General features: G+C 40.9%; 36 protein-coding genes and 7 tRNA genes (1 of these 43 running past the window's edge). 8 read left to right on the forward strand and 35 right to left on the reverse strand.

The genetic code is table 11. The features are described 5' to 3' along the window. Positions 1-500: 500 nt before the first annotated feature. Positions 501-1,175 (reverse strand): DTW domain-containing protein, encoded by a 675-nt coding sequence (locus tag J8L98_RS05080; protein WP_210995590.1) that lies wholly within the window; start codon positions 1,173-1,175, stop codon positions 501-503. A gap of 69 nt (positions 1,176-1,244) precedes the next feature. On the opposite strand from J8L98_RS05080, the gene J8L98_RS05085 reads away from it, so the two are divergent. Then, positions 1,245-1,790, forward strand: a complete 546-nt coding sequence (locus J8L98_RS05085) for a GNAT family N-acetyltransferase (RefSeq protein WP_210995591.1) — start codon at positions 1,245-1,247, stop codon at positions 1,788-1,790. 37 nt (positions 1,791-1,827) lie between these two features. Next, positions 1,828-2,220, forward strand: coding sequence for a DUF2750 domain-containing protein (locus tag J8L98_RS05090; RefSeq protein ID WP_210995592.1), 393 nt, complete (start codon positions 1,828-1,830; stop codon positions 2,218-2,220). A gap of 96 nt (positions 2,221-2,316) precedes the next feature. Here J8L98_RS05090 and lpdA read toward each other — a convergent pair whose 3' ends face one another. The 4 genes from lpdA to pdhR form a co-directional block, all read right to left on the reverse strand. Beyond that, entirely contained in the window at positions 2,317-3,741 is a 1,425-nt protein-coding gene (lpdA, locus tag J8L98_RS05095; RefSeq protein WP_192508682.1) for a dihydrolipoyl dehydrogenase, read from the reverse strand. 163 nt (positions 3,742-3,904) lie between these two features. Then, entirely contained in the window at positions 3,905-5,797 is a 1,893-nt protein-coding gene (gene aceF, locus J8L98_RS05100; RefSeq protein ID WP_210995593.1) for a pyruvate dehydrogenase complex dihydrolipoyllysine-residue acetyltransferase, read from the reverse strand. Between the two features lie 11 nt (positions 5,798-5,808). Continuing rightward, positions 5,809-8,475 (reverse strand): pyruvate dehydrogenase (acetyl-transferring), homodimeric type, encoded by a 2,667-nt coding sequence (aceE, locus tag J8L98_RS05105; protein ID WP_210995594.1) that lies wholly within the window; start codon positions 8,473-8,475, stop codon positions 5,809-5,811. Between the two features lie 62 nt (positions 8,476-8,537). Further along, positions 8,538-9,287, reverse strand: a complete 750-nt coding sequence (gene pdhR, locus J8L98_RS05110; RefSeq protein ID WP_210995595.1) for a pyruvate dehydrogenase complex transcriptional repressor PdhR — start codon at positions 9,285-9,287, stop codon at positions 8,538-8,540. A 353-nt stretch (positions 9,288-9,640) separates the two neighbouring features. On the opposite strand from pdhR, the gene J8L98_RS05115 reads away from it, so the two are divergent. Then, positions 9,641-10,114 carry a hypothetical protein gene (locus J8L98_RS05115; RefSeq protein ID WP_192508686.1) on the forward strand — a complete coding sequence of 158 codons (474 nt, stop codon included), beginning with the start codon at positions 9,641-9,643 and terminating at the stop codon, positions 10,112-10,114. Between the two features lie 26 nt (positions 10,115-10,140). Here the strand turns inward: J8L98_RS05115 and J8L98_RS05120 are convergent, their stop codons facing one another. Further along, positions 10,141-10,926, reverse strand: coding sequence for a hypothetical protein (locus J8L98_RS05120; protein WP_210995596.1), 786 nt, complete (start codon positions 10,924-10,926; stop codon positions 10,141-10,143). A 368-nt stretch (positions 10,927-11,294) separates the two neighbouring features. Here J8L98_RS05120 and J8L98_RS05125 point away from each other — a divergent pair, with 368 nt between their 5' ends. After that, positions 11,295-11,741 (forward strand): Hsp20 family protein, encoded by a 447-nt coding sequence (locus J8L98_RS05125; protein ID WP_192508687.1) that lies wholly within the window; start codon positions 11,295-11,297, stop codon positions 11,739-11,741. A gap of 89 nt (positions 11,742-11,830) precedes the next feature. On the opposite strand, the gene serB is transcribed toward J8L98_RS05125, so the two are convergent. Continuing rightward, positions 11,831-12,856, reverse strand: a complete 1,026-nt coding sequence (gene serB, locus J8L98_RS05130) for a phosphoserine phosphatase SerB (protein WP_210995597.1) — start codon at positions 12,854-12,856, stop codon at positions 11,831-11,833. Between the two features lie 74 nt (positions 12,857-12,930). Between serB and J8L98_RS05135 the strand changes: the two genes are divergently transcribed. After that, entirely contained in the window at positions 12,931-13,551 is a 621-nt protein-coding gene (locus J8L98_RS05135) for an AhpA/YtjB family protein (RefSeq protein ID WP_192508689.1), read from the forward strand. Here J8L98_RS05135 and J8L98_RS05140 read toward each other — a convergent pair. The 18 genes from J8L98_RS05140 to J8L98_RS05225 form a co-directional block, all read right to left on the reverse strand. After that, entirely contained in the window at positions 13,518-14,282 is a 765-nt protein-coding gene (locus J8L98_RS05140) for a TatD family hydrolase (protein ID WP_210995598.1), read from the reverse strand. The genes J8L98_RS05135 and J8L98_RS05140 overlap by 34 nt on opposite strands. Before the next feature lie 18 nt (positions 14,283-14,300). Continuing rightward, complete coding sequence (gene pdxH, locus J8L98_RS05145) at positions 14,301-14,942, reverse strand: pyridoxamine 5'-phosphate oxidase (RefSeq protein ID WP_210995599.1); 642 nt, start codon at positions 14,940-14,942, stop codon at positions 14,301-14,303. 89 nt (positions 14,943-15,031) lie between these two features. Next, a complete protein-coding gene (gene argS, locus J8L98_RS05150) occupies positions 15,032-16,774 on the reverse strand; it encodes an arginine--tRNA ligase (RefSeq protein ID WP_210995600.1) in 1,743 nt (580 codons plus the stop codon). Between the two features lie 108 nt (positions 16,775-16,882). Next, on the reverse strand, positions 16,883-18,466 hold the full coding sequence (gene prfC / locus J8L98_RS05155; protein ID WP_192508692.1) for a peptide chain release factor 3: 1,584 nt from the start codon (positions 18,464-18,466) through the stop codon (positions 16,883-16,885). 132 nt (positions 18,467-18,598) lie between these two features. Beyond that, positions 18,599-19,765, reverse strand: coding sequence for a hypothetical protein (locus J8L98_RS05160; protein WP_210995601.1), 1,167 nt, complete (start codon positions 19,763-19,765; stop codon positions 18,599-18,601). A gap of 91 nt (positions 19,766-19,856) precedes the next feature. Further along, positions 19,857-20,657 carry an outer membrane lipoprotein-sorting protein gene (locus tag J8L98_RS05165; RefSeq protein WP_210995602.1) on the reverse strand — a complete coding sequence of 267 codons (801 nt, stop codon included), beginning with the start codon at positions 20,655-20,657 and terminating at the stop codon, positions 19,857-19,859. A gap of 13 nt (positions 20,658-20,670) precedes the next feature. Continuing rightward, on the reverse strand, positions 20,671-21,408 hold the full coding sequence (locus tag J8L98_RS05170) for a thioesterase domain-containing protein (protein ID WP_210995603.1): 738 nt from the start codon (positions 21,406-21,408) through the stop codon (positions 20,671-20,673). A 6-nt stretch (positions 21,409-21,414) separates the two neighbouring features. Then, positions 21,415-21,987: a class I SAM-dependent methyltransferase gene (locus J8L98_RS05175; RefSeq protein ID WP_210995604.1), complete on the reverse strand. Its 573-nt coding sequence runs from the start codon at positions 21,985-21,987 to the stop codon at positions 21,415-21,417. A 43-nt stretch (positions 21,988-22,030) separates the two neighbouring features. Then, positions 22,031-23,200 (reverse strand): acyl-CoA dehydrogenase family protein, encoded by a 1,170-nt coding sequence (locus J8L98_RS05180; RefSeq protein WP_210995605.1) that lies wholly within the window; start codon positions 23,198-23,200, stop codon positions 22,031-22,033. Between the two features lie 52 nt (positions 23,201-23,252). Next, complete coding sequence (locus tag J8L98_RS05185) at positions 23,253-24,368, reverse strand: thioester reductase domain-containing protein (protein WP_210995606.1); 1,116 nt, start codon at positions 24,366-24,368, stop codon at positions 23,253-23,255. Further along, complete coding sequence (locus tag J8L98_RS05190) at positions 24,365-25,864, reverse strand: condensation domain-containing protein (RefSeq protein ID WP_210995608.1); 1,500 nt, start codon at positions 25,862-25,864, stop codon at positions 24,365-24,367. Before J8L98_RS05190 ends, J8L98_RS05185 begins: the two co-directional genes overlap by 4 nt. A gap of 9 nt (positions 25,865-25,873) precedes the next feature. Next, on the reverse strand, positions 25,874-29,218 hold the full coding sequence (locus tag J8L98_RS05195) for a non-ribosomal peptide synthetase (RefSeq protein ID WP_210995609.1): 3,345 nt from the start codon (positions 29,216-29,218) through the stop codon (positions 25,874-25,876). Between the two features lie 78 nt (positions 29,219-29,296). Then, positions 29,297-32,356, reverse strand: a complete 3,060-nt coding sequence (locus J8L98_RS05200) for a type I polyketide synthase (protein ID WP_210995611.1) — start codon at positions 32,354-32,356, stop codon at positions 29,297-29,299. Then, positions 32,347-36,597 carry a non-ribosomal peptide synthetase gene (locus tag J8L98_RS05205; protein WP_210995613.1) on the reverse strand — a complete coding sequence of 1,417 codons (4,251 nt, stop codon included), beginning with the start codon at positions 36,595-36,597 and terminating at the stop codon, positions 32,347-32,349. Before J8L98_RS05205 ends, J8L98_RS05200 begins: the two co-directional genes overlap by 10 nt. Beyond that, positions 36,594-38,705 carry an AMP-binding protein gene (locus J8L98_RS05210; RefSeq protein ID WP_210995615.1) on the reverse strand — a complete coding sequence of 704 codons (2,112 nt, stop codon included), beginning with the start codon at positions 38,703-38,705 and terminating at the stop codon, positions 36,594-36,596. Before J8L98_RS05210 ends, J8L98_RS05205 begins: the two co-directional genes overlap by 4 nt. Before the next feature lie 36 nt (positions 38,706-38,741). After that, positions 38,742-41,099 (reverse strand): MMPL family transporter, encoded by a 2,358-nt coding sequence (locus tag J8L98_RS05215; RefSeq protein ID WP_210995617.1) that lies wholly within the window; start codon positions 41,097-41,099, stop codon positions 38,742-38,744. Between the two features lie 11 nt (positions 41,100-41,110). Then, on the reverse strand, positions 41,111-42,535 hold the full coding sequence (locus J8L98_RS05220; protein WP_210995619.1) for an amino acid permease: 1,425 nt from the start codon (positions 42,533-42,535) through the stop codon (positions 41,111-41,113). A 29-nt stretch (positions 42,536-42,564) separates the two neighbouring features. Next, positions 42,565-43,203, reverse strand: coding sequence for a class I SAM-dependent methyltransferase (locus tag J8L98_RS05225; RefSeq protein ID WP_210995620.1), 639 nt, complete (start codon positions 43,201-43,203; stop codon positions 42,565-42,567). Positions 43,204-44,141: 938 nt separating this feature from the next. Between J8L98_RS05225 and J8L98_RS05230 the strand changes: the two genes are divergently transcribed. Continuing rightward, positions 44,142-44,861, forward strand: coding sequence for a LytTR family DNA-binding domain-containing protein (locus J8L98_RS05230; protein WP_210995621.1), 720 nt, complete (start codon positions 44,142-44,144; stop codon positions 44,859-44,861). Positions 44,862-44,989: 128 nt separating this feature from the next. Here J8L98_RS05230 and J8L98_RS05235 read toward each other — a convergent pair whose 3' ends face one another. Next, positions 44,990-50,563 (reverse strand): two-component regulator propeller domain-containing protein, encoded by a 5,574-nt coding sequence (locus J8L98_RS05235; protein WP_210995622.1) that lies wholly within the window; start codon positions 50,561-50,563, stop codon positions 44,990-44,992. A gap of 295 nt (positions 50,564-50,858) precedes the next feature. Here J8L98_RS05235 and J8L98_RS05240 point away from each other — a divergent pair, with 295 nt between their 5' ends. After that, the gene (locus tag J8L98_RS05240; RefSeq protein WP_247682447.1) at positions 50,859-52,379 is read left to right on the forward strand and encodes a response regulator; all 1,521 of its coding nucleotides are present in this window, start codon (positions 50,859-50,861) and stop codon (positions 52,377-52,379) included. 99 nt (positions 52,380-52,478) lie between these two features. Here the strand turns inward: J8L98_RS05240 and J8L98_RS05245 are convergent. The 7 genes from J8L98_RS05245 to J8L98_RS05275 form a co-directional block, all read right to left on the reverse strand. Then, positions 52,479-52,554 (reverse strand) — tRNA-Phe (locus J8L98_RS05245). Between the two features lie 27 nt (positions 52,555-52,581). Next, positions 52,582-52,657: transfer RNA gene (locus J8L98_RS05250), tRNA-Thr, on the reverse strand. A gap of 11 nt (positions 52,658-52,668) precedes the next feature. Next, positions 52,669-52,744 (reverse strand) — tRNA-Phe (locus J8L98_RS05255). A 38-nt stretch (positions 52,745-52,782) separates the two neighbouring features. Continuing rightward, a tRNA-Thr gene (locus tag J8L98_RS05260) sits at positions 52,783-52,858 on the reverse strand. A gap of 10 nt (positions 52,859-52,868) precedes the next feature. Continuing rightward, positions 52,869-52,944: transfer RNA gene (locus J8L98_RS05265), tRNA-Phe, on the reverse strand. A gap of 38 nt (positions 52,945-52,982) precedes the next feature. Further along, a tRNA-Thr gene (locus J8L98_RS05270) sits at positions 52,983-53,058 on the reverse strand. 10 nt (positions 53,059-53,068) lie between these two features. Beyond that, a tRNA-Phe gene (locus J8L98_RS05275) sits at positions 53,069-53,144 on the reverse strand. A 284-nt stretch (positions 53,145-53,428) separates the two neighbouring features. On the opposite strand from J8L98_RS05275, the gene J8L98_RS05280 reads away from it, so the two are divergent. Then, entirely contained in the window at positions 53,429-56,269 is a 2,841-nt protein-coding gene (locus J8L98_RS05280) for an ATP-binding protein (RefSeq protein WP_210995624.1), read from the forward strand. A 202-nt stretch (positions 56,270-56,471) separates the two neighbouring features. Here J8L98_RS05280 and J8L98_RS05285 read toward each other — a convergent pair whose 3' ends face one another. Further along, a complete protein-coding gene (locus J8L98_RS05285; RefSeq protein ID WP_192508711.1) occupies positions 56,472-56,651 on the reverse strand; it encodes a hypothetical protein in 180 nt (59 codons plus the stop codon). A 107-nt stretch (positions 56,652-56,758) separates the two neighbouring features. Continuing rightward, positions 56,759-57,671 carry the 3' portion of a sodium ion-translocating decarboxylase subunit beta gene (locus J8L98_RS05290; protein WP_210995625.1) on the reverse strand. The gene runs 218 nt beyond the window's last position, so only the last 913 of its 1,131 coding nucleotides appear in the window; its start codon lies beyond the right edge, outside the window; the stop codon is at positions 56,759-56,761.

The raw sequence follows: 57,671 nt of genomic DNA on the forward strand, positions 1-57,671 counted from the left end.
AGGATATAGCAAACATGACAAGGAAAGGGACAAACAGCAGGACGCTGTGGCTTTAAGGAAACGTTATAGGATATAACACAACATGGACAAACAGCAGGATGCTGTGGCTAAAAGGGACCAATCACAGGAAGTGGTTAGGAGTAATACTGGAAGTATCTTTTAATGGACTAAACTAGGACATGCGGTAAGCCTTGAAACAGACTCCATCGTTAATAGACGATATATCGTATATTACGGACCAGCGGCAGGTAGCCACGTTCACCGGATGATATAGTGTTTAAGGACAGTTAAAGGACCTTAGCAGTGACGCTGAATTTCGCAGAAATAGAACACTTAGCGAAGCCATGGATGCGGACAGTTTTAGGAGTTGATCAGATCAACATTGCAGGATGCGTTTAGAAGATTCCGTCAGCGCGGCTCTTATGAGTCGCGCGCTTTTCTGTTGTTGTATTTTAATTTATTCACAATAACTAAATTAACGGGTACGCCATTCTCTTCGATTAAAACTTTTTTCGCTTGCTCTTAAGATACGCATCTCTAAAATCAATAAAATGGCTAGTCAGCTTTTCAGCAGCAGCACCTTCTTTATTTTGCTCTAGCACCACACACGCTACTTCTGCGGTACTCAATTGATGCGCATGTGCCGCTACACGTAATTGATAATCAGATAAAGACTCAGGCGATACCGATAGAATTGGCAAATTATCAAGATAAGGGCTTTTTCGAAACATCTTTTTAGCTTCTCGCCAAGTCCCATCCAAGAAGATATACAAAGGTATTTTGTTCTTACCCCCTTCAACCTTCTTGATCACTCTCGCTAGTTCAGACTCTCTATCATCCACCGGAAAAACAATGACAGGGTAATAATGCGGATCATTGATCAACTCAATCAATTTTGGATCAGGTTCTGTTCTGTCCCATCGAAAAGCGTGATTATCTGGTATAATATCAGCGATCAAACGCCCTGTATTCGATGGTTTAAAGCTTTCATTATGATACATAATGAGGCAGACTGCGCTTTGACAACTATGCGCCACATTAATGCCATCACAAATACACAAATGCTGTGCAAGTAAACATGCTTCACATCGGCTTAACCTTGATCCTCTGGCTTTATACTCACGCCTTGCAACCGCGATTTGTCGTTGGCGTAGCGCCAATACAGAATTACTCACTCAATACCCTCAAAACAGTTAAGTGTGTATTGTAATAAAATTAAGATATAAAAACAGTAAGGAGCCACGATGAATATTCAAAACTCAGCAAGATTAGGCTTTCGCCTTATGACTGAAAATGACGCACAGTTACTGTATGAGCTCGATCAAGACCCTGCCGTCATGGCACACATCAACGGCGGTATAGCCAATTCAATGACTGATATACAAGAGATTTATATTCCTCGGCTTATCTCATTTACACACAAAGAAAAGGGCTGGGGGCTCTGGCATACCAGTCTATTATCAAATAACGAATTCATAGGGTGGATCCTAGTCAGACCTATGGGCTTCTTTGAAGGTAATAAAAATACTTTAGATTTAGAGCTTGGTTGGCGCTTCAAGCAATCATCTTGGGGCAAAGGATATGCAACAGAAGCCGCTCAACAAGTTGCCAATACCATTTGTAAAGTACACCCTGAGTTACAAGCTCTTTCTGCAACGGCCCTTGTTGAAAATCACGGATCTTTAAAGGTGATGAAAAACATTGGAATGAAATATATCAAAAACTATATTTACAACGACCCTTGTGGCGATCATGATGCCGTACTGTATCGCAAAAGCTTAAGATATTGATGAATATCAGCACACAACTATTTAAAAGAGGTATGTCATGACACACTCTATTGATCAACAACGCATGAACTCTATTCTCAGCAATGACAATACACAACGTTACAAATACTTAATCAAAGAAGTCTCAAGCACAGAACTTGTATGGATCCTAACTGACGAACACGGTTGCGTTATGCTAAATAGTGATGATGAGGATTGTGTACCTATTTGGCCTAATGAAGAGTTTGCCATATTATGGGCCACTGGTGACTGGCAAGACTGTAAACCTCAGTCAATTTCACTTAAGAAATGGCATGCTAAATGGACTGACGGCCTAGCAGAAGACGAACTTGCTATTGCAGTATTCCCCATTCCAGATCAAGATGGCTTAATCGTATATCCCGATGAGTTCGATTATGAACTCGTGAAGTATAGGAAAAATAAAAAATAGCACATACGACAGCACTGATACTCTGTTATTAACAACTCTCGCTAAAAAACAAAAAACCCAGCAGGTGCTGGGTTTTTTCAATTTAAAGAAAAAGACTTACTTTTTCTTTACTGCTTTTTTATTTGGCAAGTCAGTGATTGACCCTTCAAATATTTCAGCAGCAAGTCCAATAGATTCATTCAATGTCGGGTGAGCATGAATTGTTAGCGCTAGGTCTTCACCATCAGCACCCATTTCAACTGCTAGACCAATTTCACCTAACATTTCACCAGCATTAATCCCCACCATTGCACCACCGATAACACGGCCAGACTCTTTATCAAAGATAAGCTTTGTAGAACCTTCAGTGCGCGCAGACGCGATAGCACGACCAGATGCAGCCCACGGGAATACCGCAGTCTCAATGCTTAGGCCTTGCTCTTTCGCTTCTTTCTCCGTAACACCAACCCATGCAATCTCTGGGTCTGTGTATGCAATTGAAGGAATACATTTAGGGTCGAAGAAATGCTTCTGACCTGAAATCACTTCAGCAGCAACATGTGCTTCATGCACCGCTTTGTGTGCAAGCATTGGCTGGCCAACAACATCACCGATTGCGAAGATGTTATTCACATTGGTACGCATTTGCTTATCAGTATTGATAAAGCCGCGCTCATCAACATTTACGCCAGCTTTATCGGCATCTAATAGTTTACCATTTGGCGTACGGCCAACAGCCACTAATACTTTGTCATAACGCACTGGTTCTGCAGGTGCTTTTTTGCCTTCAAACGTCACATATAGACCATCATCTTTCGCTTCAACAGCAACAACTTTAGTCGACAACATAACGTTGAATTTGTCTTTCACGTAGCGTTGGTAAATCTTAATGATATCTTTGTCTGCAGCAGGCACTAGCTGATCAGCAAATTCAACCACATCAATTTGAGAGCCAAGTGCACGATAAACCGTACCCATTTCAAGACCAATGATACCACCACCTAATACAAGGAGTTTCTCTGGTACGTCTTTAAGCTCTAAAGCACCTGTAGAATCAATTACACGATCATCTTCAGGGATGAAAGGTAGGTTAACTGGCTGAGAACCGGCTGCGATAATAGCATTGTCAAAAGTAACTGTTGTAGTACCTGCTTCGCCTTCAACCGCAATAGTGTTAGAACCAGTAAATTTACCATAGCCACTCACTACGCTTACTTTACGCATTTTAGCCATGCCGTCTAAACCACCAGTCAATTGACCGATCACAGACTCTTTCCACGTACGGATTTTATCTAAGTCAATTTGCGGTGCGCCAAATGTAACACCGTGTGAAGACATTTCAGCTGCATCATCAATGACTTTAGCAACATGCAGTAATGCTTTTGAAGGGATACAACCAACGTTCAAGCATACACCGCCTAGGGTGTTGCGAGATTCAATTAGTGTAACGTCTAAACCTAGATCCGCAGCACGGAATGCTGCTGAGTAACCACCAGGACCACCGCCTAGTACAACAACTTGAGTTTTGATTTCGTTGCTCATGTTATTACCTTAACTATTATTCGAACGGGACTGTACTCAAAAAGAGTATCCGTACCAAAATGCCTGCCACATACTCAATAATTGGTACAAGGCAGAGAGAGTTTAAAAATTGTATCATTCACACAAAAAGATGTCCCGCCTATTTATGAGGCGGGACAGCAAATTACATTACTAACTGACGGATATCGCTTAAGTAGTTAGCGAGTGTCACAGTAAAGCGTGCTGCTAATGCACCGTCAATTACACGGTGATCATATGAACAGCTTAGCGGCACCATTAAGCGCGGCTCAAATTCTTTACCATTCCACTTAGGTTTCATTTCTGATTTAGAAACCCCTAAGATAGCCACTTCAGGCGCATTGACGATAGGTGTAAACGCCGTACCACCAATACCGCCTAAGCTTGAAATTGTGAAACAGCCGCCCTGCATGTCTGATGCAGTTAACTTACCATCTCGAGCTTTCTTAGAAATGTCCATCAACTCACGTGATAGCTCAATAATGCCTTTGTTGTTCACATCTTTAAATACCGGAACAACTAGGCCATTTGGCGTATCAACCGCAACACCAATATTGACATATTTCTTCAGAATTAAGCTTTCACCATCTTGCGATAGTGACGAGTTAAACGTTGGGAACTCTTCCAACGCTTTTGCAGCCGCTTTCATCACAAACACAAGTGGTGTGATCTTAACGCCAAGCTTTTTCTTCTCAGCCAATACATTCTGTTCTTTACGGAATGCTTCAAGCGTTGTGATATCTGCTTCATCAAACTGCGTTACGTGTGGAATTTGAACCCAGTTACGATGCAAGTTGGCACCTGAAATTTTCTGAATACGAGATAGCTTCTTCTCTTCCACTTCACCAAATTTAGCAAAGTCAACTTTTGGCCAAGGGATAAGACCAAGCTCACCACCGCCAGAGTTGTTGTTATTAGAGACTTGACCTGATTCAACTTTCTTAACCAGCTCTTTCACATAGTTTTGTACGTCTTCTTTAACGACACGACCTTTACGGCCAGTGCCTTTAACTCGCGCTAGGTTTACACCAAACTCACGCGCTAAACGACGCACTACCGGAGATGCATGTGCATAAGATGCGTTCGCTTCAAATTCTTCTTTGACATTAGAAGCCGCTGGCGCTGAGGCAGGTTTAGCGGCAGGTGCTGCTGAAGAAGGCGTTGGTGCTGCTTGCACAGCTGCTGCAACTGGCGCGCTGCCTGCTACTTCAAATACAAATACCAATGAACCCGTTGATACTTTATCGCCAACGTTTACTTTGATCTCTTTCACAGTACCAGCAAATGGTGCAGGTACTTCCATCGCGGCTTTATCGCCTTCTACGTTTAAGATTGATTGGTCTTCGCTGACTGTATCGCCAACAGCGACCATAATATCGGTAACTTCAACTTCATCACCACCAATATCAGGAACGTTCACTTCTTTATCTGCATTGGCAGCTGGAGCCGCAGGCGCTGCTGCTTCAACCGCAGGAGCTGCAACTGGCGCGGAACCGGCCGTTTCGAAAACAAACACTAAACTGCCCGTTGATACTTTATCGCCAACGTTCACTTTGATCTCTTTAACAGTACCCGAAAATGGTGCAGGTACTTCCATAGCGGCTTTATCGCCTTCTACGTTTAAGATTGATTGGTCTTCGCTAACCGTATCGCCAATCGCAACCATAATATCGGTCACTTCAACTTCGTCACCACCAATATCTGGAACATGGACTTCTTTTAGCTCAGCGCTAACCGCTGGGGCAGCTACTTCTGCCGCTACAGCAGGCGTCGCTACTTCAGTTGCTGGGGCAGCAGGCGCTGCACCTTGGCTTTCAAAGACCATAATTAACGACCCGGTTGCAACCGTATCACCTTCTGAAATTTTTATTTCTTTCACTACGCCTGCATGTGCAGAAGGCACTTCCATAGAGGCCTTATCACCTTCAACAGTAAGTAAAGATTGATCTTCACTTACTGTATCACCCACACTTACTAGGATCTCGGTTACTTCAACCTCATCCGCGCCAATGTCAGGAACATGAATTTCGATTGTCATGATTAAACCTCTTATGCGTAAAGTGGGTTAGTTTTTGTTGTATCGATATCAAACTTCTTAATCGCTTCAACAACCACTGATGATTCAACTTTGCCTTGCTTAACAAGCTCTGTTAGCGCAGCAACCACAACGTAACCCGCGTTCACTTCAAAGTGACGACGTAAATTCTCACGGCTGTCTGAGCGACCGTAACCATCAGTACCTAACACTTTGTAAGAAGTGCTTGGCATAAAGGCACGTACTTGCTCAGCGTAGTTTTTCATATAATCTGTTGCAGCAATGGCTGGTGAGTCACCTAGCACAGTGGCGATATATGGCACTTGCGCATCGTTTTGCGGGTTAAGCATGTTCAAACGTTCAACCGCTTGACCATCACGCGCTAACTCATTGAATGAGGTTACCGAGTAAACATCAGAAGCAACGCCGTACTCTTCACTTAGAATAACAGCCGCTTTACGTACTTCGTTTAAGATAGTACCTGAACCCAGTAACTGAACATGGGCTTTTTCACCCGTGTTAGATTCTAGCTTGTAGATACCCTTACGAATGCCTTCTTCAGCACCTTCAGGCATTGCTGGCTGATGATAGTTCTCGTTCATTAGCGTCAAGTAGTAGAACACGTTTTCCTGCTCAGGACCGTACATACGACGAATACCATCTTGCATAATTACCGCAACTTCGTAACCGAATGTTGGGTCATAAGAAATACAGTTAGGAACCGTTGCAGCTTGAATATGACTGTGGCCATCTTCATGCTGTAAACCTTCACCGTTTAGTGTTGTGCGACCCGCTGTCGCGCCTAATAAGAAGCCACGAGCTTGCTGATCGCCCGCCATCCATGCCATATCACCAACACGTTGGAAACCGAACATAGAGTAGTAGATATAGAATGGGATCATCGGTAAATCACTGGTGCTATAAGACGTAGCAGCAGCAACCCATGAAGACATAGCACCGAGCTCATTGATACCTTCTTGCAATACCTGACCTGAAGTTTCTTCTTTATAGTAAGAAACAATATCACGGTCTTGCGGCGTATAGTTTTGGCCATGCGGGTTATAAATACCAATTTGACGGAATAAACCTTCCATACCAAACGTACGTGCTTCATCGGCAATAATTGGCACGATGTTTTTACCAATGCCTTTGTCTTTTAACAACACATTAAGCGCACGAACAAAAGCCATCGTGGTAGAGATATCACGTTTTTGCTCTTGCAGTAATGGCGCAAATGCATCAACTTCAGGTAGCGTCAGTGCTTGCGTAAAGTTAGGTAAACGCTGTGGAGTATAACCATGTAGCGCTTTACGACGAGCATGAAGATACTCATGTTCTTTAGAGCCTTCTTCTACCGTTAAGTACGGTAAATCTTTAAGCTGCTCATCAGTGACCAAGTCTTCTAGCCCTAGACGTGAACGTAAATGCTCAACGTGCGTTAGGTCCATTTTTTTAACTTGGTGTGCAATGTTTTTGCCTTCTGCCGCTTCACCCATGCCATAACCTTTAACGGTTTTAGCTAGGATAACGGTTGGACGGCCTTTTTCGTCTTGTGCAGCTTTAAAAGCTGCAAACAATTTAGATGGCTCGTGTCCACCACGTTTCAGGGCAAAGATTTCGTCATCTGTCATATCAGCAACCAATGCTGCTGTTTCAGGGTAACGACCAAAGAAATGCTCACGTACGTACGCGCCATTCTTTGCTTTATAAGTTTGATAGTCACCGTCGATAGTTTCGTTCATCAACTCAAGCAACTTACCGGTTGTGTCTTTAGCTAGAAGCTTGTCCCAACCTGACCCCCACACAACCTTGATCACATTCCAACCAGCACCTTTAAATAGGCCCTCTAGCTCTTGAATAATTTTACCGTTACCCATTACTGGCCCATCTAGGCGCTGTAGATTACAGTTGATCAAGTAACACAGGTTGTCTAGCTTCTCACGCGCAGCAAACGAGATTGCGCCACGTGATTCTGGCTCATCCATTTCGCCATCACCCAAGAACGCATATACACGCTGTGCTGAGGTATCTTTCATACCACGGCCATCAAGGTACTTTAAGAAGCGCGCTTGATAAATTGATGCAATTGGACCTAAGCCCATGGATACCGTTGGGAACTGCCAGAATTCAGGCATCAGCTTAGGGTGAGGGTATGAAGAAATACCCTTTCCATCCACTTCTTGACGGAAGTTATCTAGCTGCTCTGCAGTTAAACGACCTTCAAGGAAAGCGCGTGCATAAATACCAGGTGAAATATGACCTTGGTAATACACCAAATCACCGCCATCCACCTCATTGGGTGCACGGAAGAAATGGTTAAAACACATTTCATAAAATGCTGCCGACGACTGGTAAGACGCCATATGTCCGCCAAGCTCAAGATCTTTCTTTGACGCACGTAATACGATCATAATCGCATTCCAACGAACGATAGAGCGAATACGACGTTCAATGTTTACATCGCCCGGGTAAGCTGGCTCTTTATCAGCTGGAATTGTGTTTACATAGTTAGTCGTGATGCCAGTTGGCATATCAACGCCATCAAGACGTGCTTGCTCTAATACTTGCTCTAGCAAGAACTGCGCGCGCTCTACACCTTCTTCTTTTACTACCGACTCAAGCGCTTGCAACCACTCTTTGGTTTCTAACGCGTCTACGTCAAATTTATTGACTTCAGACATATGGAGTGTTCCTTATGTTTAAAATACGAATTTATTTATTCAGTTTTAACAAACCAACTTAATTACTGTTGCTTGGTCCGTCTTAGGCTTCGCTCTATTCGAGAGCGCTCTTTACCTGCTTGTAATAAGGCTTCTTCAATGAACGCCAAGTGTGCATTACTCGCTAACCGCGCTTGCTCTGGATTGCCATTGATCACAGCATCCATTAATACTTTTCGATGCTCAGCTAGCTGCTCACTGACATCTGACTTTTGTACTAGAACCGTTAAGTTCTGTAATACATTTTGTTCCAATAACGTTTGCATTCCGCGCATTAAGTGCAGTAACACCACATTATGTGACGCTTCTGCTACGGTAAAATGAAATGTGTTAATCGCGGCAGCTGTTTGTGCTAAATCACCTTGAACAGAGGCAATACGATCAAAACTATGTTGTACTTTTTCAAAATCAGTGCTGGTACCGCGTAATGCAGCGTAATAAGCAGCAATCCCTTCCAGCGCATGACGAAACTCAAGTAAATCAAATTGAGATTCAGGGTGTTTACTGATCAAATCAAATAAAGGATCAGTAAGCCCTTCTTCTAATTGGTTCTTTACATACGTTCCGCCACCTTGACGCCGTGTAACCAGTCCTTTCGCTTCTAGCTTTTGAATCGCTTCTCGTAACGAAGGGCGAGACACATCAAACTGTTTGGCAAGCTCTCTTTCTGGCGGCAACTTAGCACCCGGCATCAATGATCCTTCTAAGATCATGTTTTCGAGTTGTTCCAAAATAACATCTGATAACTTAGCTGCTTTTATCTTTAAAGACATTAATCAATCGCCGAATTTAGGTGTATTGCCAACCGCTGAAACCATCAGTAAGTTGGAGTATTAAAACCAAAAGGTAAATTGGTCATACCAAATTTGGACAATACGGTATCAAAATCAAGCTGTACTGTCAAAAATCTGCGGATTATTGCCTTAGACAAGCACAAACTAGAGTCTAAACTTTATACAAAAATATGCATTTGAGAAGTGATATAAAAAAGGTCTGACCAGTTAGTCACTTTAAAATTAATATGTCAGTCATTCAAACTATTTTGTTTTTCCCTACGTACCTTTTTGTAATAAGCGCTCTTATAAACAATAATTAAGTCAAGATCTGAAGTCACTAGAGGTGTTACATGTCAATGGCCGTCGTCGGTGGGATTGTATTTTCAGTCTTTTTAATGATTCTACTTTTCGTCAGAGGTGAAAACATTAAACGAGATCTTAAAAGAGCCAACGCTAAATTAGAATCTACCAGTCGCCAAAAAACACACCTTGGTGGTATTGTTATGGAGCTGGCAAAAGAAGAGCAGTTAATGCTCAAAGAGCGTATGGCTAAAGTCCAGAAAGATAGCTCCCCAAACGAGCGTTTTGTGGTCTGTACCAGTCTATTAATCGACGCCAGTGATTCCGTGATCAGCGATGCAGCATTAGATAATCGCACCGTCAGAAAAGCGTTCGAATACTACATTTCTAATTTTTCAGATGTCCCTTACACTGAATTTAAAGCCGTTATATTGCAAGATCAAAAACGAAAACAGCTATGGGCAGGAGACAATATTCACGCTTATTTAGAACTGTGCAAAAGCTGTATTGCCGCCATTGAATAAACCTGCCACACGTTTACTTTGCTGCATTACTTCGATGACTTCATTAACCGGTAATTAAGAAATATCACTTCCCTCGTTTGTTTACCTACAGCACGTCGATGTAAAAGTTGAATATTTTCTAACGCAACATGACCCTTTGCTGCTACAACCGATACAGGCGTGCTTCTAGTCGCTTTACTTGCGTATATCCGCCCAAAATCACCTAACATGGTTCGCCATGAATTTAGCATAAAAGGGTCTGGGATCACTTCATGAGGGCTACACTCCCCATCAACATCAGATAAATACACCATCAGAGTAAGTGAAATAAAATCAGGGAAATCGCGATGAAACGTGGTTGCTCGTGTAATTGCATGTTCATGCTCTGGTAAGGTTCTAACAAAATAAGAACTGTCTAACTCTGGGGTCGACTTAAAATAATAACTCACAAGTGCCATAACCAGAGGGTCTTCTGACAGCACCCTAACAATCGAGTGGTTTCTATGCGGGTTTTCGTAAAAGTTGACGTTCAATTCTACAAACAGTCGACTTAACTGATCACAGACATTCGGCTTAATTTGTAAGCCACAAAGACAATGTGCGTCGAGTAAGGTATCCAGCATAAGATCTGTTGGCTGTGCAAGCAATACACTTGACGACAATGGTACGTTTAACACGTCACCTTTTGTCACGCTGAGCGGGTATTTCCGTTGATAGTAATGAATAACCGATTTTTGCCATGGACCTGAGTAAAAAAATCGCCTGATAGGGACGATCAAAATCGTATAAATAACAGTGTGCCGTATATAGTGTTGTAAGTTTTTAGATAGCACGCTGAATCCTGTTTCCAATGAAATTGAGCCCTAAATTAACACGCTTTATCGTTGAGCTTTCCTGAACCTGTTTCCCTCAATGACATGCTAGCATCACAGTATTTCACTAGGCACAATAAAAATTCGTTATTTCACTCTAGTTGAAAACCTCACTTTATTCATTGAAAAAATTAAATTAAGTCAGCAAGTTAAACTAAATTTGAAAATTAATTTAAAACTTTTCCTTGAAATACCTCTACGCTGACCATAGATATGTTTTAGGACGCCGACAGGGTCCAGAATTTAAATTAACTACATGTTTATATTGATGTTTATTGCTTATTAAAAAGAATAAACACCATCATTAATCGCTTTATGAGGATTCAAATATGCGAACAATCGACTTAACACCACTACACCGTTCATTCATTGGTTTTGACCATTTATCATCGTTAATGGATGCAGCACAGCGTAACAGTGAAAAACAACCCAGTTACCCTCCATACAACATAGAAGCATTAGATAACGACCGGTATCAAATTACCATGGCTGTCGCTGGTTTCAGCGATGCTGAACTGTCCATTGAGTCAGAAAACAATACCCTTGTCGTCAAAGGTGAAAAACTCAGCAAAGATGAAAAGACTGAACGTACATTCATTCATCAAGGTATTGCAGAACGTAACTTCGAACGGAAGTTTCAATTAGGTGACCATGTTAGAATACTCAGTGCTGAATTAGACAATGGCCTATTGCTTATCGATTTACAGCGAGAAGTGCCTGAAGCACTTAAACCCAGAAAAATAGCGATTAGTTCTGGTAACTTATTGAAAAATTAACTCGCTAAGACATTTTCCTTTCATGTTGTTAGTCCGAAATCAGCCATATCACATGGCTGATTTTACGTATTTATCAAATCTAAAAATCGTTACTTTGCAGGTATGCTGAGTATATAAAGCACCTGTAATAATGATCCCTGACAAATAGCCGCATCCGCTTGAGAAACAACTTTGGGTTTTCCATGGACTGCGATACCGGTTCCCGCTTCAGCCATCATTAATAAGTCGTTAGCACCGTCACCTATTGCCACTGTTTGTGCTTTAGGTAAGCCCAATTGCAACCGCAAGTGAGATAATATTGCTGCTTTACTTTGTGCATCAACCACCTGCCCAAGTACTTTACCAGTTAACTTATTATTTGCTATTTCCAACTCATTGGCATAATACTCATCCAACTGAAGTGGTTTTTGTAACGCTTGTGCAAACCACGAAAAGCCACCTGATGCAATGACCAAATGCCAACCATTGCTTTTTAAGTGATGGCATAGTGCTTGGATCCCCTCCATCAATGGTAAGTCGTCCTTTAATGCTTGAATAAGAGACAGCTCCACCCCTTCAAGCTTAGCCACCCGCTGGTTTAAACTGTCATTAAAGGCCAGTTTGCCAGCCATAGCCTGTGCTGTTATATGAGCTACTTCTTCATAAACCCCAGCTAACCGTGCTATCTCGTCAATGCATTCAACTTTTATCGCTGTTGAATCCATATCCATCACCAATAATCCTGGCTGTTGGTTATTGGCTGGATTCATAATACATGCAGCTTGCAGCTGTTGATCAGCGCCGATACGCCTCAAACCAGCTCGAAAATCATGCAGTGTTGCTTCCGTCATTTCAACATCACTGTAAAGCGCCAACGCACTCTCTAATTCCTCATCAGGCTGATAAAGGCAGACAGATTGCACCTTAACGTTATGTTGGTGTGCAAAGGTCAATACCGTCACTAAGCTTATTGCGCTTAACTCGTCGCCAAATAGCGTGATAAACAACCCGTTATGCCGTGAAGGTATTTTTTGACTCTCGATCAATTGGGCATTTTCAACTTGATACCATTTTGCTAAGGTGAGTACTTGTGACAATGGTTTTTCACTAAGGTGAGTAAGGCTGACGGTTGACATGTTTGGCTCCTAAGTAACTTGCAGACCCTTTTTACCATCTAAGGTGTAACCTGTCAGCAAACATCAGGGGCACTATGAAAAATACACAAGCTATTGAATTATTAAAGTCATCGACAGGTAGACGGTTGGTACGTCTATTAATTGCGGCTGCATGTTTTCTCTTGTTAACGCACATTGCATTTACAACAAGCTTTGAATCACATCAACTCTTGCATAAACAAGCCGATAATACCGCTAGGAGCCTTACCGCACAATTGGCACTCAATGCTGCACAACCCCTCAAACGAAACGATTTACCAGCACTGAGACAATTGGCTAACCACCTTGCCAGCGATCCATTTGTCATGGGGGTAAGCATATACAATCAACAAGGTAAGTTGAAAATTAGTAATGATGGTTTCACTCCGCGACAACCCCTCAATGCACTGCCAAGCGCACTGCCAGGAATAAGCAAAATAAAAACCCCCATTGTAGTGCAAGTCATAGATAATGAAAAAACACCGATAGGCTTCGTTAACACCGTCTATCTCACTGAATCAGCAATGAGCCAAAGCCACCAGCACTTTCATGAACTGGGCCGTATGGTACTTTTAATGTTAGTGATCACCGGAGTTTTCACTTGGCAAATTGGCAGAGCGCTAAAACGCTGGGAAGTAAAGCGTCAAATTCGAAAAAGTGTACAGGACGAATCATAAAGCTGCTGCGCTATGTCACTCGGCGTTTCATGACGCAATTGACATAAGTATTTAAACACATCTACCACTCGCTCGGGCAAATTAATTTGCCCTTGATGACCAAACAAAGGCATTGAAGGGGAATCTGTTTCTAATAAGAGGTGCTGCAAAGCAACAGTCGCAAATACTGCTTTGGTTTTATTGGCTCGCTCGTAACTAATAGTCCCACCAACACCTAACTTAAACCCTTTCGCAATATAATAATTGGCTTGTTGCAGTGACCCAGAAAAAGCATGGATCACGCCACCATATAAAGGCGGCGTTTGCTTAAATGCTTGTGCTATATAATGGTGGCTTTGTCGGTGATGAATGATCAATGGCAGCTTGAGTGCATTTGCAAGTTGAATATGCTGTTGAAACAGGCTTTGCTGATACGTTAACTGTTCACAAGTTGTATCAATACCGCACTCCCCAATCGCAACCAAATCTTCCTGATGTTCATGGGCATATTGCGCTAAGGCGTCAAAGTGGTGCGACTGATGTTGTGTAATAAAATAAGGGTGCAACCCTACGGCAATATGACATCCTGCATGCTCTTGCTTGAAGGTAAGTAACTTCTGGCTTTGTGCTAAAGATACGCCAGGGATCACAAAACCACAAACACCAACAGCATTGGCATTAGTAATATACCGCGCTAAATCTGGGGATAATTCTGGAAAATCTAAGTGGCAGTGACTATCGATAAAGCGCATATTACCCCCTTATTACGCTTAAGGATTCAATCGTTCAATTTTCCACGAGCCAGCGGATTGTTTAACATACATAAAGCGATCATGTAAACGATGGTCTCCACCTTGCCAAAACTCTATTTTAGTTGGTTCTACACAGTACCCACCCCAAAAATCTGGCAAGGGAATTTCACCTTTCGAAAATTTCGCTTTCATTGTCTGGAACGTTTCCATCAGCACTTTGCGTGATGATACAGGTCGCGATTGTTGAGAAGCCCAAGCAGCCAATTGGCTTTCTTCAGGACGCGACAAAAAATACTTTGCAACCGCGGCCGTTGAAAGCGGCTTTGTTTCTCCATAGACAATGACTTGACGTTCAATTGCATGCCACGGGAAGTGTAAACTAATCTTATTATTACCTTGTAACTCTTGCGCTTTACGTGAGCCCGTATTGGTAAAAAATACAAAACCTTGTTCATCTAAATGCTTTAACAGCACAATACGCTGTGATGGCTGCCCAGTGTCATCAACCGTCGCCACTACCATGGCCGTAGGGTCGCTAAATTTGGCGTCAACGGCTTGTTGTAGCCAAATTTCAAATTGCGTTATAGGATCATCCGCCAGCATCTCGCGACGCAGCCCACCTTTGCTATATTCACGACGAATATCTTCAAGCTTCATCATCTTTCCTTACAAAAAAACCGCACCAACTACGTTGAAATGCGGCTTTAATTAATCGTTTCAGGGGGTATCCCAATGCCAACAAATGTAAATTACATTTGTTCCATAACTTCAATACCCAATAAATCTAAGCCTGTACGTAAAGTATCTGCCACTAAGTTACATAGTACTAAACGGCTATCTCGTACATCTGCTGCCACATCATCTTTTAAGATTGGACACGCTTCATAGAACGTCATATACAAACTAGCCAACTCATACAAGTAACCACACAATACGTGCGGCGTGGCCTCACTGATCATCAGATCTAATACTTCTTCAAGCTGTAACAACTTAATTGCCAGCGCTTTTTCTTGTGGCTGCTCAATATTAATCGATGCAGTTAATGCGTCGCTATCAATATTGGCTTTACGGAAAATACTTCGAACGCGTGTATAAGCGTATTGTAAGTACGGTGCCGTAGCGCCTTCAAAGCTCAGCATACTATCCCAATTAAAGATGTAGTCACTGGTACGATGCTTTGACAAATCTGCATATTTAACCGCACCAATACCCACCTTACGGGCAATTTCACCACGCTCAGCATCAGTCAAACCAGACTCTCGGTCAGCCAACTTATCTGTCGCACGGCTAATGGCTTCTTCAAGTAAATCAGCAAGCTTCACCGTGCCACCGGTACGCGTTTTAAATGGTTTGCCATCACTGCCCATCATAGTGCCAAACGGGCTAAATTCATAGCTGGTCTCATCTCTTAAGAATCCAGCTTTACGTGCTGTTAATTCAACTTGGTTAAAGTGTAAACTTTGACGTGCGTCAACAAAAATCAAAATACGGTCTGCACCCAATTTATTTGAACGATAATCACAGGCTGCTAAGTCAGTGGTTGCATATAAGAAGCCCCCCCCAGACTTTTGTACAATAAATACCGATGGCTCTCCATCTTTATTTGCTAACTCGTCTAAAAATACAACTTGTGCACCTTGATCTTCAACCGCAATACTTTTCTCTTTTAGTAATGCAATCACGTTGTTCAGTTCACTGTTATAAGCACTTTCAGCCATGATGTCATCACGAGTTAATGTCACATTCAAACGCTGATACACTTCCTCTGAATGCTTCACTGATGTATCAATAAATAAAGTCCATAATTTTTGACAATGCGTATCACCACTTTGTAACTTTACAACATAATCACGGGCTTTATCAGCAAAGCCCTCTTCGTCATCAAAACGTTTTTTGGCATCACGATAAAATGTTTCTAAGTCAGCCAATGCCACAGACTCTAAATCAACACCTTGATTTAACAAGTCTTCTAAGTGTGCGATGAGCATACCAAACTGAGTACCCCAATCACCCATATGATTTTGACGCACTACCGTGTCACCGCGAAACTCTAAAGCACGCACCACTGAATCACCAATGATGGTTGAGCGTAAATGTCCTACGTGCATCTCTTTCGCCAAATTAGGCGAAGAAAAGTCCACAACCACCTTCTGAGGCTGACTATGCTCAGCCACCGCTAGCTTGTCATCTTGGTTAGCCGCTTCCAAACTCTTTGATAAAAATTGCGATTTCAAATGGATATTAATAAATCCAGGACCCGCTATTTCTGTTTTTTCGGCCAGCTCAGACACATCTAAATTATCAATGATTTTTTGTGCGAGCTCTCGAGGGTTGGTTTTTAGTGCCTTAGCTGCGCCCATTGCGCCATTAATTTGGTAATCACCAAATTGTGGGCGTGTGCTTTGCGTTACGGCTGGGTTCGAGCCCTCAGGAATGCCAGCTGCAACCATTGCTGCGTTCGCTTTTTCAATTAATATCGTTTTAATATTCATTATTCGTCCTATTATGTGCTGCTTAGGAGCTTGCTCAACTACCCAGCACACTATAAATCTATCACGTAACTTACACGGTTAAAGCCATTTCATTTGGCTTAGTGCCTATTAATGTTCGCGTGTATGGTGAAACTCTACTTCGGGATAACGTTCCATAGACAAGTTTAGGTTCACACGACTAGGTGCAACGTAGGTTAAGTTATCACCGCCATCTAGCGCTAAATTCACTTCGCATTTACGTCTAAACTCTGCCAGCTTTTTCTCATCACTACAGTTTACCCAACGAGCCGTTTGAACGTTCACACTTTCATAAATTGCATCGACGTTATATTCTGCTTTCAAACGTGCTACAACCACATCAAACTGCAACACACCAACAGCACCCACAATCAGGTCATTGTTTGCCAATGGTCTAAACACCTGCACAGCGCCTTCTTCTGACAGTTGTACTAAGCCTTTCAGCAATTGTTTTTGCTTCAACGGATCTTTTAGGCGAATGCGTCTGAAGAGTTCTGGCGCAAAATTTGGAATACCACTGAATTTAAGCTTTTCGCCTTGCGTAAAGGTATCGCCAATTTGAATCGTCCCATGGTTATGTAAACCAATAATGTCGCCGGCATAAGCATCTTGCGCACGCTCACGGTCACCTGCCATAAAGGTCACTGCATCAGAAATACTGATCTGCTTACCCAAGCGAACGTGATTCATTTTCATACCTTGGCTATATTTACCCGATACAATACGCATAAACGCGATACGGTCGCGGTGCTTTGGATCCATGTTCGCTTGAATTTTAAATACAAACCCAGAGAAGTTGTCCTCATCCGCTTTGACTTCGCGCTCTTCAGTTTGACGTGGCATAGGCGTTGGCGCCCATTCAGTTAAACCATCTAGCATATGATCCACACCAAAGTTACCTAGTGCAGTGCCAAAAAATACCGGAGTTAGTTCCCCTTTCAGAAATAACTCATGATCAAACTCATGTGATGCTCCTATCACCAACTCTAACTCTTCACGCAACTGCTCAACCAGCTCAGAGCCTATTTCGGTATCAAGCTCAGGGTTATCTAACCCCTTAATAATACGTTTTTCTTGAATCGTATGACCTTGGCCTGTTTGATACAAAATCGTTTCGTCACGATGAATGTGATAAACCCCTTTGAACTCTTTACCACAGCCGATTGGCCAGCTTACTGGCGCACATGCAATATTTAACTCGGTCTCAACTTCGTCCAGTACTTCCATCGGATCGCGAATATCACGGTCAAGCTTGTTCATAAAAGTTACAATTGGTGTGTCACGTAAACGGGTTACTTCCATCAGCTTGCGAGTTCTGTCTTCGACCCCCTTTGCCGCATCGATAACCATCAAACACGAATCTACCGCTGTTAATGTACGATATGTATCTTCAGAAAAATCTTCATGTCCCGGTGTATCGAGTAAGTTTACAAGGGCATTATTGTAAGGGAACTGCATTACAGAGGTTGTAACTGAAATACCACGCTCTTTTTCCATTTCCATCCAATCAGATTTAGCATGCTGGTTTGAACCTCGACCTTTTACAGTACCGGCTTTTTGCAACGCCTTTCCGAATAATAAAACTTTTTCAGTGATGGTGGTTTTACCTGCATCCGGGTGCGAGATAATAGCGAATGTACGTCGCTTTTGGGTTTCAGTAACTAAGTTTGACATGTAAGCTGCTTTTACCTGTGCTTGCCAACACGAAAATGTACTGGCTCAAGTGATAATTTTCTTAATTATACCTGTTTTGTACAGGGCAAAAAAGCAGCCAATAGGAGTTATTCATTAATAAAATGATACTTGCTAAAAATAGAGCTCTAAAGTCAATTGTAAAAAGTCTTCTTTGTTACGCGCATACACAACATTAGTCGGTTCATCAGAGCTAAATAAGTACCCCTCTACTGCAATTCGTAATACATCGCTGAGCCGCTGTGAAGCCTCAAGCTTAAATACAGACGTTCCGCTATCATCCAAATCCAAACTGATACCAGCCAATACTTCCGTGCCAGCCATATCATTAACCGTCAAGCGCCCGCCCAAAAATATATCATTTTGTCCCATCGGTACGCTGACGCCATTTCGGCTATCAAATTGATATTCGACTATCGTCCCAAAATCCATTCGAGTATTTAATATTTGCGAATGACTATACTCGACTCCAGCAACATACGCGTGATGTGTTGCGATAGAGTTTCTCTGTATGGCTTCGAGTTTCAACAACCAACTATCAATCACCCCCTGAAAATCAATACTAAACTGAGTCATTTGTGCATAATGTGGAATCGCTACACCATCGGTTTGTTGCTTAAAGTATGCTTCTCGGTTCGTTCCTGAAAAGTAACTAACTCCCACTTCCCAATCATCATAGTAGTGGCTGTACCTTAGTGCAGTATCTATGTGTCGTGCTGCTTTGCTTGACTCATATGTTGGGTCTGTACTATCTACGTCAAATGGTAGCCCAAGCCGCCCCTCTTCAGACGCAAATTCCATCTGACGAAAATAAGGCAAAACGAATATCCCAACAGTGCCCCACTCTTTCGAAAAAGTGAGATTCAACATTGGCTGACCTAACTTATCTTCTGAATCAACCCCCTCTAACAAGTCTGTTTGATTAATGACATCGACTAAGTGCAATGATTCAGTCACTCCCCAAAAAACTTTACCAATACCCGCTCTAAACTCATATTCATCTGCCAGATACAAGAACATGAACTCTCGTATATCACTATGTGTACGTGTGCTATCTAGCGAGTCAACACGCAAAAATGGCGCAACAAGCAAACTGGTATTAGAAAAAATATCATCGAAGTAAAACTCAGGTTCCAACTTAAGCGACGTTTGATGTACCTGATTATCTTTGTTGCCATGTGATGAGAATTGACGATGTTCAAGATCGACTTGCCCACTTAACTCAAACGCTTGTGCAAAATGCACACTCCAGCCTAAAAATAAGACAAAATAATATTTCAATATAGAAATCCTTTTTAATCATTCGAAATATAAAGCCCGAGTCAGCTACGGGCTTTCACTGCTTCACAACGCACTGCGTCACTGTTGATTATTAACGTACTCGCTTAAGTACATTTTTATTAAAATCTTTATCATTTAAAACAATGTTAAAATTGAATGGTTGATAAGATAATTCGGTTTCCCGTGCATTTTGTATGTTTTTCATCCGTAACTGATGTGCTCGCCACACACCATTGTCATATTTTTTATAACCACTTAACGCTAAGTTTTTTAACAGGCCGCCGCGTTTATCAAAAAACTCCACTTTCAGCGGTTGATAATGCGTCGTATCTAACCAAGTCTTTAGTTTGCTATACCCCGAACTTTTCGCTTTTGGTATGGACTCCACAACGTAGACTTGTTTACCTTCAAGCTCTGCTATCACCGCGCTCCCGTATGTATACTTTTCTACTTCAAAAGAACTCATATCTTCATATGAAAACTCACTTCCCATAAACGAACTGGACTTGTTATTTGAAGATATGCGCTTTACACGCTTCAAGCTTGGCAAGTAAAGCCATTGGTTATCCAATTTACCGACATGTGAATGATTTAAAAAGGCCACACCACTTACATCACGAGGTGTATCAAACACACTTAAGCTTTTATCACCATCACCAATCACTTCTAGCGCTTTAGCACGCAATGATCGTGTTGACTGTTGACCGTTAGACATGGTCAAAACCATATTTAAGGCAACCTCACTAGAACGCCAACCTGAATTATGCTGCTTACGTTTCCCCATTAACTCCTCAGCATTTAATTGCTCAGATGATGCATAGGTATTGTGTGCCAACAGTAATGTCATCGATACCACTAACAATTGACTCAGTATTGATACTTTATTTTTCATAAAAATTCCTTCTCTATAGCTCACTGTTGATTATGTTGATAAGCGCAGTTTCTTCACTATGAACAAAAAAATGATCACCCCTCATTAACTCTTTACGCACCTTGCCATTAAATAACGCCTGCCATGCAAACACATTGTCCGGTTCAACGACCTCATCATCCTCGCCGGCTAAAATGACAATGTCGGTATTGAGTTTGCCCTGCTCAACAAATTTATAGTTTTCGCTCAGTGCAAAATCAGAGCGTAATATAGGGGTATAAACTTCTAACAATTCGGGATTATTAAAAACCAACTCCGGGGTGCCTTTGTAATCTTTGAGTACTTCAATAAACTCATCTTCGGATAATTTATGTAAGGGGTACTCTGTACCAAGTTGCGGTGCTACTTTTGCTGAGATAAACAAATTTTTAGGGGTTAACCCCAGCTCTCTTGATATCTTTTTTGCTAATTCATATGCCACTAAAGCCCCATTACTATGACCATAAAATGAAAATGGTCTGGTGAGCTTCGACTTAATATTGGCATATAACATATCTACCAAATCGGTAATGTTTGCTTGTAATGGGTCGCTAAAACGCCTTCCTCTTCCAGGAAATTCAACACCGAACACTTGGCACCCATCGGGGACTTTATCATCCCAATCAAGGTACATCTGACCACTACCACCAGCATAAGGAAAACAAAACAAATTTTGTTTTACGGGTTTTGATTGCTTTCGCTGCAAAAACCAAATATCTTCATTATTCATCATATTCACTCACAACTTCTTTAAATAAATCGCTTTTGTCATGAAAATTCCGTGGACAGGCTCAACAACAAAACCCAGTTTTTCACATACGGTTATCGTCGATGCAAAGTGTGAAAAACTGATACCAAAAAATGCCGGTTCACCAATTAATACCCCCCCACCTGACTTTAATAGCGCATAAAGTTCGGATAGAAAACCTTCAATATCAGGCACTTCATGCAACATATAAAATGCCAGTATGAAATCAAACTCCCCTGAAATACCCAATGAGTCTTCGCTGCACAATATGCATTCAATGTTACTTCTCGGCTCATTACTTAATTGTACTTTTTGCTGCACAATATCCAGCATGCCTTGCTGCATATCGACGGCAACCACCCTACCTGAATTGCCAACTCTCGTTGCCAGCGGCAATGTGAAATAACCTGGGCCACACCCTATATCCATAACTTGCATGCCCGCATACACATATGGCTGTATCACTTTTTCAGGATTTTGTAAGATTCTGCGGTACCAAGTGTCCAAAGACCCTGCTTTTTCTACTGGACAAGGCTGTGCTTTGCCTGTGCTTTTTACTGTCATGTGCTTTTCCTTCATGTCATAACATGGCTCGTGTTTTAAGGTGTTAACAATTAAACATCCGGCTAGCGATGCTTCTCAGCAATATATTCACCGTGCCTTCATAGATTTTGCCAACTTTTGCATCTCGAAATAACTTTTCCACGTCATAGTCCAGTGCTACACCATTGCCACCCAATGTCTCTAAGGCCGCAGACGTTGCTCTATCTGCAAGTTGCGAGGCAACCAGCTTCGCTTTATTTGCCTCATCTAATAATTGCGTACTTGAATGACCAAGCTCCGCTTTTTTAGCCAATTGATATATAAAAGGTTTCAGTACGCTCACTTCGGCACACACCTGAGCCAATGGGAAACTAACACCTTGAAATTCTGAAGTTTTATGCTTAAACGCTACACGTTCATTGGCGTATTCCACAGCCAAAGACAATGCCCCCTCTGAAATACCCAGCATTTGTGCTGCAATGCCAATTCGTCCCATGCACAAGCCATAATTGGCAATATCAATTCCTTGATTTTGCGCGCCAACGAGTGCTGATTCAGGTACGAACACCTGATCCATCGTAACGCGACACGTTGAACTCGCTCTCACACTCATTTTCGGTATATTTTGAGATATGCTGATACCCGGTAAGGCCGTATCCACTAAGAAAGCGCTCGGCACTTTGCGACCACACTCTAATTCGGTATTGGCGATAAGCAGCATCACCTGTGCTTCACCAGCGTTTGTGATCCAGGTTTTAACACCATTTATTTCATAACCTGCATCGATTCTCTTGGCGCTTGTCTCCATCAAAGATAAATCACTGCCAGCCTGAGGCTCCGTCACGGCAAATGCACCGACAGCACCTGTAGCCACTTTTGGCAGCCATTGTGATTTTTGACTATCACTACCAAATTGCTGCAATATTTTATTAAATAAAATATTGTGTACATGCAAAAAAACGGCGACACCTGGGTCTACTTTTGACACTTCCTGAATCATTAATACAGCACCAGAAAAAGGCAAAGCATCATCAAATAGTGCTTTATCACTACGCTGAAAGTAATCTCTGTTAATCTCAATGCCCATCAAGCCTGCATCAATTAACGACTGCTTTATTTCTTCGTCTAAATACTGCTGTTGATCACGCAAGGCGATGTTTTGTTTGACTGCCTGCTGACAAAATTGCTTCAGCACATCACTGGCTGATTTAAGACTAAATCCATTCTTACTCATGATTACTCCTTTAACGCTCCCACTTAATAATCAAGCGGGAGCCCTTCTATTATTATGCTGGCTTGTGAAATAACTGGAATTGACTAAACCCTTCAATAACTCGCATCAATGCGGCATCATCAATTTGCGCATCTTCAACAGGTCTATCCGATATAAACGATTGCGTTAAGCTACTATCAAAAACTCTCCCCTGACTCTTTTGTGGTAAGTCATCTTCAAAGTAATCCAATAATGGCAACAAGGCATTATCACTGGTTGAGGCAATGGCTTTCAATTTCGCAACCCATTGCAGGTAACCACACATCTCTACTGGGTACCCTAAAGTACGCGCCGTTTCCAAAATACGGCTGCATAACGTCGGCGTATCATTCACTAAATGAAATGTCTTCCCATTTGTATCTGAAGCCAGCATAAGCTCAACGAGCCCCTTAACCACGTAATCCAACGATGTTAAATTAAACTGGAATTGACTCTGAGGCGCTGCGCCTAATTGAATACAACCCGTAACTAGCTTAGCTAAAGCATCATTGATATTTGGCGAGTTATAACCTTTTCCAGCGCATATTAATCCAGGGCGGACCACAAAATATGGCATGCCACGCTTGCCCGCTGCTGCAACCAACTTTTCGCTGATCCACTTAGACCGTGAATACCCAGAATAGCTCGTGGACTTCTCATCTACTGCATCTGTTTCTCGAATAGGCTGTCCATCAGATCGCGCATCAAACAAACGCAAGGTCGATACATTCACAAAGGCAATGTCTTGCTCCTGTGCCAATTTAAGGATCTCTTGCGTGCCATTAACATTGGTATTTTTTAGTTGCGCATAGGTCAATACATAATTAACAGCGGCTCCATTATGAAGGACCACATCCACATCATTCAGTAATTGGGCATACTGTGTCGTATTGAGACCTAGCTTAGGTTTGCCCAAATCTCCTATTATGATCGTGACTCGATCTGAGAAACCCGCCTCCCATATACCGAATTCAGTCATGCTAGTACGAAGCCTTGCTAGTCCTGCTTGTTGCGATGGAGCACGCACGAAACATGTCAATTTAACCCATGGAAGCGCGAGTAATTCTGCCACTAAATGCGCCCCCAAATACCCTGTAACACCGGTGATAAACACCCTATTTTTTTCTGGTGACAAAAATGCTGGAGTCATATTGCCGACTCCATAAGCTGATTACTTTCTCGTAATATACGCTGTAGATCATTGAGCGGTGTATCGAACGCGAAAGCAGGATCTTGAGCAACACGTAAAATTAATTGCTCTGTTTGCTGCATAATTGACGTCAATGCATTGCCTGAACGGCTATAATCGCAAAACCAATGCAATTCTAACATTCCGTCATTTTCAACAATCAAAAGCTCTAGTGCCTGATTCGGCACATGTGCGACACCATCTTGCATCGCACCAAACCACTTCATCGGTGGAATACTGCCCTCTTCAACAAACTCGTTGTATCGAGAGATAGTACTGGTAAATACAATGCCAGGTTTTTTCTGTTTACCAGATAATGCTTGCTCGCTTACTACATCATAAAAACCATTATCTAAATCAGTCCAAGTTTGACTTTCGATGGCTCGACAATACGCTTGTAGATTTTGCTGGCGACTTAAATCGACTGAACTCAAAATGCCTGAACTGTATTGGCCAAGAATGTCATTCACCTTGGTATCAAAAGAGATTCTATTAAATAACCTCATTTCAAGAGAGAACCTGCGTATCTTTGAAAGTTCCGCCAGCACCAATGTAAATAAACTATAGACAACCATTGAACCTGTTAGCTTTTGCTCACTGGCATAGCGTTTTAACTTTGTCCATAACGACTTAGGCAGTAAATCGACCCGATAGTCAAAGCGTTGATCATCAAATATATCCAACTTTTGCGAATTTTCAGCTATATCATCGACCGTCAATATACGCGGCAATTCATCCAACTTACTCAACCAATAATCTTTAGAGGTACTCCACTGACGACTACTCTCTTGAAATACTCGCTCAGTGTGAGAATAGTCTCTGAATGTCAAAGCACCAAAATCAGTGAGAACTTTACGCCCTTCATAAAGCTGTCGCCATTGCAGAGCTAAAAACTCTACACTCACCAGATCTAAGAGTGTTAAATCTGCCCCTAAAAAGATCCTCAGTTCTTCGTTCGGTAATTGACAGACTGTAATTTTAAAAGACTCACTCTCTTTGATTGTTCTCGGGCGGCGAAATGTCTCCCTGAGGGCAGCCAGTTGTGCGCTTGCATCATGTGTACTGACTGTTCGTAAATCTATCACTTGGGCTTGCCAGTCAGTAATTTTGTCTTGCTTGAGACATATTTCACTTTCATCACCAACAAATCTCGACTGTAAAATAGCATGATGGTTAACCAGTACTTGAATCGTTTGCGTAAACAAGCTTACATCCAAGCCATCGCGGTGTGTTTCCATATAAAACCATGCACAAAACCCATGCTCTGTGGCCGCAGCTAACTGTGCTTGCTGAAAGACCCGAGGTTGATATGGTACATACTGTTCATTTGGCGTCTGAACCAAGGTTTGTACTGACTGTTGATCATCAAGTTCAACCGCCCTACCTTTCATACGCTTGCGTAAAATCGCTTGTTTTGCTGGAGACAAACGACTGAGCATTTTTTCTAAATCAGACATGTTGCCTCCTTAAAAGTCTTCCAGAAGTTCAATTTCGTCATCTGACATTGCTTCTAACTGTGCAATAAGTGATTGCTCAATCAGTGCTGCAATTTGTGCGACGGTCGTTGCTTCAAACAGTTCTGAAAGCGGCAAATCTACGCTGAATACTTCATTTAATTTATATAAAAGGTTGCTCGCCACCAATGAATTCCCACCAAGCCTGAAGAAATCATCATGTACACCGATTTTGTCAACTTTGAGGAGGTGCTGCCAAATTTCTACCACTCGAATTTCAACATCTGTCGAAGCCGCAACGTACACAGTGTCAGTTTCTAAGCTATCAAATTTGGGTAAGTTCTTTCTATCTACCTTGCCGTTTGCAGTTAAAGGTAGGCTATCGAGCAACTGGACGTTCTCTGGGATCATGTAATCTGGTAGCTTAGCGCGTAATTGATCTTTAATTGATTCGATAAACTCAATCGTATTTTCAACCACATCATGTGCAACTAAATAGGCAACCAATTGACGATTCTGATTAGACTCGCCCGCTGTCACGACAATACTATGCTTAAGTGATCCTATTTGTGATAGCACACTTTCAATTTCTCCTAACTCAACACGGAAACCGCGAATTTTAACCTGTGTATCATTACGACCCATGAACTCAATCCAGCCTTCTGGCCTTAAACGCCCCAAATCACCTGTTCGGTACAAACGCTCACCTGTTTTTGGGTGTATTATAAATGCAGCATCTGTGCGCTCTTTATCATTCCAATAGCCCTTAGCGACCCCGATCCCACCAATATAAAGGTTGCCCGTAACCCAAAGAGGGCATACTTCCAAGTCATCACTAAGAACATAAAACATTTGATTTTTCAGAGGCTTACCATAAGGTATACTGCTCCAACTCGAATGTACCTGCTTAATTGGATGATAAATAGACCAAATTGATGCCTCGGTTGCGCCGCCGAGACTGATAACGTCCATATCAAAATTAACAAGTTGCAGCTTATCTGGCAGGGTCAATGGGATCCAGTCACCGCTTAACAAAGATAGGCGTAATGAATCAGGGATCGTTTCCGCTTGCTCTTCTGCATAATCTACAAACATCTCTAATAATGCAGGCACTGAGTTCCACACCGTGATCTGATGTTGCTCCGCCAAACTCAACCAATGCTTAGGATCTGGTAACTGACTTTGCGGCATAACCAACGTCGCTCCGACTGCTAAACAGCCAAATATATCATACACAGACAGGTCGAAACTCAGTGCTGATATCGCAAAAATAACATCATCGTGGGTAATATTAAATCTGTCGTTCATATCAACAATGGTATTCAATGCGCCAAGGTGATCTATCGTCACCCCTTTTGGCTTACCCGTTGATCCCGAGGTATATATCACATATGCCACATCTTCTTGCGTCTGCCTTTGCGGTGCTGCAACCGTTGATTGTTGCGTAACGGCATCACAGTCAAAACTAATACATTGCACCTGCTCCGGCCAGGTAATTTCTGCCATAAGTGCTCGAGTCGTCACAACATGTTTCACTTGACCACTGGCTAAAATCTCATGTAAACGATCTGTGGGTTGATCCTGCTCTACTGGTAAATACGCCGCACCTGACTTTAAGATCCCAATAGCAGCGGCGACTTGTTCCCAACCTTTTGGTGCAACAATCGCAACTAACTCATTTACTTCAACCTGATCATATAGATAATTCCCCAGCTGCGAAGATATGTCATCAAGCTGTCCGTACGTTAGGTCGCCTCTACTTGAAAATACTGCGACTTTATCTGCATACGCTTTTGCAGTTTTACTTATCGCACTATGAAGTAACCCCGTAGGTTGTACTTCCTTCGTTTCGTTATATTTTTCCCATAATGCGCTTTGATAATCAGGGAGTAAATAATCAGCACTGCTTCTTTGCCACGCGGAATCATCGTAAATTAAGCGCTGTATGAGACTCTCATATGTCGCAACAAAGTCTTCCATCAAGCCATCTGGAAATAGTCCAGCCACCACATCAATATGCAGTGCTAATTCGCTGTCTTCTTCCCATAAATGGTGCTCCATCCAAACTTGAGGTGTTTGAGATACTTCGTAAACCCATTTTCCCGGAGCCAACGTTGGCATATCAGTCTCGCCTTCGTGGTGTGCCAAGGTGCTGGTAAAGACCACTGGCATTATCGCTTCACCAACCGAGCTTTCCGTCATTTGAGTCAACTCACGCATGAGCCGAACACCTGTAATACTGCGATGCTCAAGGTGTTGCCACATCAAAGATTGAACTTCGACAGCGCGACTTTGTAACGAACGCTCGCCTTTATTGTCTACTTTCACTAATTGAAATGAATTAAACTCACCAACCATCAACTGATTCACGTCAGGGTGTAAAGGTAAGCGATTAAAAACTGTCATGTTTAAGGTATGTTGTGATACTGAGTTCCACAAAGAGATAACCTCAGAAAACGCGCTGGCAAAAAAACCAGATGGTGTTAACTTCTTCTGCTGTATTACCGCTTTTAAGTCAGTCCATTGTTGTTCATCAAGTACGATTGAGTAGTGCTCTGCGGTGACTTCTGTTATCTCTTCTGGAGTCGCAATCATAGGGAGCATCGGTGGCGGTGGCAGATCCACAAGTTGCTCTTGCCAATAGGCGAGATCTCGTTCAAATAATGGTGAAGACTCTAATTCCTCTAACGCTAAGACATAGTCACGATATGATAGGGTTTTTGGACTTGGTCGATAATTGTCAGGATCATCATATATACGCGCCCACTCATCTATAATTACCCTAAAGCTCCACGCATCGCCAACCAATAAGTCAAAATTAAAGTGCAATCTTAAGTTATCATCCCATAGGGTTGCGCACACTTCAAAAATAGGCCACACATCAGAGGGTAAAATCTCATGAGACATTCGCTCTCTAACTGCATCTAACGATACTTGTAATTCTTGCTCTGATTTACCTCGCATGTCGTATCGCTTAAAGCGGTAATAATCAACACTTTCTAGCACTTGCTGTTGTAAGTTAGGTAACACTAACATGCGCATTTGCTCATGCTCATCAATAATTTGATTGAATGCTTTTTCTAATAGGTCGAGATCTTTTCCAGCACAGTCAAATTCAGCATAGCCATGTCCTGCAACAGTAATACTGAAAATCCCGCTTCGACCAAACCACTGTGCTTGCTGAATATCAGTCAATGGAAATGGCTTATATCTGTCTTCCGGCTGAGGGTCTATTTGCGGCATTTCCAATTCATTTGTAGCAAGCTGCTGTTGGTTTTTCTTCTCATTTAACAATGCTTCAAATTTTGCTCTTTGTTCTGGTGATAGATTATCAATCCGTGTATCTAAATCATTCATTACGTATATTTCCAATTTTTGTAATTTTTAAGTCAATTCGGCCAGCAACTACATGTGCAATACTGGCCATTAGGGTTACTAATTAGCCAACTCTTGCTCTAATTCTTTAAGAATTTCTAACTTAAGTTGTTCTTCATTTTTTTCATGCCACTGACTCACAAGTGCCGCCACGAGCTTAATATTTCCACCCGCGAGAAAATCAGACAGAGTGACCTTGCATTTGTGAGATTTGTTAATTTCACCAATGACTTCCGTTGCAAGTAATGAAGTCCCGCCCAATTCAATAAAATTATCAAATGAGCCAATAGGGCTAATACCGAAGAACTTTTGCCAAATATCCGTTATTGATTCTTCAGTTGCTGTAGCCGGTGCTGTGTATGGCGTCATTAAATTCGGTCGATTCCCCAGCGTATTTGCATCGCTTTCTTGCTCATCAACTCCACTAATAAACGTCATATTTTCAAAATCAGCCCCTTCCTTTGAATTGGTTTTAGGTTCGATCCAGTATGTCTTTCTATCAAAAGCATAAGTGGGCAATGGTAATGGCATTAGCTGCTGTGTGGTCGTTCCCATTGCTTGCCAATCTAGCGGGTAACCAAATAGCCACACTTTACTTAATGCATCACGTAATATGTCATAGTCTGATTCTTTTTGACGCACACTGCGTGCAACAGATACAATAGCGAGATTTTTCTCTGCATGGTTCTCTCTCAGTAACTCGCCTACAACTTGATTTGGACCTAAATCAACAAATACAGCATTGCCAAACTTCTCAACGAGTGTTGCACTGGCTTTTGCATATTCCACTGTATTACGCATATGTTCGGCCCAATACTTTGCCGCGGTAACCTCAGAGGCAGACACCCAATCACCACTAATTGAAGAAACCCAATCTAACTGCGGCGTGTGTAATTTACAGCTATCGACAACTTGATAAAATTCATCATATATTTCATCGACTAAATAACTGTGCAAACCGGCGTCAATGTGTAACCACTTCACTTCGCAGTTCAGTTGTGTTTCAAGCAAGTCTTTCACACTATTTAACTGCCCTTTTTCACCGGAAAGTACCGTATTTCTCTTGCTGTTTTTAGCGCCAACAGAAATATGATTACCGCGAATTAAAGGCGCTACTTCGTCATAACTGTGGGGCACAACAAGCATACCGCCGACTTTAAGCTTCATCATTAATTCAGCACGCTTGGCGACTAATAAAGTGACAGTGTCAAAATCCATGACACCCGCTAAGTGCGCAATGATATATTCCCCATGACTGTGCCCTAACAGCCCTTTTGGATGAATTCCCCAGGACTTAAATAATTGTGCAAACCCATATTGGAAAGTGAACGTAACTGGAAACATCAAATTTGGTTTTTGTAAATCAACCATCAATGCATCAACTTGCTCATCAGGTGCATCTAAATACTGTCGAATTGGATGATTCAATAACGCATCAAATCTATCTAAACAGACATCGATTGCTTGGCGAAACACCTGATTATTACGATATAAATCCCGCCCCATATTGACGTATTGTGCACCCGCCCCAGGAAACAAGAAGACGATATCTTCCCTTGAGGCACTCGACATCGTCATCTGTTTCTGCGGCTGATTAGTCATAACATCGAGCGCTTGTGCAACATCTTTGGCGATAATCGCTCTGCGAAATGTAAAATCCTGTCGACGCTCTTGTAATGTTGCAACCACATGCTGCAAACTCACTTCGGGATTACACGCTAACCAATGCGCCAAATTTTCTGTCATGTTCTCTAATGATTTACTACTTTTTGCTGAGAGGGTGATGATTTCTCGATGTATATCCGTACTCTCAGCAGGAAATACTTTATCGCAATTAGCTTCTTCTAGAATAATATGGGTATTTGTTCCCCCCATACCAAAAGAACTTACCCCAGCTCTTCTTGGCCCCTCTGAATGCCACGCTTCCAATTTTGTATTAAAAGAAAAACGGGTTGGGTCAATATCAATATGTGGATTTATTGAAGTAAAATTCGCAACTGGAGGGATTTTTTTATGTTGGAACATGAGCACTGACTTGATTAATCCCACAATACCCGCAGCGGTTTCTAAATGCCCGATGTTGGCCTTCAAAGCACCAATACGACATGGCAACTTTCCTTGACCATATACTTCTTCAATTGCTTGAAACTCAATGGGGTCACCTAAATTAGTACCCGTACCATGGGCTTCAATATAGCTAATCGTTTTCGGATCAACTTCAGCGACAGCCAATGCTCTTTTTATCGCAGCAACTTGTCCCTCTGAACTTGGTGCCGTAAACCCAACCTTTCTGTTACCATCATTATTGAATGAAGAACCTCGTACTACAGCTAAAATATCGTCGTTATCGGCAACGGCTTGCTCGTAAGATTTAAGTAAAACAACCCCCATACCACTACCGAAAATAGTGCCTGTTCCCTCTTTATCAAATGCCAAACATTTCCCATCTTTTGAAAAGGGCATCCCCTCTTGATAGAAGTAACCGGCTTCTTGCGGCACCTTAATTGACACGCCACCAGCCAATGCCATGTCACATTCACCTAGCAAGATATTTTGGCATGCCATATGAACTGCGACTAAAGAGGTAGAACATGCGGTCTGTAATGTTACCGCGGGACCATGCAGGTTAAGTTTATAAGCAACCCGAGTTGCCAGGTAATCCTTATCATTCCCTAATAAACTTTGAAAACCGCTATTAGAAGATACATATTCTGGCTCACACGCCAAATTTCGCATCCAGTACGAATTCATACTTGCGCCAGCAAACACCCCAACAGAACGATTACTTCGCTCGGTTGCATACCCTGCACTTTCTAATGCCTCCCAACATCCTTCAAGAAAAACCCGCTGCTGTGGATCGAGCACACATGCTTCCCTTGCTGGAATATCAAAAAAAGCGGCATCAAACTTATCGGTATCAGGAATGCCTGTTCCCACTTTAATGTAATTCTCTTGCGACAGAAATTTCTCATGAATACCCTGCGCTTTAATATCCTCATCAGATAAAGCCTGAAATGCCGTATTCCCTTCACATAAATTTGACCAAAACTCCGATAACTCAGATGAGCCCGGTACCCGAGCCGACAGTCCTATAATTGCAATTGCATTTTCTAATTCCATGATGAATCCTTGCTACGTGCTTTTTTTAATTTGTTACGTCGAATTGAAAGACGCTTCACTTCTGTGGCGTCTATATCACTGTTGTTTGAGGCTGCTTTAGCACTGACATGCTCAATCAAACCCGATATTGTAGGGTGTTGAAACATAGCGATTAATTTAAAGTCTAAATCCACGCGGCTCTTAAAAGCATGGAATACTTTTACCAACAAAGCTGAGTTTGCTCCCATATCAAAAAATCGCTCAGTCGTACTGATATGTTCAATATTTAATATTTGCTTAAATACTTCTGCTAATTCAGACTCTAAATGATTTTTAGGCAAGCTTATTTCATCACGACTTGTTGTCTTGATTTCTAACTCGAGTAAAGATTGCCTATTGATTTTTCCATTCGGTGTAAGAGGAAGCTTAGGAATAATGCCAATCTCTTCAGGTACCATGTATTTGGGTAATTGTGTCGCTAGGTGAGCCTTAATTTTGTCAATTAATTCATCACTGCTTCTTACTTGTGACGGCTCATCATGTATGGGGGGAGTTAATCCCAATAATAAAGAAGAAAGAAACACTTGGTCATGCGTTAAATTAAGTGTTGCCTCTAATTTATCTTGATGCTTAAATCCTCCAATTTGGCAAATCCCAATGTTTTGTTTTGCGCCTTCACTTCGCAACAGTTGCGCCATCATGCCCACTTCAATGTAAGCCATTGACGTTGCAAAATCACCGTATAGAGGCACTATTGTGGGTTCATATAATACAAAATACATGCTAATAGCCGCATTCTCATATGTCATGTTATTGTGGCTAAAGTGTATTTTATCAGGTACTTGAGTGTCATTTATAAACTCAAGCGCATGCTCAATAGGATAATAGCGATACAAACCCGCTTCTAAGTTCTCAACCCTATTCGCTTTCACATGCATATACACTTGAACTGGGAACAATCCCCCAGCTGAGCCATAACCACACTTCAATTCTCCCTCTTTAAAACGCGCACGTAGTAAAGCAAGCATACTGCTTAGCTCTTGCTCTGTGATCGGACGAGGTAAAAAGTCTCGATAACTACACAAGCTTTCAACAGCATTATGTGTTTGGTCTAACAATGGCTTTAATAAGGTATCTTGACGGGGGTTTAGTGCGCTATATTCTAACTTTTTACTCAATCGTTCACTGACATCTGAAATGGCCATTTTGGACTGTGCGAAGTCAGCTTCCTCATTATCAAAATGATTAGAGTTACTGTCTTCAACAACATCACCATGTGTAACGACATCGCTCGCGACCCATAAACGTAATTTAGGTCCATGTTCAGTTTTCGTCACCAGCGCAACGGCTCTATCAACCTCAGGTAACATAGATACAACCGCCTCAATTTCTGGCAATTCAATCCGTAACCCCCTAATTTTAACTTGATGATCATTTCGCCCAACAAACTCAATCTGACCACTTGGCAAATAGCGGCCTAAATCTCCACTTTTAAAATAGCGAGTGTCGTCATGACCTAATGTGACATATTTCTCATCGGTTATTTCTGGTTGGTTGATATACCCTGGCGTAACGCCTGCGCCTGAAATGTACATTTCACCCGCAACCCAAGTGGGGCAAGCATTACCATAACAGTCCAAAATTTTATATTGACTATTTGCCAGTGGCTTACCATATGGAATTGACTCCTGAAACGTTTCTTGTTTATCTACAACATTGTAAATATCCCAAATAGTTGTCTCTGTAGGACCACCTGAAGCGACAAAGGTCGCGTCTGGCCAATATTTAGCGACTCTTTGTGGATGATTAACGGGGATCCAATCGCCGGCCAATATGAAAAAGCGGAGTAATTTACTGACAGAACTCATTGCTTGAGCGTCTAAATAATCTAAAAAAATAGCCAAATAAGCAGGAACAGAATTCCACAAAGAGATAGGGTGCGCATTACACAACGCCAACCAGTGTTCTGGGTCTAGCCGCAACTCCTGAGCTGGTATAATAAGCTGACCACCCGCACTTAGCATGCCAAAAATATCATAAACCGATAAATCATGATGCAGTGCAGTTAATGCAATAATTTTATCTTGTTGAGAGACATTAAAGCGCAAATTGATGTCCAACATCCGGTTAACTACTTGGCGGTGCTGAACCATCACTCCCTTGGGTTTGCCTGTTGAACCAGAGGTATAAATGATATGAGATAGTGATTCTGATGATGGTTTGCGCTGACGCAATAACGCCAAATCATGCTGGTCGACTGCGATGTCTGTATATGTATCAACAACAATCGTTAACCCACCATTTATTAAATCTGTAGCGCGTTGCCGTAAATGTGACTGACATAAAATCACATCACAGTCACTATTTTTTAATTGATACTTTATACGACTATCTGGTTGCTCTGCATCGATTGGTAAATACGCACAGCCATTGTGGTGAATACTGAGTACGGCAACAATTTGTTCCCACCCCTTCTCCATCAATATTGCAACCACTGCGTTAGGTTGAACATCAGCGGCTGTTAATTTAATGGCATAAAATTGCCCCGCATCATTTAACTGCCGATAGCTTAAATCACCATTTTGAGCGCTAACCGCGCAATTATCAGGGGTATTCATCACACTTGTCTGAACTAAATCAAGTAAGGTCTTCGCGCCACCAAAGTCTATTGCTGTATCATTCACGCTTTGCAACATATCGATTTGCTGTTCGGGTAAAATGTTTAGTGCCGTTTGCTGCCATACACCGGCCTGTGTAATAAGCTGCATAACCATTTTTTCATAAACTTCAAACATATCCTCCACCATTGTGGCAGGGAAAAGTTCGTCAATAATATCCCAGCTAAAACGCATTTCGCCTGTTTCTAATTGCGTTATCTGATGATCAAAAGACACCTGTGGCGTTTGTGTGAGTGTGAACCGCTCGGTACCAAAAGATGAAAGCCAATTAGAAGGGAGCCCTTGTCCACCAAGGTCCAACATACTTGTAAAAACAATGGGCATTTGTACATTGCCTTGATTACCAGTATGTTTACCAAGTTCACTCAATACTGTAACGCCACTAACGTGGCGATACTTCATCGACTCCCACAACTTGTTCTGCATTCTCAATGCTTTATCGGCTAGTGTTTCCGTTGCAGTGTGGCACACCGGCAATAACAGCATTGAAGTAAAGTCACCAATCAATTTATTGACATCAGCATGCATAGGTAAACGGTTGAACACCGTGACATTTAATGTAAAGTCTTGTGCGCTATTCCACTGCTTCAACACTTCTGAAAAAGCCATCATTACAAAAACGGTCGGTGTTATTTTCAATTCAACAGCGCGCTGTTTTAACAAACTGCCGAGTTTATTGGATATATCAAACTGATGACGAACGAATTTAGTTGAAGCCGGTTTACTCTTCAGTTGTGGAAGCTCTGGTGCTGGTGGTAACCCTTTAACTTCATTGCGCCAGTACGTCAGACCTTCATTGTAAAGTGCGCTGCCATGAATGCTAAATTCCGCTAGCGCATAGTCTCGATATGAAATGGAAATTGGTGATGGATCATAGCTTGCATCGTTATAAAACCTAAAAAGGTCGTCAAACAAAATCATCAAACTGCCACCATCGACATGCAATAAATCTACGCTTGCAAACAGGATATCAACGCGTTCATTTAACCTAACAATACTAAACCCAAAACTAGGGCACTGATCCGGTTTACGTTGAGAGTGCGAAATGGTCGCCCGATACGCTTCCAACCAAGTGTTTTGTTGCTGCTCACTCAAATCTGATAAATCGGTAAAGTTGACTTGATATGGTGGCAGTGAACGTAAAATTTGTTGATTTCCATCAGTATCAACGACCGCCCTCAACATGTCATGACGCATCACCGTTTTATCGATTGCAGACTCAAATGCGGCAATATCAAACGACGCACAGCTCACTTCTGAATAATAATGTATAGAGACGTCCGCCAGTTCAACTTCCATTTGGTGACCAACCCAATAAGCCCTTTGGATATCCGTGAGCGGAAAAGGCTCATATCTTGCGGCATCATCAGCGATAATTGTGGGTAACTTTCTTTTACCACTTAAAAACTCAATGAACTGTGACCTATTGTTTTTTAAATCTGCTATTTGCCTTTCATTGAGGGTGTTTTCTTTGGCATACACTTTTATTTTATTGTCTACCAATTGTACTGCCACACCCTGGGCCGTTAATTCCGTGTAAATTTTTTCTGCATTTTCATATAAATGGGGATGAAACTCGTTCATAGTTCCACCTCCACAACTTGGCATTCGTCATTCACATCGATGTCTAACAATGCCCGAAACCTAACCTCAACGGTCGTAATTAAAAATGACAGCGTTGGCGCCTCACTAAAATCACTTAAATCAATACTGATACCGTAACTTTCTTCTATTTTTTCAAGAAGCTGAGAAACCCGAAGTGAATCTAATCCTAATTCAAATAAATTCTGAGATAAGTCTGGCTGTGTTGAGATGTTCGATAATTGAGCTATCCACTTTTGCAGGGTATCACCAACAATATGATGCTTAAATTCAATCGCGGCTTCTTCTATATCAGTAATCGTACTGTGCCTTGTTACTGTTTGATCACTGACATACCTTTGCAGATCTGCATCGAGATAACGATGCCTATAACATAGTTCGTCATTAATAAATTCATATTTCAGCTTAACATGCTGTATTTTTCCGCTGGTTGTTCGATACAAGTTTTGATTACTGACAAATATGACCCCAGAAACATCCACCCCTAAATCATTCAGTACCTTTTTCTTAATACTCGTAATGACCTCTTCGAAGCTTTCTTCAGACCCTTTATTTGCAATAGCGACGACGAGTCGTTCACCATCTGGTGTATCAATACTAAACGCAGAAATTGGTCTAGATCGCAAAGATTCATGAGAAAATTCAACACTGGAACATACATCTGAGGGGTAAATATTGCGACCTCGAATGATAATCACATCTTTTATTCGTCCACATACATATAAATGATCATCATACACAAACCCAAGATCGCCCGTTCTTAAATATGTCTTACCATCGGTGCTCAACACATTGTCGAACGTTTCTGCAGACAATTCAGGTTTATTCCAATACCCAGATCCGTTGCTCTTACTCGCGATCCATACTTCACCCACAAGCCCATTTGCCATTTCATACAACACTGATGGGTCTACAATTTTAATATCAGGGGAGAACTCTGTGTCTAAACGCCCACAACTGGCCAACACTCTCATATCTGTGTTTTGTTCTATTGCTTGACCCTTTTCTAATGCATCCAATGAAAAGCACTTTTTGTGTTTCAAGATGTTAACACCAGAAACATATACCGTAGACTCGGCCAAGCCATAAACAGAGTGCATCGCTGTCTGACGCAATCCATTATTTGAAAATTGTTTATAAAACCGCTCTACCGTATTTTGACGAATAGGCTCTGAGCCATTCACCAAGATTTCAAGAGACGATAAATTAATATCCTCTGATAGGTCTTTGATTCTGTCGCAACACATTCTAAATGCGAAATCAGGCGCGCCACTCACCGTGCCTTTATAACGGCTAATCGCTTCTAGCCATAGTTTTGGACTGCGAACAAAATCATCAGGGGCCATAAAATATAATGGTGTTCCATTATAAATTGAGCATAATGAAATTAATATTAATCCCATATCATGATAAAGAGGTAGCCAAGACACAAAAACACTCTTTTCGTCCAAACCCATGCTTGACCTTTGCAATTCCACATTATTAATAAGGTTATAATGTGAAACCATCACCCCTTTTGGCGACCCTGTTGATCCTGATGTATATTGTAAAAAAGCCAAGTCATCTAGCTTTATTTCAGGAACTGTTTGATAATTTAAATAATCAATATCTACATCTGAAACATTCACTAACTCAACATTTCCAGACTGAACAACGTCATCACCCGCCAATGCATTTTTTGTTTTATCATTAACTAATATTAACTTTGAACCACAGTCATTTATAATCGCCGACAATCGTTCATTTCTTCTTGGATCTTGCGGTGGAAAAGCTGTAACCGCAACCATATTGGCATATAAACAGCCAAGAAATGATGTTAAATAATCTACCCCTTGGTCAAACATTAGAATAACGCGACTTTTTGGCTCAACAGATTCTAATAACCTATTTGCAATACTTACAGACCTTTCTCTCAGCTCTTCAAATGTTAAGCTGTCTAGCTCCTTGCCCTTTTTTAAAAACTGCACAGCCAAACTATTTGGTTTTTTTTCAGCCCAATGATCAACGATCTCACAAAAGGAGTTTAAACATTGGTCTGCTGGTGTTAAAAATAAAAAATTATTATTTTTATATTCTACTATTTCACTCATATCCAATCCTTGATTAAAAACTAAACAAATTATTTTTTAACTTTTAATATTTTCTGCTTCATTCATATTAAAAACTGCAACCTCCTTCTTTCTATGTATTAAGAATAATAATGCCGGTAACAATGTGACGTTTGCTATTAACGCTGTACTTAGTATTGCAGCAGCCATACGGCCAAAGTTTGCATTTGGGACAAAATCAGCGCTCATAAAAGAACCAAATGCGATCGTTAATATAAGCGTTGTGATTGCTATTGCTGGTGTAACTTTTAACAAGCTGTCGCGTATAACAAAGCCTATTTCTTTTCCTGCATTCAATAATCTCTGCGCGTGACTCACAAAATGAATCGTGTCATCAACCGCCACACCTAGACACACACTCAGCACAATGACAGCGCCAATATCTATTGCGTTACCACTAAGATATAAAATGGCCATGCCAAAACAGAGTGGGAATAAGTTCGCAACGAGTGTTATCCATCCCAAATTGATAGATTTAAAAGTAATAACAAGAAGAATACTGATTATTAAAATAGTAATAAGAAGCGTTACAAAAAATGATGTAGCTACGTATCCATTCATACGTTGAAACAGCAGCATTTTTCCGGTCGCATGTACATTTAAGCCCTGAGATTGACCATATTGAACTATTTCATCTGCGAACCGTGTCGCTAATGCTGAGTCGTAATTTGTCCACCTTACACTGATCCTAACTAAGTCATTATTAATACTGATGCGATTCGAGAGATCCAAACCTTGTGGTAAGTTCATTGAATATAAAAAGATTAATTCTGCGGCCGCCTCTCTAGTCTTTGGTAATGTATAATATTCCTGATCATCTCCATGTAATGAGCGATTAGACTGCTTAATAATATCGATAATCGAATAAGTTCTAACAACACCTGGTGTACTATCAATCCATTGTTGAAAAGATTCCACTTGCTTTAAAAAATCAGGTGATTTGATACCGTCAGAGAAACCGCTATTAACAACAATTTCCATACCTTGCGAACCTTTCAGGTTGTCTTCAGCGAAATCATTTGAATCTCTTAACCAAAAACCTTCAGCAAAATACTTAAATGGATTCGCATTAATTTCATTCTGACCTGCGACGTAAATACTACCTACTGATAACCCTAGAAAAACAAAAGTAATTAAATGAGCATTAGCACATACTTTTTTGGTATATTTAAAAACAAATGAGTTCTTATTTTCTTCATTACTTTCTTCGTACTCAGTATGAATTAAGATTAGTTTCTCATTTGATTTTCTATTAGGGACCTTGGATAAAACGGCACCTAAAAAAAAGTAACACATAAACCATCCAATAATGGTGCCTATGCCAACCAATAAACCTAATTCAGAAACCGCCCCTATTTGAGAGCTCATGAAACTAAAGAATGCCACTGAAGTCGTTATAGTTGTTAATAATGTGGGCAAGACATTTTCATTTAGTGCAATTCTTATTGCCAACTTTCCGTCATAGTTCTTCCGTCGATAAAAAAAGTAACTGGTTAATATATGAACTGCATCGGCAACACAGATAGCGATAATAAACTGTGGGATCAAGGCCGTAATATTACTGATTTTAATTCCAGTCCAACCCGCTAACCCCATTGTTGCAACAACACTTAAAACAATCACTGGAATGACAGGGAAAACACCAACTGGATGTTTGAAACGAAAAGCCAGTACAAGAATAATAACGGCTAGAACAATAGGTAAACGTGACTTGATATCTGCTTGGGAACTTTCTTTCATACCTTGCATAATAGCCGTCCGGCCAGTGATATGAATTTCATGGTCACCAACTTGATACTGTTTAACGAGTGCTCTGACTGCATTAACAACTGGGGCTGCGTCCACTGCAGAGGTGATAGTAGGCCTCATATATCCTACAATCATGGTTGTCGTAGCATCTGAGTCGACCAATAGCTCGGGAATTATTTCATCGGAGAGTGCAACTGCTCTACGCTTTTCGAGCAACTTTGTTGTATATGGTCCATTATCAGGAATTAATGCTTCAACAACAATGTCATCTCCAGAGGCATGCACCCAACGATAATTACTCAGAGAATCAACGCGAATCACATCTGGAACCTGCCACATTTCCTCTGTTAGTTTAACGATTAATTCCGATGTTTCTTTATCAAAAATACCTGATGGACTCTTAACCAATAAAACGATGGAATCATCATTGCTAAATTCCCGTTCAAAACCTTCAATTTCAACGCGCAACGGATTGCCTTCAGAGAAAAATGCTCGATATGAAAAATCAGCTTGGATATATCTAACTCCAGAAATCAGCAAAAAACACATCATTAAAGATGAAAAAATAGATTTAATAGGATTGTTTATTATAAAATCAACAAAACTATAATTTTTTGAAGCACTCATAAAACCACCAGTTATTTATTATAAAAATAAAAAGCAAAGCTTTTAATTTCCCTAAAGTAATAGAATAGAACACCTAACAACACCGTAAATATAGATAAAGCTGATATATACGGCTTTTCAACAAACACCATAACCATTGCAAAAAACACAAAAACAATAAATACAAATGAACAAGAACTATATAGAAAGTAACTCAATTTAGACTCGCCACTAAACCTGTTTCCAAAACTAGAGAACACCGCTAAAGCACTAAAAATAAGCAATGGAAAACCACTATATATGAGTATTTCTTCAACAGTTCCACTTAAGCAAATAAGCACAGCCCACGTAGACTGAGCAAACATTGAGTTGATAGGTATACTGTTCTTATTTTCTTTCCCTACAAAATTAGGTACTCGATCATTATATTTAGACATTTTTAAATAAACTCTTGGAGCAACCCAGACCATTGCACTTATAGAGCTCATTATTGAAACACATAAAATCAAGCTAAATATAATTGAGACACCATTTCCCAGTAATGCTCTAAGGGACTTCTCTGCAACAGGTACAATTGGTTCCGCCGATAATAATTCAATAGAAAGCGAGGAAAAGTAAATAAAATTAAGAAAAACGTATAAAAACACAATTATAGCCACACTAAAAACCATAGCTTTCAGCATATTTTCCTTCGGATTTTCTATTTCCTCGCTTATATAATTAATCGCATTCCAACCTGAATAAGCGTACATAATGAAAACCATACCTATTGCCATGTCAAATATAGATACATCATCATTAACAGAACCATTCACGAAGTTATCTATGAAAAGCCCACCATAAGTTGTATACCTGTGACTATTATAATCATCATATATTATGTAAAATCCCATAAAAAATATCGAGACTATAACTAAAACCTTAATGAGCGTGAGGTAAAATTGAACTCGTCCGCTAATTGACACACTTACTGTATGAAAAAGAGTAATAATCGATATTAACATCACAGAAACAACGATTGGATTAATAACAACAAAACCAGCACCGATATCCCCATCATTACTTAAATAGCCAACAACATCTTCACTACCTATATTTAAATAACTAGACAAAGCACCATCTAAGAAATAGCCAAAACTAATAGCAGATGCTGCAATCGCAGCTCCAAACCCAAAAGTAAATGAAGTCCAACCTGATAAAAAGCCGGCTAATGGCCCAAATCTTTTACTTATATATATAAACTCACCACCTGATTCAGGCCACTTCAAATACAACCTGTAATAAGTTAGAACACCACATAAAACGATTCCCCCAGCCACGATCCACATTAATAATATGGTCACAGGGTCGCCAATATCCCGCGCTAGGAATCCAGAGGTAGTGAATATTCCACTACCAACTGAATTACCAACAATAACGGACACAGCAGTTATCAAGCCTATTTTTTTAGCCGACATAAATACAATCCCTTATAGGACTAAATTGACTACTTAGAAAAAACCTCGAAGTTATTGAATGGTAGGAAGTCATAACCAGTTATATATTTATAACCAGCATCTTTAAGCTCTTTTTTTATTTGTTCAGAATGCACACCATGAGGAATAACGAAGAAAGGGGTTCCTTTCTTTGTATCAAGAACAGCAATTCTTCCATTCATATCTATGTGCTTATTAATATTTGAAAAGTATTCAACTCTTTCTGATATATGATGATATGAATTTGACATAAATATTAGATCAACATCATTAGTGGGAATGTTAGGGTTTTTCTCACTCGCCAAGATTGGATATATATTGCTCACGCCTTCTTTTTCCACTCTGGATTTTATTTTATTCACTTCACTTTTTGATAAATCTATTGCATATACTTTTCCATTTTTCCCGACAGCTTCTGCTAGGTAAAAACTAAAGTAACCATCACCAGCTCCTAGATCGACAACAACATCCCCTTTCTTAATATCAAGTTTCTTTATCACCTCATCCGTATGATTCCAACCTTTTCGGTTAAATACATTAGAGTAATCTATTTTGCTAATTGCTGAAGAACACCCGACTAGAAATAGGAAAACGAATGAAAACAGTAAAACAAAAACTATTTTCGCAACTAATGAAACTCTCATACTCATAATAAACTCCCACTTAACGATTAATGATCCCATTTACAAAAGCAACGCTAGAACACGACTTATAAAAAGGTACAATTTCGAACTGGAAGCAATATGAATAAAATTAATATTTATGTATATTTTTTTGTGATGAAACGACTTCAATTGTGATTTATTGATAAAACCAACTCCCCCCAACACAAAAATTGATGTAGTAAATACAGCAACACTTGCAACAATATCAAGCAGGGATGTAATCGACTCACCAAGAAGGCCACTCAAGCGGTTGAAATAAAAGGTTAAAGTTAAAGTTGAATCAAAAAAGCAAAATAACCATTGATTTTTATAAAATAAATAGCAACAAATATAAATACAATCTGTGCCATATACACCACTCACCATCTAGCCAATTATTTTTATTTATGTGGCAAGAAACCCTTAATAACTGCTTCAAAGAATAGATATAGAACAAGCCGATTTATAATCCAAAGAACCAAAGTGAATAATGTATACAAATTTAAAGTGTAATGTCATTAATTCTATAAAGAATCACTATTAACATCTAAAAACCAGCTAACCTTATTGCAAGTATCAAAACAGTTTTAACTTTGCTAAATAAAACCTCATATAATAATTAGCGGGAAATAATTTTAAAAAAATCAACAATATCAACAAAAACAGTTACTTGTTATTAAAAGTAATAATTAAAATACAAAACACCAACCTCACTTACCTTTTATTGACACCCAACCGTGGTAGATATATTATTTTTGCACATTGTAGTTCCAATGAAAGTGCTCCTGGATATGGATATTATGAATCAAATACCGTTATTGACTTACATCAAAAAAAACCCAGTTTTATTTAAATTTCTTAATGATAGATTCTTGTACTACCTATTTTGTTTCCTGTTCAGCTCATTTTTCCTTTATGTAGTACATAGCAATGATTTCTCCTACATGAAGAAAGTAGAATATGCCATTCACTCAGCTTTGCTCATGCTCAAAGTTGTACTGAGCTGTATGGTTATAGAGCTCTATTTTAGATTTAAAATGACATCTTCATCATTTATTAAACATTACAAAATTTGGCAAATCAGTGTTTTTTTTGCCATTTCTTTTGCATGCGTTGACCTTATTTGCCAATTCATCTTTGAACTAAGCCCTTTATTATTCGAAATTGAGAGAAAGCATGCCCTACAAGGCAGATATGTCGCTAATTTTGCGAACAGCGCACTGCTCGCATTTTTTGTTTCGCTACTCTCTATAAATTCTGTAAAGTTATTTAATAAAAGAACTCAAGCGGAAAAATCATCGGTAAAGAATCCATCTAAAACTTACATACGAATTAAAAATAATGGCATAGATGAAAAAGTTGAACTGTCGTGTATTGAATACATTAAAGTAGAAGAGAACTACTGTTACTTATGGACTTATATTGCAGGAGAAAAAGTAAGGTACACCATACGAAAAACACTCGCTAAAGTCATAGATGAATTAGCGAGCGAGCATTTTATTCAAATACATCGATCCTATGTCGTTAATACGCAATTTATCTCTAAAGTTGAAAAATCATCAGGAAAATTGAAAGTGTATGTAAGCAGTAATGAGCAACTCCCCGTCAGCCCTAGGCACATGTATAAGCTAAATGATTGCTACCCACAATCTACGGATGAGTAAATATATCCACCGATTTACTCAAAGTTCATATTGTATAATGCGATATTAGGTTCTATCGATGCATTTATACCTATCATGCCTTACTCTGGCGTCATGATAGGTATACAATGCGTATCTGCATGCAGCGTCTATTCAAGTTCAACCTTTTCATGGCAATACTCAAAAGCCGAGAGTAACTCCTTTGCTTCATCAAAATCATATTCATCAATCACCTCACCTATTTTTAGTAAGGGTATCTTGTAGTCGGTATATTGTAATAGGGTCGCTAACTCCACCACTTTATCCGATGCTTCAATGTTGGAGTCAACGATTAAATCGTTTAACTGAGCCAAGAGTGTTTGTACTTGCGACTCATCTAGACTTATGTCTTTTAACCCCGGACTTTCTTTCTGGTTATATGTAACCTCAGCTTCAAGTACTTTCAAAACATCAGCTAATTCGGGTAATAAAGATGCTAATGCTTTCTCAACAGCGAGAATATAAGGCTCTAGTATTGCACTGTGCTGTGTACACGCAGTTTCCAAATTACTCGCTTCATGTTGAACCTGTGTAGCCCCTATATTTCCAGCCGTTCCTTTTAATGTATGTGCATAGCGCAAGGCCGACTGACAGTCCTTCTCCGTATGAACATCGTTAAGAGCAGCTGCAAACGCCGCTGAGAAATGCTGCTGTTTATCATAAAATCGTTTTAGTAATTTGTGATAGAGGCCACTGTCTCCCGATGAAATCGCCAAACCTGCTTGGTAATCTAATGTCGTAATGTGCGCAAATAGGTAAGATACATCGTCCCCTTCAACAGCGGTTTCAAGCGTGCCGGTTTTCGAGCTGTCTACTTGGATCCATTTGCTTAAAGTATCTATCATTTTAATAATATTGATTGGCTTAACAATTATGTCATTCATGCCACATTCAACAATCTCTTGCTGACTTTCACTCATCACATTGGCAGTCATAGCAATGATAGGTAATGCTGCGTATTGCGCTTGAAGTCGAATCGCCCGTGTTGCTTCATAACCATCCATAACAGGCATCTGACAGTCCATCAAAATCCCATCAAACTCTTGTCCCTCTAGCATCTCTAGAGCTTGCTGCCCGTGCTCTGCCACGCATGCGTCTATTCCTTGCTTATTCAATAATGCAACTGCGAGTTCTTGATTTAAATCATTATCTTCAACCAACAATAACTTTGCCCCCCTTAATGATGGGACAACCGCTTTCTCGCCGCTTTGTGCTGTACTTTCAATCGGGATATCCAGTAATTGATAGATCACTTTACGCAACGCAGTAGCAAAAATGGGCTTCGTGATAAATGCAATATTGGACCAGCTGGAGAACTGCTGTTCTGCATGGTCGCAGTCATATTGGCACATAATTATTATCGGCAAAGTTGGGCACAGTGACCTCGAGAATTCAATGATGTCATATTGTTTTTGGGCCTGTTCGTCGATACATAATAATTCGGTTGATAATATCTGTGTTGTGAGCTCTTGCAATTCTTCTGGCGCTGCACACCGCGCCGCGATTCCCAGTTGTTGTAAATACAAACTGGTTGCTCTTCCCGAATACTGATTATCATCTAAAATGAGAGCGCCACTTATTGGCAACTTTGTTAGATTACGGTTTTGTGAAGGATCTACTTGCAATTGAACGTTAAATGAAAATGTACTGCCTATTTCAACAATGCTTTGACAGCTAATTTGCCCCCCCATCAATTCTACAAGGTTTTTACAAATAGCAAGTCCTAGCCCCGTGCCGCCATATTTACGTGTTGTCGATGTATCCGCTTGACTAAACGAGTGAAATAATCGCTGCTGCTGTTCAACAGTCATACCAATTCCCGAGTCGATTACAGCAACCGCTACATCAATTGTATCATGCCCTTGCTCAACCAATTTTATGTCGATGGTCACTTCCCCTTGCTTAGGCGTGAACTTGATGGCGTTACTGCCTAAGTTAAGCAGTATTTGGGTGATCCTAAGCGGATCTCCTTTAACATACTCAGGCAAAATAGGATCCAGCAATACATTAAAAGTAAGCGCCTTCTCTCTCGCTTTTATACTCAATAAATCAACACTATCAGCAACCGTTTGCTCTAAACAAAAAGGCACACATTCAATATCCAATTTACCAGCTTCTATTTTAGAAAAGTCCAAAATATCATTAATAATGCCTAGTAGTGACTCTCCGCTACGATGAATTTTTTCAACATAGTTACGCTGTTTTCTATCCAATTCTGTCTCTAATGCCAAATAACTCATACCTATTATTGCATTCATAGGTGTGCGGATCTCATGAGACATATTCGATAAGAAATCAGACTTAGCCTGTGTCGCACTTTCTGCGGTTTCTTTGGCTTTTTTTAACGCTACTTCGAGTTGCTTCGCATCTGAGATATCCATATTGATCCCAAATACTTCCTTTCTGCCCAGCCCTGTTTGCAAATCGACACAACGACCAATACCTAACATCCACTTCCACTCACCTGTTGCCGTGCGCATTCTAAACTCACACCGGTAGGTATCCGTTTTGCCTTTAATATGATCATTTAACGCCGCTTCCGCGTGTTCAATATCGTCTGGGTGGGTTAACTGGCGCCAGCGCGCGATACTTGTACCAAAACGAGATTCTAATTCCCCATCGAGGTAACCAAGCATTGTTGACCATATACTATTAGTAACAAGCAACCCACTGTGGCAGTCCCATTCCCATGTACCGGCATTCGCACCTTGCATAGCAAGCTCTAATCGCTGCTCTGCTTCTTTCAGCTCGCTATAAGACAAAGAGTTAGCCAGTGCCACCGCTAAATGATTACCGACTACCCGTAAAATACTTAGCTGCGTTTCTTTGTAAGCATACTCAATATCTGATTGGACGGTGAACACCCCGAGCACATGACCTTCTACAATCAAAGGTGCACAAAACACCGTTTTGGTATGTTCTCCGTTTAAACTAATACTCGGCTGTAACCCATAACCTTGCCACTTCGTGTCATTATCAGCATAAAACTCTTCAGCATGACTCACACAATATGCATCTGCGCTGTGAGTCACATTAGTCTGGGAAATTAACGCATCAAATGGTTCTCCTGTTTGCACTGCAAAGATATAATCAATGTATTGTTGCTCCTTATGATAAATACCGATGGCACAAAAATCACAAGGGAGTGTTTTGGTTAAGTGGTTATAAATCGTTTCACAAATTGCCTGCATATCGTACGTTGCAGCAACTTCTTTACCAACCTCACCAAGCACAACAATATCCTTGGTCCGTTGTGCCACCTTATACTCTAGTTTCAAACTTGCTTTGCGTAATCGATGCAAACGCAATGCAAATGCCCCAATCAGCAACAAACTGACTCCAACCGGCAATGATATTTGAAACCATAGCGTCTGATACCACGCTGGTACCTTAATAATATGCAAGGCTATTCCATCACGGTTCCAAACACCATGGTTATTACTGCCTTGAACTTTAAACTGATACTCGCCTGGCGGTAAGTCTCGGAAATTGGCGATATGACTTGCAGAAACATCACTCCAGCCATCGTTATACCCTTCCAACCAAACTCGGTATCGATTATCTTCCGTTGCTTGATAGTCTAAAGCAGCATATTGAATGGTAATTGAACTATGCTCGGCTTCTAACATCAGCGGCATTTTTGCATGATTAACGACCTGCCCATCCACCTTTACTTGTGTAAACACCAGTTGCGGTGCCGCCGTATTAACTGTGACTTTTTGAGGCTCAAAGCGCGTGATCCCATCAATACTGCCAAATAAAATATGTCCTTGTGAAAACACCAATGAGTTTGTTAAAAAATGATTATTTGCTAAACCATCATTGGTTGTAAACTGATGGAATACACCATTGACAGTATCTAGTTTTAACACCCCACTCGAGGTGGCCAGCCACAAAAAGCCTGCATTATCTGCCACTATAGATTGTACAGAAAAGCTCGACTCAGACGTTGTATTCGAATAGCGCTGAAATTGCTTAGATAACAAATCAAAACTGGTTATCCCATTGTTAGTGGCGAACCAAATTTTACTCTCATGTTGCATTATAAAATTAATGTAGTTGTCACTTAAACTATGCTCATCCTTTTGCATAATATATTGGCGTTGCGTCTCTTTTGCATGATCAAGCATGAACACACCGTCGCCCTCAGTACCGACCCATGTGTTTTGCTGGCTATCATTAAAGACAAAACTAGGATCGATATTTTGCAAATGCTCTGAGTATTCTTGTGTACTTAAATCCCAACGCACAACGCGATTATTTCCTGAGATAACTAGCCAGACATATCCCAGTTTGTCAAAACTAATTTGTTCGACCGAATGCCGTTGATTTTTAAGCCAAAACAAAGGAATTTGCTGCAACTTATTATTAACTTCATCCACCCGATATAGTCCATAATTAGTTCCCGCGTATAAATCTCCTTTTTTATTTCGTGCTAAGCTGTGTACTCGTAATCGATAGTTCCCTGTTAACGCTTCACGCGTGGCAAAAGGCGTAAATTGCGATTTACCATCAAAATGTACAAGCCCACGTCCAGTTCCCAACCAAACTCCACCTTGTTGAGCCGTCGCCATAGAAAGTACTTGGTTAAAAAGTCCAGAGAGCAAATAATCTTGTAGATAGTTTTTATGCGAAACAAAAGCAGGGGGATGTGGAAAAACTTTAATAACGCCAGAGTAACGTGTAGCGGCCCACAACAAACCGGTATCATCCACCAACACTTGTCGTATATCTCGATTATGCAACTGCGCCTCAGCCCCCGAATATGCATCCGACATAAACTTACGTTGTCTTGGAGAAAATCGGTACACTCCAGCAAAGGTACTTAGTAAAATATCACCTTCATGGTGCAGTAAACTTGTCACACTTGGCAACCCTTGCGTTGCTAAGTTATAGGTTTGATAATCACCCGTTGTAGGGTCAAATAGCCCGAAACTGCTGCGTGTGGCAACCCAAAGTTGTCCTAACGAATCAACAGAGACTTGCCTGACTTCAGAATGATCCAAAGATCCCGATGCGACATTAAATCCAGTGAATGTATTGTCTTTTCTATTTAATCGATACAAGCCATTCGACGTTCCTGCCCAAATACCACCTTGCAGATCTTCGGTAATACTCCACACTCGGTTGTTCCCAATACTATTGGCGTCTTGCTCATCATGTGTAAAACGTTGAAAGCTACCGTGATCTGGATTAAAGCGATTTAATCCACCGCCATTTGTCCCAACCCATAATGTCCCATCACGACTTTCAAACAAAGATTGTACTTTATTAGCACCCAATGAATTGGGGTTGTTAGGATCATACTTAAAATGCTGAAAATCACGCTTTCCTTTAAATAGATTTAACCCTCCTCCCCAAGTACCCGCCCACAGTTGCCTTTTACTATCGAATAACAGCACACCCACACTGTTGGCCGATAACGAAGCTGCATATTCAGGGTCGTGTTTGAAAGAGGTAAACTGATACCCATCATAACGCAAAATACCATCAGCGCTCCCAAACCACATAAACCCTTGATGATCTTTAGTGACGGCGTAAATTTGAGGGTTAGTTAAGCCATTATAGGTTGAAATGTTCTCTATCTTTGGTGCGTAATTCGAGCCTTTTGGTAGACCAAATGCATACGTTGTCAACAACAATGCACAGACCAGTGCCATATTAAAACGCAAAAGCAGTTTCATTCACTACATTCCTTATACTTTGTCATATTGGTGAACTGCTTTACGCTCACTTTGCATCTATGTACAAAATCAGCATCACCAACTAAAGTTATGATTAACTTCGGTTTACTTGCAATAATATTATTCTGTTATTCGTACTATCGCGTTACACCTATAGACACATAATAATAACATGTGCAAAATAAAACCAAGTAAAAATTGCCTATCAATTGCTCAGTTAAGCCGTCGAGTAGTTCAAATATTATAGATTCCGCATGTAAACACATGCCATGAACAGACCTATACGGAGCATTTTATGGTCAATACTCAATCATCACAGCCGCTGACGGTACTCATTGTCGAGCCCTTTGAAACTATTAGAACCATGATAGCGAATGTGCTCAATCAACTTTCAAATATTGTGATTATTCAAAGCTCGAATGCTAGCGATGCATTAGAAAAACTGGAATACAACGACATTGGATTGATCATTGCTGAATGGCAACTACCAACGCTCTCGGGTATCGAATTTTTAAAAAAAGTGCGTACTAACACTCGAACAGCCAAAATCCCTTTTGTTATGACCTCAGCGACGATTGAACAATCTCATGTTGTACAAGCAATTCAATGCGGTGTATCGGAATACGTAGTTAAGCCTTTCTCAAGCAAAATCCTCAAATCCCGATTACAAAGAGCCCTAACAAAACCGGTCCGCCCATGTAAAGAAGCGCCTGAATCAACAGAATCGACCGAACAAAATAATGATCTACATGTGCTCATTGTGGATGACGTCGCCGACAATATTAAAATCATTAGCGATATCTTACGAAAAGACTATAAAATAAAAGCTGCATTGAATGGTAAAAAGGCCCTGCAAATTTGTGCGAAAGACCCCCAGCCCGATATTATTCTACTCGATATCATGATGCCTGACATGGATGGGTTAGAGGTCTGTCGACGCTTAAAAGACGACCCAAGTACGCAACATATTACCGTGATTTTCTTATCTGCACTTGAGCAGACTGAACACATCGTTAAAGGGTTAGAATTGGGTGCGGTAGACTACATCACAAAACCAGCAAATCCCGCGATTGTTAAATCAAGAGTACAGGCACATTGTCGTAGTATTGAATCGAATCGCCTGATGCGCGCCCAAATAGATACCATGTTAGAAAATGCACGTTTACGTGATGAATTTGACTCTGTTAACCAAACAGAATTAGTGAAACCCGTCGCTGACATTAAACACTCAACCTCACAACTGGCTGCCAACTTGCACGAGCCAGAAAAAGCACAGCAATATATCGATTTCATTCAACAAAGTTGTGCAGCATTGCAACTCCATGTTGATAGCACTGCTTCGCTCAACAAAATAGAACGTAAAGAGTATCAATTCAAACCACAAAAGCAAAACTTCACTACCGTATTAAAAGATGCATTAGGACACGTTTCCGAAATAGTGAAGCGCAAACAGATAAAAGTACACAATACCGAGAATACTGACTGTCACTTTAATGGTGAGTACGCGATCACCCACGCCTTACTTACGCACTTGCTAAAAAATGCACTGGAAGGTACACGCAGCGATCCATCCATACAACTCAGTGCAACACAAAATGATAAATATATGGTATTTAAAATACATAACCCTGATCCGGTTCCAGAACCAATACGAGGGCAATTTTTTGATAAATTTGTGACTTATGGCAAACCAGATCATGCCGGAATTGGTACCTATACCGCCAAATTACTCACAGAAATCCAGGGAGGGTTTATTGAATATAGAACCGATGATAACTTAGGTACTGAGGTGTTCGTTAGTTTACCATTGGCTTAGGCAAGACATGTTATTTGGCATGCAAGCAACACAGTATCGGGAGAATTTAAGGCGTAATAAATACAAAAAAACCCTAAACGAAGTTTAGGGTTTAAAATATGGTGCCCAGAGGCGGAATCGAACCACCGACACGAGGATTTTCAATCCTCTGCTCTACCGACTGAGCTATCTGGGCAAATTTGTTGGCTTAAGCCTAATTAAATGGTGCCGACTATCCGAGTCGAACGGATGACCTACTGATTACAAGTCAGTTGCTCTACCAACTGAGCTAAGTCGGCACACTTAATCATGGTGCCCAGAGGCGGAATCGAACCACCGACACGAGGATTTTCAATCCTCTGCTCTACCGACTGAGCTATCTGGGCAAAAATTGTTGCTTATGTTTTAATTCCTAGCGAGGAAATGGTGCCGACTATCCGAGTCGAACGGATGACCTACTGATTACAAGTCAGTTGCTCTACCAACTGAGCTAAGTCGGCGCACCAAAAATGGTGCCCAGAGGCGGAATCGAACCACCGACACGAGGATTTTCAATCCTCTGCTCTACCGACTGAGCTATCTGGGCAAAAATTGTTGCTTATGTTTTAATTCCTAGCGAGGAAATGGTGCCGACTATCCGAGTCGAACGGATGACCTACTGATTACAAGTCAGTTGCTCTACCAACTGAGCTAAGTCGGCGCACCAAAAATGGTGCCCAGAGGCGGAATCGAACCACCGACACGAGGATTTTCAATCCTCTGCTCTACCGACTGAGCTATCTGGGCGTGCGGCGTATTAAACGGGTTTTGCCCTTTTAAGTCAACTTTTTTTTCAAACTTCTGTTTGATTGAATACTTTTCAAACAAAGCTTTTTATTTCTTAACCGAATTGGCGGAGTTTTAAACAAAGTTATTTGCAATAACATTCGTTAAGTTAACCTCATTATCTGATGAAAACATCCGATATATCGCAAAAACGTAGAGAAAAAACCATCAGACAGTGGTAGGATTGGCGGTATATTAAGCTTAAGTTCGCTATAAGATCGTGTCGCGAAATATCGGAACATTTCATGCAAAATTCTTCATCAATAAAAATAGCAGGGCTACTGCCTCTGATACTTATGATTGCAGTCATCACTGGGGCTATTTGCGCTACAGCGGCCTATATGATGCCAAAAACAACCATAGTCACGGCACCCAATATACAAAAACAAGCCGACGAACTCGCATTACCGCTTGCCAATATAATGATGAAAACAGGTTTTGGCCAAGCAAAGCAAATTTTACAAGCCATCAAAGAGGGCGCCCCCAATATAGATATCTATCTATATAGCTCAACCGGTATGGCTGAACCCTCTCTGATTTTTCAAACCAGCAATGTTCCCGTGGCCGCGATTTCACAGCAAAAGAAAATCGCCGAAGGTGGCACAATTACAATATATAAACCACTGAAATTAGATGGCCAAGCTATTGGCGAGTTAATTTTACGTCACCACTCAAACGCAGCAACGAAAAGCCCACTAATAGGGTATATTCTGTTTGTATTGGCACTGATATGTGCTTTTATACTGGCTGTGGTGGCTAAAAAACGTATTGTCTCGCAACTTAATGGTGATACTAAGAAGCTAGAAGCTGAATTAAAGCTTGTCGTTGATAAACAAGACTACCGTGTACATTTAAATAGTGATTTAGGTTTCGGCCTCGAAAGTATTGCGTTCGCTATCAACAATGTTTTACATCAAGTGCAGTCGGTGATTGATAACAATCAAGAATCACAAAAAGAGCTAAAACAATTACAAACTAGCCTTGAAACAGAAGTTCAAGCTCGTACGCTTGCATTAGAAAAGGCCACGCTCAACGCTGAGCGTGCCAATGACGCAAAAACCACATTTTTAGCGACAATGAGCCACGAGATCAGAACACCAATGAATGGCGTAATTGGTACTATCGATCTGCTGCGTCAAACTGAATTAGATGGTGCACAGCACCGATTAACCACGATTATCCGTGATTCAGCGTTTTCTCTGCTAGGGATCTTAGATGACATTTTAGATTTCTCTAAAATTGAAGCCGGCAAACTCCAAATAGACAATAGCGTATTCTCTGTCTCAGAAACAATAGAAGAAGTGGCTCGCGTATTATCATCTGTCGCTAAAAAAAGAAAACTAGACTTGGAACTGGCTATCGCACCTGATATCCCCAATAACCTAGTTGGTGATACCGTCCGCGTTCGCCAAGTTTTGTATAACCTGTGCAGTAACGCAATTAAGTTCACCACCACTGAAGCTAACCGCCAAGGGTTTGTCAAAATCAGCGTTGAAGTTGCGCAAAATACATCGGAACATTACACCTTGCGTTTTCGCGTAACGGATAATGGTAAAGGTATGACGCAAACTCAATTACGTGAAATATTTAACCCGTTTATTCAGGCTGAAGGGTCTATCACCCGTGAATTTGGGGGCACAGGACTGGGTTTATCAATTTGTAAAAGTCTCATTGAATTAATGCTCGGTTCTATACAGGTAAACAGCGATATTGGTATGGGCAGTGAGTTTGTTGTTGAACTGCCATTTAGCACACAAGGTAAAGTGGAATACGCGCATAAGAGCAAACTTGAGCAACGCAGAGTTGTTGTTCTGACGAACAACAATGACAGGCGTAATATATTGTGTCGTTATTTATCTTTCATGGGCGCAAACACCGTTGCTCTGGGCTCAATGGACGAATTTGATGAGTTTCAATATCAAGAAAAAGTTATTTGGGTTTTAGATGGACTCGAAGGCATGGCTCCGGTCAACGATCAATTACGGTCTTTACTATATTCATTGGAAAATAACAAACAGCAAGTTATTGTGCTCAGTACTATGGATGAAGCCGCTGTCAATCATCAAAATATTTTCTACCTCAATGCGGCGCCACTCTGTAAAAGCTCATTTATGACGTCAGTCATGGTTGCTGCAGGGCTCCATAAGCCTAAAGCATTGAAACCTTCAAAAAGTATGAATACTTACCTGAACGTCGATCAAGCTCGTGCTGAAAACAAGTTAGTACTGTTGGTTGAAGATAATGTACTTAACCAGCAAGTGTTAACAGACCAACTACATTTATTGGGTTATGGTGTCGAAGTTGCTGAAAACGGTGAAGAAGGTTTAGAAGTATGGCAAAAAGGTAACTTCCCGATTATTCTCACGGATTTACACATGCCAAAAATGTCAGGATATGACATGGTTACGCAGATCAGAGATATTGCCGAGCAAAGTGCAGATATCAATGCTCAGCCGTATATTATTGCTGTGACTGCTAATGCATTAAAAGGTGAGAGGGAGCGCTGCATTGCAACAGGCATGAATGACTATATTACCAAGCCAGTTGAATTAAATGTATTAGAGGCCACCCTATTGAAGTGGCAAGAAAAGCACGCAAAAGACTTGCCTACGCCAGCAGCTCAATCCACGTCGGTTGAAAATGAATCTGCGAGTGTGAATGCCGAGGATACCGTTGACATGTCGCAAGGTGACAATATTAACGAATTAGCGGCGCTTAGTGAAAGCGCTCCCCCGGTTAACTTAGAAACCCTAAATAAATACGTAAACCATGACGAAGCCAAGCAGCTTAGATTTTTCCGGATGTATTTAGAACAAAGCAGCATGCTAACAAGAGAAGTCAATGGTGCAGTGATCTCTATGGATCAAAACAGTATTGTTGAAGCATGCCATCAACTTAAATCCATTTCAAACACCATTGGTGCTGAAAAGGTTGCCGAGACGGCAATCGAGTTTGAACGTCAATGTAAAGAAAATGACCTATCCGCGGATCAATTAATTGCGTTGCGGGACAGGCTTGACCACGACTACGCAGAGGCCACTGCATTTATTCAATCTCATTTACAGCAAGCTACAATGAGTGAATAGACACGCTACCCAAGATAAACAAAAGGCGCTTAACCGCGCCTTTTCGTTCAAACCAAATTAACCCAACATATTGCAATAGCTGAATGGCTTAGAAATTCGACTAAATTTTGGTATATGCTCTGTCTATATACGCAAGTATTAATACCGGAACACGTGATTTAATGCGTTATATTTTATTAAAATTGTACATGCACACATTCAGTTATTCATACCAAAGCATATAGAGTAGCTTTATCACCAGCGACACCATAACAAGCGGGAATATATATTTGCTATAACGCTGCATTTTATCTAAGCCCATCTTCTGTTGGTACCTCTCCAACAATGGCACCAATACCAACAAAGCAACAAATAAACCACCTAAGATAACGAATATGTTCATGGTAATGCTCACAAAAATATAATGAGCCAGTTATATCATAAATAGCAGGTACAAAAAAAGCGCAGCCTGAACTGCGCAGTCGGTTGGAGTCTTATTGTTTGTTTCGCTTAGCCTACTAAGGCAAGTAAAATACCTGCGGCAACAGCGCTGCCCAATACACCCGCTACATTTGGGCCCATTGCGTGCATTAATAAAAAGTTATGTGGATTACTTTCAAGACCTACCTTATTAACGACTCTAGCAGCCATCGGGACCGCCGATACTCCAGCAGCGCCAACCAGTGGGTTTATCGGGTTGCTCGACAAACGATTCATTATTTTTGCCATATAAACACCCGATGCGGTACCAATAGAGAAAGCAAGTGCCCCCAGTAACAAAATACCTAAGGTCTCTACAGTCAAAAAGTGCTCTGCGGCAAGCTTTGAACCAACAGCCAAACCTAAGAATATGGTTGTTATGTTAATTAACTCATTTTGCGCTGTGTTACTCAATCTATCAACCACACCACACTCTCGCATTAAGTTTCCTAAACAAAACATACCAACAAGCGGTGTTGCCGACGGCAGAAATAAAATAGTGAGACTAAGTACCATTAATGGAAATAGTATTTTTTCTTTTTTCGACACAACTCTTAATTGTGGCATTGCAATAGAGCGCTCTTGCGGTGTAGTTAACAGACGCATAATCGGAGGCTGAATGATTGGTACCAATGCCATGTAAGAATAAGCAGCGACTGCAATGGCGCCTAGCAGTTCAGGGGCGAGTTTAGATGCTAAGAAAATAGCCGTTGGGCCATCAGCTCCCCCTATAATCGCAATCGCCGACGCATCCTTTAATGTAAATTCGAAACCGGGCACGTAATTTAGCGCAATCGCACCGAATAATGTCGCAAAAATACCAAACTGCGCAGCCGCGCCAAGCAACAGCATGCGCGGATTAGCAATCAACGCACTAAAATCAGTCATTGCGCCAACGCCCATAAATATCAGCAATGGAAACACGCCACTGTCGATACCAATA

The sequence above is a fragment of the Pseudoalteromonas sp. MMG013 genome, assembly GCF_018100885.1.
Classification (GTDB): domain Bacteria; phylum Pseudomonadota; class Gammaproteobacteria; order Enterobacterales; family Alteromonadaceae; genus Pseudoalteromonas; species Pseudoalteromonas aurantia.

Excerpts from the sequence above, each read along its gene's own strand:
- J8L98_RS05285 (WP_192508711.1), bottom strand. The coding sequence starts at position 56,651 with ATGAACATATTCGTTATCTTAGGTGGTTTATTTGTTGCTTTGTTGGTA.
- J8L98_RS05135 (WP_192508689.1), top strand. The coding sequence starts at position 12,931 with ATGAAAAATACACAAGCTATTGAATTATTAAAGTCATCGACAGGTAGA.
- prfC (WP_192508692.1), bottom strand. The coding sequence starts at position 18,466 with ATGTCAAACTTAGTTACTGAAACCCAAAAGCGACGTACATTCGCTATT.
- serB (WP_210995597.1), bottom strand. The coding sequence starts at position 12,856 with ATGTCAACCGTCAGCCTTACTCACCTTAGTGAAAAACCATTGTCACAA.
- J8L98_RS05195 (WP_210995609.1), bottom strand. The coding sequence starts at position 29,218 with ATGAATGATTTAGATACACGGATTGATAATCTATCACCAGAACAAAGA.
- aceE (WP_210995594.1), bottom strand. The coding sequence starts at position 8,475 with ATGTCTGAAGTCAATAAATTTGACGTAGACGCGTTAGAAACCAAAGAG.
- J8L98_RS05200 (WP_210995611.1), bottom strand. The coding sequence starts at position 32,356 with ATGGAATTAGAAAATGCAATTGCAATTATAGGACTGTCGGCTCGGGTA.
- J8L98_RS05215 (WP_210995617.1), bottom strand. The coding sequence starts at position 41,099 with ATGAGTGCTTCAAAAAATTATAGTTTTGTTGATTTTATAATAAACAAT.
- J8L98_RS05235 (WP_210995622.1), bottom strand. The coding sequence starts at position 50,563 with ATGAAACTGCTTTTGCGTTTTAATATGGCACTGGTCTGTGCATTGTTG.
- J8L98_RS05205 (WP_210995613.1), bottom strand. The coding sequence starts at position 36,597 with ATGAACGAGTTTCATCCCCATTTATATGAAAATGCAGAAAAAATTTAC.
- J8L98_RS05170 (WP_210995603.1), bottom strand. The coding sequence starts at position 21,408 with ATGATGAATAATGAAGATATTTGGTTTTTGCAGCGAAAGCAATCAAAA.
- J8L98_RS05125 (WP_192508687.1), top strand. The coding sequence starts at position 11,295 with ATGCGAACAATCGACTTAACACCACTACACCGTTCATTCATTGGTTTT.
- pdhR (WP_210995595.1), bottom strand. The coding sequence starts at position 9,287 with ATGTCTTTAAAGATAAAAGCAGCTAAGTTATCAGATGTTATTTTGGAA.
- aceF (WP_210995593.1), bottom strand. The coding sequence starts at position 5,797 with ATGACAATCGAAATTCATGTTCCTGACATTGGCGCGGATGAGGTTGAA.
- lpdA (WP_192508682.1), bottom strand. The coding sequence starts at position 3,741 with ATGAGCAACGAAATCAAAACTCAAGTTGTTGTACTAGGCGGTGGTCCT.
- J8L98_RS05225 (WP_210995620.1), bottom strand. The coding sequence starts at position 43,203 with ATGAGTATGAGAGTTTCATTAGTTGCGAAAATAGTTTTTGTTTTACTG.
- J8L98_RS05230 (WP_210995621.1), top strand. The coding sequence starts at position 44,142 with ATGAAGAAAGTAGAATATGCCATTCACTCAGCTTTGCTCATGCTCAAA.
- J8L98_RS05090 (WP_210995592.1), top strand. The coding sequence starts at position 1,828 with ATGACACACTCTATTGATCAACAACGCATGAACTCTATTCTCAGCAAT.
- argS (WP_210995600.1), bottom strand. The coding sequence starts at position 16,774 with ATGAATATTAAAACGATATTAATTGAAAAAGCGAACGCAGCAATGGTT.
- J8L98_RS05115 (WP_192508686.1), top strand. The coding sequence starts at position 9,641 with ATGTCAATGGCCGTCGTCGGTGGGATTGTATTTTCAGTCTTTTTAATG.
- pdxH (WP_210995599.1), bottom strand. The coding sequence starts at position 14,942 with ATGATGAAGCTTGAAGATATTCGTCGTGAATATAGCAAAGGTGGGCTG.
- J8L98_RS05165 (WP_210995602.1), bottom strand. The coding sequence starts at position 20,657 with ATGAAAAATAAAGTATCAATACTGAGTCAATTGTTAGTGGTATCGATG.
- J8L98_RS05175 (WP_210995604.1), bottom strand. The coding sequence starts at position 21,987 with ATGACAGTAAAAAGCACAGGCAAAGCACAGCCTTGTCCAGTAGAAAAA.
- J8L98_RS05190 (WP_210995608.1), bottom strand. The coding sequence starts at position 25,864 with ATGTCTGATTTAGAAAAAATGCTCAGTCGTTTGTCTCCAGCAAAACAA.
- J8L98_RS05220 (WP_210995619.1), bottom strand. The coding sequence starts at position 42,535 with ATGTCGGCTAAAAAAATAGGCTTGATAACTGCTGTGTCCGTTATTGTT.
- J8L98_RS05185 (WP_210995606.1), bottom strand. The coding sequence starts at position 24,368 with ATGACTCCAGCATTTTTGTCACCAGAAAAAAATAGGGTGTTTATCACC.
- J8L98_RS05085 (WP_210995591.1), top strand. The coding sequence starts at position 1,245 with ATGAATATTCAAAACTCAGCAAGATTAGGCTTTCGCCTTATGACTGAA.
- J8L98_RS05280 (WP_210995624.1), top strand. The coding sequence starts at position 53,429 with ATGCAAAATTCTTCATCAATAAAAATAGCAGGGCTACTGCCTCTGATA.
- J8L98_RS05180 (WP_210995605.1), bottom strand. The coding sequence starts at position 23,200 with ATGAGTAAGAATGGATTTAGTCTTAAATCAGCCAGTGATGTGCTGAAG.
- J8L98_RS05210 (WP_210995615.1), bottom strand. The coding sequence starts at position 38,705 with ATGAGTGAAATAGTAGAATATAAAAATAATAATTTTTTATTTTTAACA.
- J8L98_RS05140 (WP_210995598.1), bottom strand. The coding sequence starts at position 14,282 with ATGCGCTTTATCGATAGTCACTGCCACTTAGATTTTCCAGAATTATCC.
- J8L98_RS05240 (WP_247682447.1), top strand. The coding sequence starts at position 50,859 with ATGGTCAATACTCAATCATCACAGCCGCTGACGGTACTCATTGTCGAG.